The following is a 56237-nucleotide window of genomic DNA, read 5'->3' as shown; positions in this document are numbered from 1 at the left end:
CCGCAGCGAGTCGATCTGGAAGCGGGCGGCCGGTGTCTATGTGCGCATCCTCAGCAAGCCGCAGTTGTTCATCGAAGGGAACAACCGCACGGGGTCGCTTATCGTCAGCTATCTGCTGATGCGGGCAGGGCTGCCGCCATTCGTGCTGACGCTGGACAACGCCGAGGGCTACTTCAACCCGTCCTCGGTCATTCGCAACTCCGCCAAGCATGGTGTGAAAGCTTTGTACGAATTGCCCAAGATCAAGAAAAAGTATGCGGCCTTCCTGGAAGCGAAGGCGCCTGAACCCGAAACGTTCTTCCTGCGCGGCACCTGCGTGCCGGCCCGTCAGGGGAGCCGATGATGGAAAGGTATTCGATGCTGGAACAGGGCAAGGCCGGTGGACGACGTGCGTGGCAAGCCATCGGGCGCAGATTCAGGCGCCCGCAGATGCGCATTTCCTTCGATATCGATGACACCCTGGCCTGCCTGCCGCACCACGCGGATGAAGAACACAGCAAGCTGCCGGCCTTCATCCACCGCTGGCTGGGTGAGCCGCTGCGCAGTGGCACGCGTTCATTGATCCGCGACCTGCGCCGCCAGGGCTGCAGCATCTGGATCTACACCTCTTCGGGCCGCACGCCGGCGTATATCCGCCGCTGGCTGATGCTTTACGGCATTCACGTCGACGGCGTGGTCAACAGTGACCGCCATCAGCATGTGCTGCAGCAGCACGGGCTTGAGAATGCCCCTTCGAAGTACCCGCCGGCTTTTGATATCGACTTGCATGTCGATGATTCCGAAGGGGTCGGGATCGAGGGCTTTGACCACGGTTTCCGCGTGGTCGTGGTCAACCCTGAAGATGACAGCTGGGCGCAGAAGGTCATGGACGCTGCCGAGCAGGTGCAGGCCCAGTTGGCCTGGCAGCAGCCGCAGCGGTTCGAAATGCCTGGGGCGCGGCGGTCGCAGGCATTGGCGTCCTGACCGCCTGAGGCCAGCACGAAAAAGGCTCATCGCGCCTCACAATGCGCGATGAGCCTTTTTTATTGCCGCTAGCGATCAGTGGTGTGCGCTATCGACGGCGATACTTTCACCAGACACTTCCAGATAGCTGGCCCCGCGGTTGGCAATGGCATAGTGGATCAACCCACCCAGCCCGGCGCCAAAGAACCAGGAGAACTGCGACAGCGTCTCGAACGCCGGCACCAGTGCCAGCAGAATGGCGATCAGCGCAGCCGGGATGAATGCCGCTACGGCGCGCAGGTTGACCCCGCCAAGGTAGTGATAGGCACCTTCGGGGCTTTCGCTGTACAGCTCCGGCAGGTTCACCCGAGCGCGACGTACCAGGTAGTAGTCGGTGACCATGATGCCGTACAGCGGGCCGAGCAGGGCACCCAGGCCGCCGAGGAAGTACACGATCACCGACGGGCTGTTGTACAGGTGCCAAGGCAGGATCACCACCGCGATGGTGGCGCTGAGCAAGCCCGCGCGGCGGAAGTTCAGCACCTTTGGTGCGAGGTTGGTCAGCACGAAGGCCGGGGCGACGAAGTTGGCCATGATGTTCACCGCCACGGTGACGATCAGGAAGGCCAGGCAGGCCAGCACCAGGCCGGCTGTGTTCGGGATGGCGGCGACGATGTCGCTCGGGCTCTGCACCAGCTTGCCGTCGATGCTGAATTGCGCACCGGCGAGCACCACGGCAATCAGCGCGAAGCCGATCATGTTCACCGGCAGGCCCCAGAAGTTGCCCACGCTGATCGTCCGGCGATCCGGGCAGTTACGCGTGAAGTCGCAGAAGTTGAGGATCATGGTGCCGTACAGCGACACCCACAGCGCGGCGGCGCCAAACACCTTCAGCCACATCGCAGAGCCGGTCGGCGCGTTGCCGCTGGACCAGGCAATCGACAGGCCGCTGCGCCAGTACATCCAGCCCGCCAGGCTGCTGAAGGCGACCAGGATGATCGGGCCGGCGAGGGATTCGAAACGGCGCACCATCTCCATGCCATAGGCGAAGATCGCCACCTGCACGCACCAGATGCCGAGGAAGGTGACCCAGCCCAGGGTCGACAGGCCGAGTATCGCGTTCTGGTCGTAGGGCTTGAGGTCTGGCGCGATGGCGGTGAGCAGCACGCGCAGCACCACCGAGGCCAGGTAGGTCTGGATGCCGAACCAGGCAATGGCGATCACCGCGCGAATCAGTGCCGGGATCTGCGCGCCGTGGATGCCAAAGCTGATCCGGCACATGACGGGGTAGGGCAGGCCGGTCTTCTGCCCCATGTAGCCGGACAGGTTCATCAGGCCGTAGATCACCAGCGCGCCAAGGGCGAAGGCGGCGAGGATCTGCGCGCCGCTCATGCCCAGGGCGAACAGGCCGATGGCGAAGGAGTAGTTGGCGATGTTGTGCACATCGTTGGTCCACAGCGCGAACAGGCTGTAGCGCCCCCAGGTGCGATTGGCCGCACGGGTCGGTGCAAGGTCGCTACTGTACAGACGCGGGCTCAGCTGCGACTGAATGGAGCCGGCCGTTTCGGCGGGGAGATCGGCAAGCTGGCCAACATCGGAACGGGAAATCGACGCCATCGGGACTCCATGATGGTTGTGTACTTTTATTGTTTGTATTTGTATACAAACAAGATTCGTACCAACCCATGAACGGAGTGGAATTCAGGGTCTTGGCGCTTCATTGCCGGATAAATGCGTGGAAAGCCGGGCCTTCGAGTGGGAATTATGTGCACGTTTGATGTGCGCAGTTGTTACCGCGCGCACCCGAAGTGTTGAACAAGTGGCTTGCCGGGGTTGTTCCGCATAAGCTTGTGGCAGGTTGCCATGGAGGTCAGTCGATGTCGCATCTACCGCTCGCGTTGGGTCTGTTACTTGTCGCCGCCTGGGTCGACGCGGCGCCGTTGCAGGTACCCACCCCGGCCGAACTCAGGCGCCAGCTCGACAGCCTCAAGCCTGGCCAGTTTCTCTGGTACCCGCAGGTTTCGCCGGTGGGGCCGGTGACCGTGGTGGTCAGCCTCACCGAGCAGCGTGCCTACGTCTATCGCAACGGCATCGCCATTGGCGTCAGCACGGTAAGCAGCGGCAAGGCAGGCCGGGAAACCCCCACCGGGGTCTTCAGCATTCTGCAGAAGAAGGTCGAGCACCAATCCAGCCTCTATAACAGTGCACCGATGCCGTACATGGAGCGCCTGACCTGGGACGGCATTGCCCTGCACGCGGGCCATCTGCCGGGCTACCCGGCCTCCCATGGTTGCGTGCGCCTGCCGCTGGAGTTTGCCAAGAAGCTGTATGAGGTCACCGGTTTCAGCTCGACCACCGTCATCGTGTCCGATACCCACAGTGCACCGGTGGAGGTGTACCACCCTGGCGTGCTGGCCCCCACGGTCAGCGCAGGCAAGGCCCAGGGCCCGCTGGTGCTGAGTAACCAGCAGTTCTGGAACGACCCGGACCCGACGTCAGGGCCGCTGTCGATCCTGATCAGCCGTGCCGACCTGCGCGCCTACGTGTATCGCGGCGGCCAGTTGATCGGCTCGGCGCCCGCACTGTCGCTGCAAAGCAGCCAGCATCGCAGCGGCATGGCGGTGTATTCGCTGCTGCAAAAACCTTCCGCCCTGGCGCTCGATGGCGCGCTACCCTTACGTTGGTCGGTGGTGGGCCTGAGCAACCCGGAATACGGCAGTACGCCCTATGAACAATTGGGGCAGCTGACCATCAATCCGGAATTCCGCCAGCACCTGCGCGCCGCGATGGATGTCGGCACGATGCTGGTGATCACCGACTGGGCGTCGACCCGGGAGACCCGCAGCGACGGTAAATTCACGGTCATCAGCACCGAGGACCGTGAAGAACTTAAGCCATTGGTCAAGAAATGATCGGCAACGGCGCAGAATTCAAGCAAAGTGGTGGCTTTTGGCCGCAAGCCAGCTGAGTTTTTGCTGACAGGCCTTTACCGGGGTAACCGTGTCGATGTTCAAACCCATGCGGGGAGCCGTTCGGCTCTCAGTGGCCAGTATTGGCCTGTTTTTCCTCAGCGCCTGGCAAGCCGCCCACGCGCAACCCCTGCCCACCGCCGCCGAGCTGCAGCAACTGGCGCCGAACGCCAGCCTGTCGACCCTGGCCCTGGCCCTCACCGCCTATGCCTGCGCCAGCCACCGCGAGGCGGGCAAGCTGCTGACGGTGATCGATTACTCCAAGGCCTCGCGGGACAAGCGCCTGTGGGTGTTCGACCTGCGCGCACGCAAACTGCTGTTCGAGGAATGGGTCGCCCATGGCAAGAACAGCGGTGCCGATGTACCGACGACGTTCTCCAACGCCCCCAACAGTTACCAGTCCTCCCTCGGCCTGTATGAAACCGGCCAGATCTACAGCGGCAAACATGGCCGCTCGCTGCGCCTGCAGGGGCTGGAACCGGGGTTCAACGACAACAGCATGTCGCGGGCGATTGTGATGCATGCCGCCGCCTATGCCGACCCCAAGGTCGTGCCCGGCCTGGGTCGCCTGGGGCGCAGCCAAGGGTGCCCTGCCGTGCGGCCGGCCATTGCCGGCAAGCTGATCGACACGCTGCAGCACGGCAGCTATGTGTTTGCCTACTACCCGCAGCAGCACTGGCTGAAGACATCACGTTTTCTCAACCCCCAGAGCTGCCCGCTGGCGAGCCAGTCGGTCGCCAGCAATTAGTCGAAGGACGACCCTCAGATCGCCGTGCCGATGCGATCCAGCTCATGCTTGAGCTGCTCACGGTCCAGGGTGTCGAAAGGCAGCGCGAAGAACGCCTGGCAGCGCGACTCGATGCGGGCCAGCGTGGCGCGGAACGCAGCGTCGACCGTGGCCTCGTCACCCACCACATCGGACGGATCCTCCAGCCCCCAGTGCGCCTTCAGCGCCGGGCCGAAGTACACCGGGCAGGCTTCGCCGGCAGCCTTGTCGCACACGGTGATGACGATGTCGGGTGGGCAATCCTCGAACGCCTCATTGCCCTTGCTGCTTAGCCCGGCCGTGGAGATACCGGCGTGCTGCAAGGTGCTCAGGCTGCGCGGCAACACCTGGCCTTTCGGGAAGCTGCCGGCACTGACGGCTTCAAATCCGCGAGGCGCCAGGTGATTGAACATGGCCTCGGATAGGATGCTGCGGCAACTGTTGGCCGTGCACATGAACAGGACTCGCATGGAGGGCTCCTCCGCTTCGTGGCGGGTGTCAGAGGCTCAGGCGCAACGCCAGAGCCGAAAGGGTGATCAGCAGAACCGGCAGCGTCAGCAGGATGCCGACTTTGAAGTAGTAACCCCAGGTGATGCGCACGCCTTTGCGTTCCAGCACATGCAGCCAGAGCAGCGTGGCGAGGCTGCCGATGGGGGTGATCTTCGGGCCCAGGTCGCAGCCGATGACGTTGGCGTAGATCATCGCCTCGCGCACCAGCCCCTGCGCCTCGCTGGCCTGGATCGACAAGGCGCCGACCAGCACGCTGGGCATGTTGTTCATGACCGACGACAGCCCGGCAGCGACCAACCCGGTACCGATGGCGGCGCTCCACAGCCCTTGCTGCGCAAGGCGGTCGAGCAGGTGGGTGAGCATGTCGGTGAGGCCGGCGTTCTTCAGCCCATAGACCACCAGGTACATGCCGAGCGAAAAAATCACCACCTGCCAGGGCGCTTCGCGCAGCACCCGGCGGGTCGAGATGCGGTGGCCGCGGGCGGCGACGGCAAACAGGATTGCCGCACAGGCAGCGGCTACCGCACTGATCGGGATGCCCAGGGGTTCGAGGGCGAACAGGCCGATCAGCAACACCAGCAGCACCCAGCCACCGACGTTGAAGGTGGCGCGGTCATGAATCGCTTCGCTGGGCTGCTTCAGGGCCGCGACCGCGTACTGCCTGGGGATGTCACGGCGGAAAAACAGCCACAGCACCAGCAGGGTCGCGGCCACACTGGCGAGATTCACCGGCACCATCACCGAGGCATATTCGGCGAAGCCCAGCTTGAAGTAGTCGGCCGAGACGATGTTCACCAGGTTGGAGACCACCAGCGGCAGGCTCGCCGTGTCGGCAATGAAACCTGCGGCCATGACGAAGGCCAGCGTTGCGGCGGGCGAAAAGCGCAGCGCCAGCAGCATCGACATGACGATGGGGGTGAGGATCAGCGCCGCACCGTCGTTGGCGAACAGCGCCGACACGGCGGCACCGAGCAGCACGCAGAAGGCGAACAGGCGGTGGCCGCTGCCATTTGCCCAGCGCGCCACGTGCAGCGCGGCCCACTCGAAGAAACCGGCCTCGTCCAGCAGCAGGCTGATGATGATGACGGCGATGAAGGTGGCAGTGGCGTTCCAGACAATGGCCCACACGGTCGGGATGTCGTGCAGCGAAACGGCACCGGCCCCCAGGGCGATGAGGGCACCGAGCGCGGCACTCCAGCCGACGCCAAGCCCCTTCGGTTGCCAGATGACCAGGGTGAGGGTGAAAACAAAGACGGCAATGGCGACCAGCATGAACACCTCGCTCGCTGCGGATCAGCAGCAGGCAGCGTCACGGACGGGGCGGCCGTCCATGTGCTGCAGGCGCAGTGTGTTTTCGGCCAGCCATTGTGCGTTGGCCTGCAATGTCGCCTGCAACATCTCGTGCACCCAGGCGGGCAGCTGCGGGTTGAGGCGGTAATACACCCATTGCCCCTGGCGGCGATCCAGCAGCATGCCACTGCTGCGCAGCTGCGCCAGATGGCGACTGACCTTTGGCTGGCTGTCGTTCAGGGCACACATCAATTCGCAGACACAGAGCTCACCCAGGCCTGCGATCAGCAGGGTGGCGCGGGTGCGGGTTTCGTCAGACAGGCACTTGAAGACATCGGGTGGCGTGAGCATGGCAGTACCAATACATATGGAAAGCCGAATATACGGATTTCCATATGTTGAATGCAACCACCTGCGTTGAGGTTAACCATTGTCGAGATGCCGGCACTACCTGTGGGAGCGGGCTCGCCCGCGAACACTGGCGAAGCCGGTGCCATTCACCGCGGTGCCTGCTTCGCGGGCAAGCCCGCTCCCACAAGGACCTGTAACCTTGGCAAATCCAGCAGCCCTGAAACCCACCCACTCAGCAGTATCCAACTGCACCTGGCCGCTTCAGGCACTCTTGCGCGATACCATCGCAGTCAGGGCTGCCTTTGCCTCGTCGCTGTTGAGCCGCTCGATGAACAGCAGGCCTTCCTTGGCCACCGTTGCGGCCAGCGTTTCGCGCTGCCCATCCTTGAGCAGACGCCTGCTGATGCGCAGTGCATCGGCAGGCAGCTGCTGCAGGCGCCGGGCCAGCGTGATGGCGGCGGCCAGGCAGTGCGCGCCATCTTCGAGCACTTCGGTCGCAAGGCCCCACTGCACCGCCTGTTCGCCATTGAACGCCTGGTTGCACAGCAGCAGCTGCGCAGCCCGCGCATGCCCCAGCATCTGCGGCAGCAACAGGCTCGCGCCAAACTCCGGGCACACGCCCAGTGCCACGAACGGCGTGCGCAGCTTGGCGTCACGGCTGATCAGCACCTGGTCGCAGTGCAGCAGCAGCGTGGTACCGATGCCGATCGCAGGCCCGGCAACCGCGGCGATCAGCGGTTTGTCCAGCGCCAGCACCGCCCACATCATGCGGAACACCGGGCTTTGCAGGTCTGTCGGGGGGTGGTCGAGAAAGTCCGGCAGGTCGTTGCCGGCGGTGAAGCACTCGGTGCTGCCGGTGATCAGGATCACCTCGACCTGCGGGTCGCTGTTGGCCGCCTCGAACAGCTCCGCCAGCCGTGTGTACATGGCGTTGGTCAGCGCATTGAGTTTGTCCGCGCGGTTCAGGCGCAGGGTCAGCAGGCCTTCGTCGAGTTGCGAGTGGATCAGGTCGGTCATGGGCGGTGCCTCTGTTGTTGTTATCGTGCCCGAGTATAAACAGGCTATCGCGAGCGAGGCGAGTTGCTATACAGTCGTTCAACTGTGCGACCCATGAGAGCCACCGATGACCCAGGAAGCCCGCTTCAGCCGCATGCTGCCCGAACTGCGCAAGGCCAATCTGGTCGAGGCCACCCTGGCCTGCCTGAAGCGCCATGGCTTCCAGGGCGCCTCGATCCGCAAGATCTCCGCCGAAGCCGGCGTCTCGGTGGGCCTGATCAGCCACCATTATTCGGGCAAGGACGAGCTGGTCGCCGAAGCCTACATGGCCGTCACCGGGCGGGTCATGCAACTGTTGCGCGAGGCCATGGCCCAGGTTGCGCCCAATGCCCGCGAACGGCTGTCGGCGTTCTTCCGTGGCTCGTTCAGCGCCGAACTGCTCGACCCGCAGCTGCTCGATGCCTGGCTGGCGTTCTGGGGCGCGGTGAAAACCGCCGAGGCGATCAACCAGGTGCACGACCACTCTTATGGCGAATACCGCCGCGAACTGCGCACGCTGCTGGCCGAACTGGCCCGGGAGGAGGGCTGGGAGCACTTCGATGCCGACCTCGCTGCCATCAGCCTCAGCGCCTTGCTCGATGGCCTGTGGCTGGAGTCCGGGCTGAACCCGGGCACCTTCACCCCGGCCCAGGGCGTGCAGATCTGCGAGGCCTGGGTCGATGGCCTGCAGGCCGGTGGTCGGCAACGCTTCAGCACAGCCACCGAGGGCTGTTGATCGACCGTTCAGCAATCGCTAGTCTTGGCCCACTCTAATAAAAAAATCGCCTTCGGGCGCCTCAGGACTACCCGCAATGACCTCTCAGGTACTGATCGTCGATGACGATCCGCTGATTCGTGACTTGCTCCAGGCCTACCTGTCCCAGGAAGGCTATACCGTCCACTGCGCCGCCACGGCGGAACAGGCTGAAACGCTGCTGAGCGAGCAGCCGGTGGAACTGGTGATGCTGGATATCCGCCTGCCCGGCAAGGACGGCCTGACCCTGACTCGCGAACTGCGGGTGCGCTCGGAAGTGGGGATCATCCTGATCACCGGGCGCAACGACGAAATCGACCGTATCGTCGGCCTGGAATGCGGCGCCGACGATTACGTCAGCAAACCGCTCAACCCCCGCGAACTGGTGTCCCGTGCGAAGAACTTGATCCGTCGCGTGCGCCACGCCCAGGGTACACGCCCGGCCAGCACTGCCAATGTCACCCTCAAGCAGTTCGGCGACTGGTCGCTGGACTGCGACCGCCGCCGCCTGATCGATGCGCAAGGCGGCGAAACCCTGTTGACCCACGGCGAGTTCCAGTTGCTCAGCGTGTTCCTGCGCAACAGTGGCCATACCCTGAGCCGCGATCAGTTGATGGACCAGATCCGCAACCGTGAGTGGGTGCCCAACGACCGTTCCATCGACGTGCTGGTCGGCCGCCTGCGGCGCAAGCTGCACGACGACCCCGCCGAGCCTGAGCTGATCATTACCATCCACGGCGCCGGCTACCTGTTCACCGCCTGCGTGGCCGCGTGAGCAAGTACCTTTTGGGCCTGCTGGTGCTGCTGGCCAGCGGTGCGCTGCAGGCCGCCGGCAGCGTGCGCTACTGCGATTACCCGGTGTATCCGCCGGTGTCCTGGAGCGATGGCAAGCAGCCGCGCGGGCTGGCGCCGACGGTGGTGCGCGAGCTGTTCGGGCGGCTGGGCTACCAGGTCGAGATGGTCGTGCTGGGCAACTGGCAACGCTGCCTGCTCGACGCGGCCGAAGGCCGGGTGGATGTGGTGCTGGCCTACACCTCGGAGCAGCGCGCCAGGACCATGCGCTTTTCCCAGGTGCCGGTACTGCGCGAGGAAGTGGCGGTGTTCGCCAACCGCCAGCACCCGCTGCAGTTCGACACGCTCGAAGACCTCGCCCGCTACCGTGGCGGGTTGTTGTTCGGCGAAAGCTATGGCCCGGCGTTCGACCGTTTCGTGGCGCAGCACCAGAACATCGAGTGGGTGTCGGACAGCGGGCAGAACTTCGGCAAGCTGATTCGCGGGCGTATCGACTTCGTGGTCCAGGAACGGCGCACCGGCCAGCTGTTCGTCGAGCACCTGCCCGGTGCCCAGGACATCGTTGCGCTGGCACCGGCACTGAGCGTCGACTACCTGCGCGTGGCAGTGTCGCGCCATTCACCGCTGAGCGAACGTATGGCCGACATCGACGCGCAATTGCAGCAGATGACCGACGCTGGCGAGCTGGAGCGCTGGCTGCATGAAAGCGAGGTCACCTACCGCGACGTGGTCAGCCAGCCATGACCCGCCTGCAGCCAGGTGGCCTGCTGCGGCGGCTGCTGCTGTTCATCCTGCTGTTCAGCCTGTGCTTCACGGTGCTGGCCAGCAGCGTGCAACTGTACTTCGAGTACCGCCGCGAAATGCGCGAGATCGATGCGCGCATGGCGTTGATCCGCGCCGGCTACCTGGCCAGCCTGGAGCGCAGCCTGTGGGACCTGAACCAGGAGCAGCTGAACGTGCAGCTGCGCGGGTTGGTGGACTTTTCCGATGTGGCGCGGGTGCGCCTGAACAGCGCCGACTTCACCTTGCAGCAAGGTGAGCCGAACCCGCAGGGGCCGCTGCGGGTCGAGCGTTTTGCGCTGGATTACCAGCCACCTTCAGGGCCTGTGCGCCACCTGGGCGAGCTGGAAGTCAGCACTGACCTGGGTGCGGTGCACCGGCGGCTGTTCGCCACCGGCCTGACCAGCCTGCTGTGGATGAGCGTGTTCCTTTGCGGCCTGGCGCTGGCGCTGTCGGGGTTGTTCTATCGCCTGGTCACCCGCCACCTGCAGGTCATGGCCGACTTCGCCCGGCGCATCGGTGCCGGGCAATGGCACGAGCCCCTGCGCCTGAACAAGCGCCGTTCGCCCCATGCCGACGAAATCGACAGCGTGGCGCTGGCACTGGAGGACATGCGCCGGGCCATCCTCAGTGACAGCGAGCGCCGCGAAAGCGACCGCCTGGCCTTGCAGGACAAGCGCGACGAACTGCAGAAGCAGGTCGAGCGGCGCACGGCGAGCCTGATGCGTGCCAAGGACGATGCCGAGGCGGCCAACCTGGCCAAGTCGCGCTTCCTCGCCACCATGAGCCATGAGTTGCGCACGCCGCTCAACGGCATCCTCGGCATGGCCGAGCTGCTGCGTGGCGCCGGGCTCGCGGCGCCCGACCGTCTGCGCCTGGAGGCGCTGTACAAGGCCGGCGAGGGGCTGCTGAGCATCCTCAACGAGGTGCTGTATTTTGCCCGCCTCGAAGAGGGCGAAAGCCGCCCCGAGGCCGTGGATTTTTCCCTGCGTCAGTTGTGTGCCGAGGTCGTGACCCTGCTCGAACCGCGCGCGCTGGCCAACGACAGCCTGGTGCTGTGCCGCATCGACCCGCAGCTGGCCACCTACCAGCACGGCGCCGAGCAGTACCTGCGCCAGGTCCTGAGCAACCTGCTGGCCAACGCCATCAAGTTCACCGAGGGTGGCGAGATCCTGGTCGACGTGCAGGTGGTGCAGGGGCAACCTGGGCGGCAGCGCCTGCGCCTGAGCGTCACCGACGACGGCATCGGCATCTGCGAGGCGATGCAGCCGAAGATCTTCGACCGTTTCGTCCAGGCCAGCGAGGCGGTCGCACGGCGCTATGGCGGCACCGGCCTGGGGCTCGCAATCAGCAAGCACCTGGTCGAGCAGATGGGCGGGCAGATCGGCGTGCGCAGCCGCGAGGGGGAGGGCAGCTGCTTCTGGCTGGAACTGGCGCTGGAAACGGCGCAGGCGCCGCAGGCCCGGGCGCAGGCTGACCGCGCTGTGGCGCCGCTGCACATCCTGGTAGTGGAAGACGTGGACCTGAACCGTGAAGTGGTGCGCGGGCTGCTGACGCGTGACGGGCATGCAGTCTGGCTGGCCGAGGATGCCGAGCAGGGCTTGCAGCTGTGCGCGCAGCAGCGCTTCGACCTGCTCCTGCTGGATGTACACCTGCCCGGCATCAGTGGCGTGGAGCTGTGCCGACAGCTGCGTGCCGGCAGCACGCCCAACCGCGACACGCGCATCCTGGCGCTGACTGCCAGTGTTCAGCCGGGACTGGTGCGTGCCTATCTGGATGCCGGTATGCAGGGGGTGCTGGGTAAGCCGCTGAAGCTTGCGAGCCTGCGCCAGGCCCTGGCGGGGCAGTGTCAGGAGGCACCGCCGGCCACCCCCGCATGGCTTGACCACGAGCTGCTGAACACGCACCGCGCCCTGCTTGGCCAGCAGAAGCTGCAAGGCCTGCTGGCCGGCCTGCGCGACGGCCTGGCGCAACAGCGCCTGCCTTTGCTCGAGGCGGTCGATGCAGGCGATTGCACCGAGGTGACCCACCTGGCCCATCGGTTGGCCGGCAGCAGCGATTCCATGGGCCTGTGCGGCCTGGCGGCGACCCTGCGCCGGCTTGAAGCGCGTGCCCTGGCCCGGGACAAGCCGGGGGTGCGGGCCATGGCGCCATTGCTGCACGAGCAGTTGCAACGTGCGCAAAACAGCCTGGCCGAACTGCTGGCCGCCTGAGCGACAAAATCCTTACGACTTTTTACATCTTTGATCTTTACGATCAACCGGGCCTTACATCGCTTTCCAATAATCGGACTCAACCGCTGCACACGCGGTCTTCGACGCTTATTGGAGATAATAATAATGAAAGGCCGTAAAGCTGAAGGTATCCACCTCACGCGGGCATTGAAGAGCCGGCACATCTTCATGCTCTCGCTCGGTGGCGTGATCGGCACCGGGCTGTTCATGGGCTCGGGGGTGACCATCAACCAGGGCGGGCCGGTGGGCGCGATCCTGGCCTACCTGGTTGCCGGTTTCCTGATGTACCTGGTGATGGTCTGCCTGGGTGAACTGTCGGTGCAGATGCCGGTGTCCGGTTCGTTCCAGGCCCATGCGACGAAATTCATCGGCCCGGCCACCGGTTTCATGATCGGCTGGGTGTACTGGATGAGCTGGGCCACCACCGTGGGCCTGGAGTTCACCGCTGCCGGCATGCTGATGGAACGCTGGTTCCCCGGGGTGCCGATCTGGTACTGGTCGGCGCTGTTCGTCGCGGTGCTGTTCGGCATCAACGCGCTGGCCACCCGTGCCTTCGGTGAGGCGGAATACTGGTTTGCCGGCATCAAGGTGGCGGCCATCCTCGGCTTCATCATCGTCGGTGTGCTGGTGATCTTCGGCGGCATTTCGCTGAACAGCGGGGCGCCGGCGCCGATGATGAGCAACCTGATCGGCGATTCGCTGTTCCCCAATGGCCTGTCGGCGGTGTTCGCGGTGATGATGACCGTGGTCTATGCCTTCCAGGGTTGCGAGATCATGGGCGTGGCGGCGGGCGAGACCGACCAGCCGGAAAAGAGCATCCCGCGGGCCGTGCGCAATGTGGTGTTCCGCGTGCTGATCTTCTATGTGCTGGCGATCGTGGTGCTGTCGGCGATCGTGCCGTGGCAGCAGGCCGGGCTGATGGAAAGCCCGTTCGTGCAGGTGTTCGACATGGTCGGCATTCCTTACGCGGCAGACCTGATGAACTTCGTGATCCTCACCGCGATTCTGTCGGTCGGCAACTCTGGGCTGTATGCCTCCACTCGCATCCTCTGGGCGATGTCCAAGACCGGCATGGCGCCGCGCAGCCTGTCGCCGCTGAGCAGCCGTGGCGTGCCGCTGCGGGCGCTGTTCATCACCCTGTGCTTCGCGCTGGTGTCGCTGCTGACCAGCTTTGTCGCTGCCGACACGTTGTTCATGGTGCTGATGGCGGTGAGCGGCATGGCCGGCACGGTGACCTGGATCGTCATCGCCCTGGCCCAGTACCGCTTCCGCAAGCAGTTCCTGCGGGATGGCGGCCAGTTGAGCGAGCTCAAGTACCGCGCGCCGCTGTACCCGCTGGTGCCGTTGCTGTGCATCACCCTGTGCAGTTCGCTGTTCGTGTTCCTGGCGATGGATGAGACGCAGCGGCCTTCGCTGTACTGGGGCTTCGGCTTCATTGCGCTGTGCTACGCGGCGTACTTCCTGGTACAGCGCAAGCGCCAGGGCGTGGGGCTGGAGCCGGAAATGCCGGCAGCCTGAAACATCGCCTTGCACCGAACCTGTAGGAGCGGCCTTGTGTCGCGAAAGGGCCGCTCCTACACAAGTGTGCGGTAGCTACTGGAAACAGCGGTTGTGGGCAGTTGTACAAAGTTGTAACAGCGCTGGACCGCAAACTTCTGAAATTTCAGATAAGTCCAGATAAAACAAGCACATAGCCAATGTCTTGCGACGTTACAGAGCTATCACCTCGGCAATTGCCTCCTTACTGAACACTCGTTTAGCATGAGCCTCACCTCTCACAGCAATCACAATAATCCGAGGCCCGTCATGACCGCTCCGTCGTCCCTAATCACCCAGGTTGAAGCCGGCGTTGCCTGGATCACCCTGAACCGCCCCGAGCAGCGCAACGCGCTGGACATCCCCACCCTGAAAAAGCTGCACACCACCCTTGAGGCCTACAACACCGACCCCGCCGTGCGCGTGGTCGTCCTGACCGGCACTGGCCGCATCTTCTGCGCCGGCGCCGACCTCGCCGAATGGGCCGAAGCCGAAGCCCGAGGCGCGCTGGAAACCTACGGCTGGACCGAAACCGCGCACGCCCTGATGCACTGTCTGCACACCCTGGACAAGCCCACCATCGCTGCCATCAACGGCACCGCCGTGGGCGCCGGCATGGACCTGTCGCTGTGCTGTGACCTGCGCCTGGCAGCCCAGTCGGCCCGGTTCAAGGCCGGCTACACCAGCATGGCCTACTCGCCGGATGCCGGTGCCAGCTGGCACCTGCCACGGCTGATCGGCAGCGAGCAGGCCAAGCGCCTGCTGTTCCTCGACGAACTGTGGGGCGCCGAACGCGCCTTGGCGGCCGGCCTGGTCGGTGAAGTGGTCGCCGACGACCAGCTGCCAGCCGCCACCGCCGAACTGGCGGCGCGCCTGGCCCAGGGGCCGACGTTCGCCTACGCCCAGACCAAGCGCCTGATGCGCGAAGGCGCTTCGCGCAGCCTGGCCGAGCAGCTCACTGCAGAACTGGCCGCCGGCCTGCTCTGTGGGCGCAGCGACGACGGCGCCGAGGCCCTGCGCGCGGTCACGGAAAAACGCGCGCCCCGCTTCAGCGGCAACTAAGCACTCACTCATTCCCCGGTTACCCAGGAACAGGCCATGAATTTCCAACTGACCCAAGAACAAGAAATGTTGGTGGATGCCGTACGCAGCTTCGTCGCCAAGGAGCTGTTGCCCCATGAAGAAGCCGTGGACCGTGCCGACGAGGTGTCCCCGCAGCTCGCCGCGCAGATCCGTGGCAAGGCCATCGCTGCGGGTTTCTATGCCTTCAACATGCCCGAGGAAGTCGGTGGCGGTGGCCTCGACTACCTGTCCCAGGCGCTGATCGAGCGCGAGCTGTCGAAGGTTTCCTGGGCGCTGCATGTGTTCGTCGCGCGGCCTTCGAAGATCCTCATGGCCTGCACCGGCCAGCAGGTCGAGGACTACCTGCTGCCGTGCATCCGTGGCGAGAAGACCGACTGCTTCGCCCTGACCGAACCGGGCGCCGGCTCCGACGCCAACTCGATCAAGACCCGCGCCGTGCGTGAAGGCGATGACTTCGTGATCAATGGCAGCAAGCACTTCATCAGCCATGCCGGGCACGCCGACTTCGCCATCGTCTTTGCCGTCACCGACACCTACGAGCACAACGGGCGCAAGCGTAACGCGGTCACTGCCTTCCTGGTCGACCGTGGCACCCCGGGCATGACCATCCGCCGTGGCCCCAAATGCGTGAGCAACCGGGGCTACCACACCTATGAGCTGTTCTTCGACGACTGCAAGGTGCCGGCCGCCAAGGTGCTCGGTGAAGTCGGCAAGGGCTGGGACGTGGCCAACGCCTGGCTGACCGCAGGCCGGGTCATGGTCGCCGCCAACTGCGTCGGCCAGGCCCAGCGCGCATTGGACGTGTCGCTGCAATGGGCCGCCGACCGCAAGCAGTTCGGCCAGCCGATCGGCACTTACCAGGGCGTGTCGTTCAAGCTCGCCGACATGGCCACGCAGATCCGCGCCGCCGAGCTGCTGACCCTGCACACCGCCTGGAAGATGGACCAGGGCAGCATGACCGACGGCGAGGCGGGCATGGCCAAGCTGTTCGCCAGCGAAGTGCTCGGCAAGGTCGCCGACGAGGCGGTGCAGATTTACGGCGGCATGGGCCTGATGGACGAGGGTCCGGTCGAGCGGATCTGGCGCAACGCCCGCATCGAACGGATCTGGGAAGGCACCTCGGAGATCCAGCGGCACATCATTTCGCGCGAACTGCTGCGCCCACTGCTGCGCTGACCGGACCGGAGCCTCACCATGTCGCAAGCCATTCGTGACAACCTCAAACGCCTGCTGGCACCCCGGCACCTGGCCTTCGTCGGCGGGCGCAGCATGGCCCGTGCGCTCAAGCGCTGCGCCGACGGCGGCTACCCGGGTCAGATGTGGCTGGTCAACCCGCAGCAGGGCAGCATCGACGGTGTGCCCTGCGTGCGCAGCGTGGCCGAGCTGCCCTGCGCGCCGGACGCGGTGTTCATCGCCACCAACCGCGAACTGACCCTGGCCTGTGTCGCTGAACTCGCCGAAAAAGGGGCGGGCGGGGCGATCTGCTATGCCTCCGGTTTCGCCGAAAGCGGTGCCGAGGGCCAGGCGCTGCAACAGCAGCTGCTCGAAGCTGCCGGCCACATGGCGCTGCTCGGGCCCAACTGCTACGGCCTGCTCGATTACCTGCACTGTGCCGCCCTGTGGCCGGTGGCCCACGGAGGCAAGGCGGTAGAGAAGGGCGTGGCGGTGCTGACCCAGAGCGGCAACTTCGCCTACAACCTGTCGATGAGCGACCGTTCGTTGCCGGTGGCCTACATGGCCTCGGTCGGCAACCAGGCGCAACTGGGCATCGCCGAGCTGATGGACGTGCTGCTCGATGAGCCACGGGTCACCGCCATCGGCCTGCACCTGGAAGGCCTGAAGAACGTGCCGGGTTTTGCCCGCGCCGCGCACAAGGCGCTGGAGAAGGGCATCCCGATCGTCGCGCTGAAGACCGGCGTGTCGCAGATCGGCGCCGAGCTGGCGCTGAGCCACACCAGTTCGCTGTCTGGTTCCGACGCTCTGTACGACAGCCTGTTCCAGCGCCTGGGGGTGATTCGCGTCAGCGGCCCGGTAAGTTTCGTCGAAACCCTCAAGGCTGCCGCCTGCGGCAACCTGCCCAAGGGCCCCAGCCTGATCGCGCTGGCCTGCTCGGGCGGTGATGCCGGGCTGATCGCCGACTACAGCGAAAGCAACCAGCTGAGCCTGCCGGCGCTGGAGGCCAGCCAGGTCGAAGCATTGGCCCAGGTGCTGCCGGCCTACGCCAACCTGGTCAACCCGCTGGACTTCACCACGGCGATCTGGGGCGACGGCCCGGCCAAGGCGCGCATGCTCGACAGCGCCCTGCGCAGCGACGCCGATGCGGCGATGCTGGTACTCGATTACCCCGCCGAGTTCACTGGCGAGCGCACGGAATGCGACCTGCTGCTGGAGCTGTACTGCGCGGCGCTCAAGCGTCATGGCAAGGCCGGTTTCGTCACCTCGGCGTTCCCCGAGCTGTTGCCGGCCAGCGCCCGTGAGCGCCTGCACGCGGCCGGTGTGCCAGCGCTGCAAGGGGTGGAGGATGGCCTGGCGGCGTGGGGCCGGGTGGCCCGTTACGCGCAGCAGCGCCCGGCGTTGCTGGCGCTGGGCGAGTCGGCGCTGGTACCGCTGTGCCCGCAGGCGCTGGCCGGAGACAGCCGCCTGCTCAACGAGTGGGAATCCAAGCAGGCCCTGCGCGGCTTCGGCCTGCCCATCCCGAATGGCGTGCTGAGCAGCCCGCAGCGTGCGCTGGCCGATGCTGGCAAGGTGGGCTTCCCGCTGGTGCTCAAGGCCGTCAGCGCGCAGCTGCCGCACAAGACCGAGGCCGGCGCCGTGGCGCTGAACCTGGCCGATGAGGCAGCGCTCAGCACTGCCCTTGAGCAGATGCGCATGCGCATCGTCGCTTACGCGCCGGGTGTCGCCTTCGACCAGATACTGCTCGAACCGATGGCCAGCGCGCCACTGGCCGAGCTGATCGTCGGCATCAAGCGCGAGGCGGATTTCGGCCTGGCGCTGGTGATCGGTGCCGGTGGTGTTCTGGTCGAGCTGCTCAAGGACAGCCAGAGCCTGCTGCTGCCGACCACCGATGGCGCCATCCGCAAGGCCGTACTGGGCCTGCGCAGCGCGGCCTTGCTGCAGGGCTTTCGCGGCAAGCCGGCGGCCGACCTGGAGGCACTGGTCGCCGCCATCCGCGCAGTGGCCGACTACGCCTGCGAAAACGCCAGCCAGCTGCTGGAGCTGGATGTGAACCCATTGATGGTCGGTGCCAGCGGCACCACGGCGGTCGATGCCTTGATCCGCCTCGGCCAGGTGTAAGGACATGAACATGACGAACCAAACCCTCACAGGCGGCCAGGCGCTGGTGCGCCTGCTGGCCAACTACGGCGTCGATACTGTCTTCGGCATCCCTGGCGTGCACACCCTGGAGCTGTACCGTGGCCTGCCCGGCAGCGGCATTCGCCACGTGCTCACCCGCCACGAGCAGGGCGCCGGCTTCATGGCCGACGGCTATGCCCGGGTCAGCGGCAAGCCTGGCGTGTGCTTTGTCATCACCGGCCCCGGCGTGACCAACGCGGCCACCGCCATCGGCCAGGCTTACGCCGACTCGATTCCGTTGCTGGTGATCTCCAGCGTCAACCACACCGCCAGCCTGGGCAAAGGCTGGGGCTGCCTGCACGAGACCCAGGACCAGCGCGCCATGACCGCGCCGATCACCGCATTCTCGGCTGTGGCGCTGAAGGCCGAAGACCTGCCGGAGCTGATCGCCCGCGCCTATGCCGTGTTCGACAGCGAGCGCCCGCGCCCGGTGCACATCTCGGTACCGCTGGACGTGCTGGCCGCGCCTGTGGCACGGGACTGGAGCAATGACGTGGTACGCCGCCCCGGGCGTGGCCCGGCCAGCCTCGACAGCCTGCAACAGGCGGCCGCCAGGCTGGCGGCGGCAAAGCGCCCGATGATCATCGCCGGCGGTGGCGCCTTGCAGGCCGGCGCCGAGTTGCAGCAGTTGAGCACACGCCTGGCTGCGCCCCTGTTCACCAGTGTCGCCGGCAAGGGCCTGGCACCGCTGGACTCGCCGCTCAATGCCGGCTCAAGCCTGTGCGTGGAGCCGGGCTGGGCGCTGATCGCCGAGGCTGACGTGGTGCTGGCGGTCGGTACCGAGATGGCCGACACCGACTTCTGGCGTGAGCGCCTGCCACTGACCGGCGAGCTGCTGCGAGTGGATATCGACCCGCGCAAGTTCAACGACTTCTACCCCTGCACGCTGGCGTTGCAAGGTGATGCCCGGCAGACCCTGGCGGGTCTGCTCGAACAGTTGCCGGGCGGCGTGCGCGATGCAACCCAGGCCAGTGCCGCCGTGGCTCGCCTGCGCGCTGCCGTGCAGGCGAGCCTGGGGCCCTTGCAGGCGCTTCACCAGGCGATCCTGCAGCGGGTGGCGGCCGAGCTGCCGGACAACGCCTTCATCAGCACCGACATGACCCAGCTGGCCTACACCGGCAATTACCTGTTCAGCAGCAGGGCGCCGCGCAGCTGGCTGCACCCCACCGGCTACGGCACCCTCGGCTACGGTTTGCCGGCAGGCATCGGCGCCATGTTCGCCACGGCCGAGCGCCCAGGCCTGGTGCTGGTCGGCGACGGTGGCTTCCTCTATACGGCGCAGGAACTGGCGACCGCGGTCGAGGAACTGGACCGCCCGCTGGTGGTGCTGTTGTGGAACAACGACGCCCTGGGGCAGATCCGCGACGACATGCTCGACCTGAACATCGAGCCCATCGGCGTACTGCCGCGCAACCCGGACTTCGCCGGCCTGGCCCGTGCCTTCGGCTGCACGGTGGCACAGCCGCAGAGCCTGGACGAACTGCAACGCGACCTGCGCGGCGGCTTTGCCCGCAACGGCGTGACCCTGATCGAGCTCAAGCACGCCTGCGCGCGCTGAGCCCACCCCGCACAACAGGACAACCAGCCATGCGATTTTCCTCTTTGACCCAACGGATCGCCGGCGACGGCGCCGCCGCCTGGGAGATCCACTACCGCGCCCTGGCCATGCTCGAACAGGGCCGCGACGTGCTGCTGCTTTCGGTCGGCGACCCGGACTTCGACACCCCGGCGCCGATCGTCCAGGCCGCCGTTGCAAGCCTCGAGGCCGGCAATACCCATTACGCCGATGTGCGCGGCAAGCGCAGCCTGCGCGAGGCCATCGCCCGGCGCCACCGGCAGCGCAGTGGCCAGGTGGTCAGCGCCGACCAGGTGACGGTGCTGGCGGGGGCGCAGTGCGCGCTGTTCTGCGTGGCGCAATGCGTGCTGGAACCGGGTGACGAAGTGATCGTCGCCGAGCCGATGTATGTCACCTACGAGGCGGTGTTCGGTGCCTGCGGGGCCACGGTGGTACCGGTGCCGGTGCGCCCGGAGCATGGCTTTCGCGTGCAGCCCGAAGACGTCGCTACACGGATTACCCCGCGTACCCGTGCCTTGGCGCTGAACAGCCCGCACAACCCCTCCGGTGCCAGCCTGCCGCGCAGCACCTGGGAGGCCTTGGCCGAACTGTGCATCGGCCATGACCTGTGGCTGATCAGTGACGAGGTGTACAGCGAACTGCTGTTCGAAGGCGAGCACATCAGCCCGGCCAGCCTGCCGGGCATGGCCGAGCGCACGGCGACGCTGAACAGCCTGTCCAAGTCCCATGCCATGACCGGCTGGCGTGTCGGCTGGGTGGTTGGCTCGCCGGCGTTGTCCGCGCACCTGGAAAACCTGGCGCTGTGCATGCTGTATGGCTCGCCCGATTTCATCCAGGATGCGGCGGTGGCCGCGCTGGAACAGCCATTGCCGGAACTTGACGGCATGCGCGAAGCCTACCGCCAGCGCCGCGACCTGGTGTGTGCACGCCTTGCCGATTGCCCGGGCCTGCGGGCGCTCAAGCCCGATGGCGGGATGTTCGTGATGGTCGATGTCCGCGAGACCGGGCTCAGCGCACAGGCCTTCGCCGATCGCCTGCTCGACCAGCACGGTGTGTCGGTGCTGGCCGGTGAAGCGTTCGGCCCGAGCGCGGCCGGGCATATCCGCCTGGGCCTGGTGCTCGGCGCCGAGCCGCTGGCTGAAGCCTGCCGGCGCATTGCCCTGTGCGCCCGCGAACTGATGGAGGGGCAACACAATGCTTGAGTACAGCCGTCTGTTCATCGATGGCCGCTGGCAGCCACCCGTGGGGCAGGGCATGGCCGAGGTGATCGACCCGGCCAGCGAGGCGGTGGCCGGCAAGGTGCCGTTGGGTAACGAAGAGGATGTGGAACGCGCCGTCAACGCGGCGCGAAGGGCGTTCGCCGACTGGTCGCGCACGCCGTCCAGCGTGCGCGCCGGGTTCATTCACGCCCTGGCCGAACAGCTCAAGGCGCGGGCCGACGAGATGGCCGCGGTGATCACCACTGAGCTGGGCATGCCGGTGCAGTGGTGCCGGTCGGTACAGGTCGATGGTCCCATCGCCGGGCTTGAGCAGTACATCGAGCTGGCCGGCCTGATGGACGAAGTGCGCGAAGCCGGCAACTCGCTGGTGTACCGCGAGGCCGTGGGCGTATGTGCGTTCATCAACCCTTGGAACTACCCGCTGCACCAGTTGATCGGCAAGCTCGCGCCGGCCTTGGCCGCAGGCTGCACGGTAGTGGTCAAGCCGAGCCAGGAGACCCCGCTGCATGCCTTCCTGCTGGCCGAAATGATCGAGGCCATCGGCTTGCCGGCCGGGGTGTTCAACCTGGTCAGCGGGCCGGGGGCGAAGGTCGGTGAGGCGCTGGCACGGCACCCGCAGGTAGACATGGTCTCGTTCACCGGCTCCACCGGCGCGGGCGTGCGGGTTGCTCAGGCGGCGGCGCCGTCGGTGAAGCGGGTGTGCCTGGAGCTGGGCGGCAAGTCGCCGTTCCTGATTACCGCTGACGCTCCGCTGGAAGCTGCGGTGCGCCATGGCGTGCAGGACGTGATGATCAACTCGGGGCAGACCTGCACCGCGCTGACGCGCATGCTGTTGCCGGCGTCGCGTTATGCCGAGGCCCTGGAGATCGCCGTGGACCAGGCGTGCGGCCTGGTCATGGGCGACCCGCAGGACCCGCGCAGCTTCCTCGGGCCGATGTGCTCGGCCGGGCAGCGGCGCACGGTGCAGGACTACATCCGGGTCGGCCAGGAGGAGGGCGCGCGGCTGTTGTGTGGCGGGGTGAGTGCGCCGGGCTTCGAGCGTGGGTTCTATGTGCCGCCGACGCTTTTCGCCGACGTCGACAACCGCATGCGCATTGCCCAGGAAGAAATCTTCGGGCCGGTACTGTGCCTGATTCCCTATGCCGACGAGGCCGAAGCCATTGCCCTGGCCAACGACTCGCCGTTCGGGCTGTCCAGCGCGGTGTGGGCCGGTAGCCGCGACAAGGCGCTGCAACTGGGCCGCCAGCTGCGTGCGGGGCAGTGCTTCGTCAATGGCGGGGCGTTCAACTACCAGGCGCCGTTTGGCGGCTACAAACAGTCGGGCAATGGCCGCGAGTGGGGGGAAGAAGGCCTCAACGAGTTTGTCGAGGTGAAGGCCATCCAGCTCTGAATGCCAGGAGCAACTGTCTTGCTCAAATCTTGAAAACTGGCGCAGTCCCTGTGGGAGATCACCCAGCCCTTTGGGCTGCGCTGTCGCGCAGAGAACAAAGCCTCAGCATGCGCCGCTTTACCCTGTGGGAGCGGGCGTGCCCGCGAAGCATGCGACGCGGTGCATGGCACCGGCTTCGCCGGTGTTCGCGGGCGCGCCCGCTCCCACAGGGACCGCGCCAGTTTTCAGAAACGGCGTTCAGGCTGAGTGTTCCTTCGGCGTATCGAACGCCACGAACAGCTGATCCGCCGTGATCGCCCCCAGGTCCAGGCGCATGTTCTGCTCCAGCATCGCGAACAGCCGGGTGAACACCTCGTACACCTTGCAGTGATCCTCGAGCCCGGCAAACGGGTTGTCGATCTTCTCGGCGATCAGCGAGCTTTCCTGCACGGCGTCATACACCTCGCGCAGGGTGATTTCCTGCGGCGCGCGGGCAAGGGTCACACCGCCCTGGGCGCCGCGGTACGAGGTCAGGATATTGGCCTTGACCATCTGCGACACCATCGAGCGCACGCGGGTCGGGTGCACCTTGACCCATTTGGCGATGGTTTCGGTGCGCAGCTTCTGCGGGGCATTGGCCGCCACGAACGAAAGGATGTACGAGGCGGTGATGAGTCGGGTCGACTGGCTCATGGGGCAAAGGCTCCCTGCGAAAACGTCAATGTTACACCACTGAAAAAGCCCGGTATCGGGCGCTGGAAATCAGCTTGTCCTGCCGCTAATGTATTTGTTACGGTAACAATTACAAATTGTAAACAGCTTCTACGCAATCCGCTTTGACCGAACAACAACTACTTGCGGTTCAACAGGGGCAAATGCCATGAGCGATAACAACAAGAACAAACCTCACGCCATTCTGGGCGGCGGCCTGCCGCGCCGAGATTTCCTCAAGTACAGCGCGGCCGCTGCGGCCATGGCCGGGGTGTTTTCCCTCGGCCTGCCGCTGCGCGGCCTTGCCGACGAGGCCACGCCAAAGCCGGGCGGCACCTTGCGCCTGGGCCTGGCCGGGGGCAGTACCACCGACTCCAAAGACCCCGGTTCGTGGGTCGACACCTTCACCTTCATCGGCTTCTCGGCGGTGTACAACACGCTCACCGAAATTGCCGTGGACGGCACCGCCATCCCCGAGCTGGCCGAGCACTGGGTGTCGAGCCCCGACGCCAAGGTCTGGACGTTCACCCTGCGCCAGGGCGTGACCTTCCACAACGGCAAGACCCTGAGCGCCGATGATGTGGTGGCCTCGATCCAGCATCACCTGGGCGAAAAATCCACCTCTGCGGCCAAGACCGTACTGGGCGATGTGGCCAAGGTGCACGCCAGCGCCCCCGACACCGTGGTGTTCGAGCTGCACTCGGGCAACGCCGACTTCGCCTACGTTGTCGCCGACTACCACCTGGTGATCATGCCCGCCAAGGACGGCCTGGCCGACTGGCAGGCTGGCGTGGGCACCGGCGGTTACCGCATCAAGGGCTTCGAGCCCGGCGTGCGCATGGACCTGGAGCGCAGCCCCGACTACTGGAAACCGGGCAGGGCGCACTTCGCCAGCGCCGAGCTGATCGCCATCGCCGACGGCGCCGCGCGGGTCAACGCGCTGGTCACCGGCAAGGTCGATGTGATCAACAAGGTCGACCTCAAGACCGTGTCCTTGCTCAAGCGCAACCCGAAACTGGTGATCGAGGAAACCAAGGGCGCCCAGCACTACACCTTCCCGATGCTCACCGACAGCCAGCAGTTCCGTGACAACAACGTGCGCATGGCCCTCAAGCACGCGATCAACCGCGAGACCCTGCTGGCCTCGGTGCTGTACGGCTACGGCCAGGTCGGCAACGACCACCCGTTGCAGCCGGCCAACCGCTTCATCAACCCGGCGCTGGAGCAGCGCGTCTATGACCCGGACAAGGCGCGCTTCTACCTGCGCCAGGCCGGCATGGACAGCCTCAAGGTGCGCCTGCAGGCGTCCGATGCCGCCTACAGCGGCGCAGTGGATGCCTCGGTGCTGTTCAAGGAGCAGGCGCGCGTGGCCGGGATCGACATCGACGTGGTGCGCGAACCTGCCGACGGATTCTTCACCAATGTGTGGATGAAGCAGCCGTTCACCACCTCGTTCTGGTACTCCAGCCTCACCGCCGACCGCATGTTCAGCATCGGCTACGCCAAGGGCGCGGCGTGGAACGAGACCCACTGGGACAACCCGCGCTTCAACCAGCTGCTCAACGCCGCCCGTGGCGAGATGAACGAGCCGCTGCGCCGCGAGATGTACAACGAAATGCAGGCGCTGTGCCGCGATGACGGCGGGGCGATCGTGCCGCTGTTCGCCAGCTCCGTCGCCGCCCGTTCCAGCCGCGTGGCCCATGGCCCGCTGACGGCGCCCTATGGCGAGCTGGACGGCCTGCGGGTGATCGAGCGCTGGTGGCAGGCCTGAGCTGTTGACCCTGCATCGAGTCGAGGCATCCAGTGAAGGAGTGATACGGTGAACAATCTTGGCAAACTGCTGGTGCAGCGGCTGGCCCTGGGCCTGTTGTCGCTGTTTGCGGTCTCGGTGGTGATCTTCCTGGCAGTGAGCATGCTGCCAGGCGACATCGCCCAGGCCATGCTCGGCCAGTCGGCCACCCCGGAAACCGTGGCGGCGTTGCGCGCCCAGCTGGGGCTGGACCTGTCGCCCGTGCAGCGTTTCGTGCAGTGGGCGTGGCGCCTGGTGCACGGTGACCTGGGGCTGTCGCTGGCCAACCAGCGGCCGATCGTCGAGTTGGTGGGCGCGCGGCTGGGCAACACCTTCAGCCTGGCCCTGCTGGCGGCGCTGTTCTCGGTGCCGACGGCGTTGCTGCTGGGCATGCTCGCGGCGTTGTACCGCAACAGCTGGTTCGACCGCCTGCTCAATAGCGCTGCGCTGAGCGCGGTGTCGTTCCCCGAGTTCTTCGTCGCCTACCTGCTGATCCTGCTGTTCGCGGTGAAGCTCGAATGGCTGCCGGGCATCTCCAGCCTGCCTGCGGATGCCTCGCTGGGCGAGGTGCTGGAAGTCTCGGTGCTGCCGGTGGCGACCCTGAGCCTGGTGGTGATCGCGCAGATGATGCGCATGACCCGTGCCTCGCTGATCAACCTGCTGGCCAGCCCCTACATCGAAATGGCCCGGCTCAAGGGCGTGTCGCCGGCGCGGGTGATCTTCAGGCACGCCTTGCCCAATGCCCTGGCGCCGATCGTCAACGTGGTGGCGCTGAACCTGGCGTACCTGGTGGTGGGCGTGGTGGTGGTGGAGGTGGTGTTCGTCTACCCGGGGCTTGGCCAGTTGCTGGTGGACTCGGTGGCCAAGCGCGACATCCCGGTGGTGCAAGCCTGCAGCCTGATCTTCGCCGGCACCTACATCCTGCTCAATACCGGCGCCGACGTGCTGTCGATCGCCAGCAACCCACGCCTGATGCATCCGAAGGGGTAGACCATGAGCCTGATCACACCTGTGCTGCGCGCACCCCTGAGCGCCAAGTTCGGCCTGCTGGTGATTGTTGCCTACACCGTGGTGGCGCTGTTCGCGCCGCTGCTGGCGCCGTACGGCGAAACCCAGGTGGTGGGCGAGGGCTTCGCGCCGTGGAGCCCGCAGTTCCTGCTGGGCACCGACAACCTTGGCCGCGACACCTTCAGCCGCCTGCTGTTCGGCGCCCGCAACACCTTGGGCATCGCCTTCCTGACCACCAGCCTGGCCTTCCTGCTGGGTGGCCTGTGCGGGCTGATCGCGGCCATCAAGGGCGGCTGGATCGACCAGGGCCTGTCGCGCCTGGTGGACATCCTGATGGCCATCCCGCAACTGATCTTCGCCTTGCTGATCCTCAGCGTGGTCGGCACCACCGCCACCTCGCTGGTGCTGGTGATCGCCCTGCTCGACGCCACGCGGGTGTTCCGCCTGTCGCGGGCGGTGGCGATGAACGTGGTGGTGCAGGACTTCGTCGAGGCCGCGCGGCTGCGTGGCGAAGGGCTGTGGTGGCTGGTCACCCGCGAAGTGCTGCCCAATGCCGCGGCGCCACTGATCGCCGAATTCGGCCTGCGCTTCTGCTTCGTCTTCCTGTTCATCAGCGCCTTGTCGTTCCTTGGCCTGGGCATCCAGCCGCCGACCGCCGACTGGGGCAGCATGGTGCGCGACAACGCGGTGCTGATCACCTTCGGTGACATCAGCCCGCTGCTTCCGGCCCTGGCGGTGGCGTTGATCACGGTGAGCGTGAACTTCGTCGTCGACTGGGTGCTGCACCTGTCCAGTGGCCTGAAGGAGTGCTGAACATGAACCCTGATACATTGCTGGAAATCCGTGACCTGCGCATAGAGGGCCACCACGACGGCGCCTGGCACCCGCTGATCAAGGGCATCGACCTGACCCTCAAGCGCGGCGAGGTGCTGGGCCTGATCGGCGAGTCGGGTGCCGGCAAGTCGACCCTGGGCCTGGCCGCGATGGGCTACGTGCGCGACGGTTGCCGGATCAGCGGCGGCAGCGTGTGCTTCGATGGCATCCCGTTGCTCGATTGCAGCGCCGAAACCCTGCGCAAGCTGCGCGGGCTGCGCATCGCCTACGTGGCGCAGAGTGCTGCCGCCTCGTTCAACCCGGCGCACCGGCTGATCGACCAGCACGTGGAAACGGCCATTACCAACGGCGGCATAGACCGCGCCAAGGCCGAGGCCGAGGCGGTGGAGCTGTACCGCATCCTGCGCCTGCCCGACCCCGAACACATTGGCCAGCGCTACCCGCATCAGCTGTCTGGCGGCCAGTTGCAGCGGGTGATGACGGCCATGGCCATGGCCTGCCACCCGGACCTGATCATTTTCGACGAACCGACCACGGCGCTCGACGTCACCACCCAGATCGAGGTGCTCGCGGCGATCCGCGATGCGGTGAAGACCTTCGGCAGCGCCGCGCTGTACATCAGCCATGACCTGGCGGTGGTGGCGCAGATGGCCGACCGCATCATGGTGCTGCGCCACGGCAGCCTGGTGGAAGAAGCGCAGACCCGCAACATGCTCAGTGCCCCGCAGCAGGCCTATACCCAGTCGCTGTGGGCGGTGCGCAATTTCCACACGTCGCCCAAGGCTTGCCCGCGCCATGAACAGCCTTTGCTGGAAGTGCGCAATGCCGATGCCCGCTATGGCCAGCAGCCGGTGCTGCACGATGTGTCGCTGAAGCTCTTTCGCGGCCAGACCCTGGCGGTGATCGGCGAGTCGGGCAGCGGCAAGAGCACCACGGCGCGGCTGATCAGTGGCCTGCTGCCGCCAACCTCGGGCCAGGTGCTGTACGACGGCGAGGCCTTGCCGGCCGACTACCGCCAGCGCAGCAAGGAGCAGCTGCGGCGCATCCAGATGATCTACCAGATCCCTGACACCGCGCTCAACCCAAGGCAGCGCATCGTCGACATCATCGGCCGGCCGCTGAGCTTCTACCTGGGGCTCAAGGGCAAGGCGCTGCGCGAGCGGGTCGCCGACCTGCTGCGGATGATCGACCTGGAGCCGGCCAAGTACCTGGATCGCCTGCCACGCGAGCTGTCGGGCGGGCAGAAGCAGCGGGTCTGCATCGCCCGAGCCCTGGCCGCCGAACCGCAACTGATCATCTGCGACGAAGTGACCTCGGCGCTCGACCAACTGGTGGCCGAGGGCGTGCTCAAGCTGCTCGACCGTATCCAGCGCGAGCTGGGCGTGGCCTACCTGTTCATCACCCACGACGTGGCCACCGTGCGCGCCATCGCCGACGAGGTGCTGGTGATGCAGCGCGGGCGGGTGGTCGACCATGGCCGCCGCGAGGCAATCTTCCAGCCGCCGCACCGTGACTACACCGGGCTGCTGTTCGCCTGCGAACCGGAGATGGACCCCGACTGGCTCGACCGCCTGCTGGCGACACGCAACTCCAATTCCCCTTTGGCAACTGTTTGAGGATTGCCCATGAAAGTCCTGATCGTCCACGCTCACCCCGAGCCTCAATCCTTCACCGCTGCCCTGCGTGACCAGGCGGCACAGACCTTCCGCGCCCAGGGCCATGAGGTGCAGGTCAGCGACCTGTACGCCATGGGCTGGAACCCGGTGGCCAGCGCCGACGACTTCAGCCACCGGGAAAACCCCGACTACCTGGTGTATGCGCTGGAGCAGCGCCTGGGCGTGAAGAGTGGTTCCATCGCCCCGGATATCCAGCAAGAGCTGGACAAGCTGCTGTGGGCCGACCTGCTGGTGCTGAACTTCCCGATCTTCTGGTTCTCGGCGCCGGCGATGCTCAAGGGCTGGATCGACCGGGTGCTGGTGTCCGGGGTGTGCTACGGCGGCAAGCGCTTCTACGACCAGGGCGGCCTGGCCGGCAAGCGCGCGCTGGTGACCGTGACCCTGGGCGGGCGTGAGCACATGTTCGGCGAGGGGGCGATCCACGGGCCGCTGGAGGACATGCTGCGGCCGATTTTGCGTGGGACCCTGGCCTATGTCGGCTTCGAGGTGCTGGAGCCGTTCGTGGCCTGGCATGTGCCGTACATCAGCGATGAGGCGCGCCAGGCGTTCCTGAACAACTACGAACAGCGCCTGCAGCATCTGTCGGATGACCTGCCGCTGAGCTTCCCACGGCTGGACCAATTCGATGAGGCACTGTATCCGCTGCAGCGCTGATCACTTGCGCAGTCTGAGCGACTGCGCAGCACCTGTGGGAGCGGGCGTGCCCGCGAAACAGGCGGCGCGATGGATGGCACCGGCGTTGCCGGTGTTCGCGGCGGTTCGACGCCTCGACTCGCCCGCTCCCACAGAGATTGCGCAAGCTTTCAGAATTTGAATAAGACAGTTGCTCCCACGAAGGTCAGGCAGACGCCAGGTTCACCCCTTGTCTGCCTTGCCGGCTGCGGCGGCGAATTTGGCCAACTGAACATCCAGCCGGCGAGGGCGCCGGCCAAGGTCCTCAGCGCGCTCCTTGCGGCGAACGGCATTGCGTACCATCAACGACCCCAGGTAACGAATGGGTTCCGGTGGGAAATGCCCGAGCGGGCCATTGAGCAATGGCGAGCGTGTCCAGGGGTTATCCAGCCCCAGCACCAGCGACGACAAGATCTGACCGCCCATGTGGCAGGGGCCCACACCACTGCCGGAATAACCGAAGCCATAGAAGATGTTGCCCCTGGCGCCCATGCGGCCGAAAAACGGCAAGCCGGTGACCGAGCGATCCGAAGGGCCGTTCCAGGTCGCCGCGATATCGACGCCGGTGAATGCCGGGAAGAACTTTTCCAACGAATCGCGCAGCAGGTTCGCATAGGGTGATGGCTGGTCGAACACCGGCAGCATGCGCCCGCCGAAAGCGAAGGTGTTGCCGCCTTTGCCCAGCATGATTCGCCCATCCGGCGTGTTGTGGTAGTAGTGCACGAAGATGCGTGAGTCGAGCACGGTCACGCCGCTGGTCAGGCCGATGCGCTGCAGCAGGTCGGGCCGCGGTTCGGTGATGATCATGTCGCTCGAGACAATGGCCACCGAACGCGAAAACTGTGGGAAGGCCCGGGCCATCCAGGCATTGATCGCCAGTACCACATTGGCGCAGGTGACTTTGCCGTGGGGTGTGATGACCGTGGCTGGCAGGCCTTCCTCCAGGCCGACCATCGGCGTGCCTTCATGTATACGCACGCCCAGCTGCAGCGCGACCCGGCGCAGGCCACGTACCAGCTTGGCCGGTTGGACGCTGGCCGCTGCGGGCGAGTACCAGCCTTCCAGGTGCTGGGCCGAGCCCGCCATCCGTTGCACATCGGCCAGTGGGCGTTTGCTGAAGGTGTTGATGCCATGGCGCTCCAGCGCGGCGACCACCGCGTCCGTGGCGCCGACCTGGGCCTGGCTGGTCGAGGTATACAGCGTGCCGTCGAGACGGTAGTCGGCATCCACGCCGTACTTTTTGCAGAAGTCGCCGATGGCGTAGATGCTCTGCTCCGACGCCTTGACCAGGCGCACGGCCTCTTCGAGCCCGAACAGACGCTCCAGGGTAAAGAACTTCGCCGACCACGACAGTGCACAACCGCCGTTGCGCCCACTGGCCCCCGCGCCGCAAATGTCCGTCTCGACGATGACCACATCGAGTTCGGGGTTCTGCTCCTTGAGCATGATGGCGGTCCACAGCCCGGTATAGCCGCCGCCAACGATGCAGACATCGGCGCGGGTGTCCTGGCGCAGGGGCGGGCAGGGTTCGTCGGGCTGATTTTTCAGGGCTTGTTCCAGCCAGAAAGGGCGCATCGTGCTTCTCCAAAAAGGGACCGAAAAGGGCACCAAGCAATGCGGGCCCTGTGCCACGCATCCTTGCAGTGTCCTGTGCATAAATAAAATCGATTTAACGTATGTATATATAAGGTCAGCCTATGGATGCACGACCCCACCCATTCGGGTTATGGCCCCGTCCCCCAATCCCCCGGATAGTGGCTCCATCCGCTCACCCGAGCCGATCCTGATCACACGATGGAGTTGCTATGCGCAAGGCATTGAAGGTGATTTCCAGTCTGCTGATGTGTTGTACCGCCACGGCCGCCCTGGCCAGCGAGGCCGATACCAGCAATACGCTCAGGTTGTACAACTGGACCGACTACATCGGCGAAAACACCCTCGCCGATTTTGAAAAACAAACCGGCATCAAGGTGATCTACGACACCTTCGACGGCTACGAGACGGTCCAGACCAAACTGCTCACCGGCCGCTCTGGCTACGACCTGGTGATGCTCAATGGCTCGCTGGTGCCACCGCTGATCAAGGCCGGGGTGTTCCAGCCGCTGGATAAAAGCAAGCTGCCCAGCTGGGCCAACCTCGACCCGCAGGTGGTGCAGAGCCTGCAAGCCTTCGACCCTGGCATGGTCTACTCGGCGCCCTACACCTGGGGCAGCTCCGGCATCACCTACAACGTCGACAAGATCAGGCAGCGCATGCCCGACGCGCCCATCGGCTCGCTGGCCATGCTGTTCGACCCGAAGATCGTCTCGCGCTTCGCCGACTGTGGCGTGACCGTGATGGACGCGCCCAGCGAAGTCATCCCGCTGGCCCTCAAGTACCTCGGCAAAGACCCGCAGAGCGCCAAGCCAGCCGACCTCAAGGCCGCCCAGGACGTGCTGATGGGCATCCGCCCCTACATCAAGAAGTTCGACTCGGTGAACTACCTCACCAGCCTGCCCAACGGTGACGTGTGCATGGCCCTGACCTGGTCCGGCGATTACGCCACCGCCCAGGCCCGCGCGGTGGAGGCGAAGAAGGCCATCAACCTGGCGTTCTTCATTCCCAAGGAGGGCTCACTGATCTGGTTCGACAGCCTCTACCTGCCCAACGACGCCCCCCACGTGGCCAACGCCCACCGTTTCATCGAATACCTGCTGCAACCCAAGACCATGGCCGACGTGACCAACTACATCCACTACGCCAACAGCAACGCGGCCGCCACGCCCCTGGTGCAGGCCGACATCCGCAACGACCCGGCGATCTACCCCGACCCGCAGACCCGCGAGCGCCTGTTCACCCAGAAGTCCCAGGACCCGCAGGCCATGCGCGCCATCACCCGGGTCTGGAGCACGGTCAAGACCGGCATCTGACACCTTTCACCGTACCGATCCGACAAGGAATTGCTTATGGCTACCCCGACTCGCCCATTGGCCGCCACCGCGAACAACGACCAGCTGGTGACAGCCGACAAGGCCCACTACATGCACGGCTACCACATGTTCGACGAGCACGCCGAGCAGGGCGCGCTGAACATCCAGGCCGGTGACGGCGCCTACATTCACGATACCCAAGGCAACCGCTTCCTCGACGCCGTCGGCGGCATGTGGTGCACCAACATCGGCCTGGGCCGCGAGGAAATGGCCCTGGCCATCGCCGACCAGGTGCGCCAGCTGGCCTATTCCAACCCGTTCTCGGACATGGCCAACCCGAAAGCCATCGAGCTGTGCCAGAAGCTCGCCAGCCTTGCGCCGGGCGACCTCGATCACGTGTTCCTCACCACCGGCGGCTCCACGGCGGTGGACACCGCCTACCGGCTGATCCAGTACTACCAGAACTGCCGCGGCAAGCCGCACAAGAAGCACGTGATCGCCCGCTACAACGCCTACCACGGCTCCACCTGCCTGACCATGTCGATCGGCAACAAGGCCGCCGACCGGGTGCCGGAGTTCGACTACGCCCACGAGCTGATCCACCACGTCTCCAACCCCAACTTCTACCGGGCGGCAGACGACATGGACGAGGCCGAGTTCCTCGACTTCCTGGTGGCCGAGTTCGAGGACAAGATCCTCTCCCTGGGTGCGGACAACGTCGCGGCCTTCTTCGCCGAGCCGATCATGGGTTCGGGCGGGGTGATCATTCCGCCCAAGGGCTATTTCCAGCGCATGTGGCAGGTGTGCCAGACCTACGACATCCTCTTCGTCGCCGACGAAGTGGTCACCTCGTTCGGCCGCCTGGGCACCTTCTTCGCCTCCGAAGCACTGTTCGGCGTCACCCCCGACATCATCACCACCGCCAAGGGCCTGACCTCGGCCTACCTGCCACTGGGCGCGTGCATCTTCTCCGGGCGCATCTGGAAGGTGATCGCCGAGCCGGGCAAGGGCCGCTGCTTCACCCACGGCTTCACCTACAGCGGGCACCCGGTGTGCTGCGTGGCAGCGCTGAAGAACATCGAGATCATCGAGCGGGAAAACCTGCTGGCCCACGTCAACGATGTCGGCAGCTACCTGGAGCAGCGCCTGCAGACCCTCGCCGAGCTGCCGCTGGTGGGCCAGGTGCGTTGCATGAAGCTGATGGCCTGTGTCGAGTTCGTCGCCAACAAGCAGACCAAGACCCTGTTCCCGGATGCGGTGAACATCGGCGAGCGCATCCACGTGCGGGCCCAGGCCAAGGGGCTGCTGGTACGCCCGATCATGCACCTGAACGTGATGTCGCCACCGCTGATCATCACCCATGCCCAAGTGGACGAGATCGTCGCCACCCTGCGCAGCTGCATTCTCGAAGCAGCGCAGGAACTGACCGAACAGGGCCTGTATCACGGCCAATGATCGACCTGCAGCCAAAGATGCACGCGCGTGCCCCGGCCGGTAGACTGCGGGGCATGAGCCGAGCACACGAAAACACCACAATAAACCTGCCGTTTCATGCCCTGCAGCAATGGCACAGCGCCCTGCAACAGGCCTTCGCCCACAGCGAGGGCCCGGATGCGCTGGCTTGGCTGGCGGCAGCCATCAGCCAGCTGGTGGCCGCCGAGTCGATGCTGATCAGCCTCGAGCGCAAGGGCCAGCCACCGCAGCTGCTGTACCAGCAGGGCATCCCGGCCCGTTACCACGAGGCGGTGCTGGAGCGCTATTTCGCCGCGGGCTACCTGCTCGACCCGTTCTGCCTGGCGGTGGAAAAAGGCCTGGCCCAGGGCTTCTACCACCTGGAAGACATCGCCCCGGACAACTTCTTCGACAGCGACTACTACAAGACCTACTACCTGGGCACCGGCTGCAGTGAGGACAGCTATTTCATCGTCGACCTGGGCAACGACAGCAAGATCTCCCTGAGCCTGTTCCAGGGCTGCAGCGGTGCGCGCCTGGGCGAGGCGCAACTGCACCTGTTGCAGGCGGTGGAACCGATGGTCCGCGAGCTGCTGATGCGCTTTGCCCGGCATGGGCTGGAGCCGCAGCCGCAGGCCAAGGAGAGCGTGCAGGCCGCGTTCGACAGTTTTGGCTGCGGGGTGCTGACCGAGCGCGAGCGGGAAGTGGCGCAAATGGTGCTGCAGGGGCATTCGGTGAAGTCCACCGCCCATGAGTTGGGCATCTCGCCAGAGACGGTGCGGATGCACCGCAAGAACCTCTACCTGAAGCTGGACATCAACTCGCAATCGGAGCTGTTCGCCCAGTTCATCGGCTGGTTGCGGCGGATCTGAGCACTACCAGCGCAACAGGCGCGGGCCCAGCCACGCGCCGAGTGCGGTTGGCAGCAGCATGCCGAGCACGTACCACACCCCCCAGAACGGTACGCCCATCTCCGGGCAGTGCAGGCAGTAGGCCAAGGTGGCTGTCGAGCCTGCCAGCAGGCCGCCTGCGGCACCGGCCTGGCGCAAACGAGTCGGTGCCAGGCCGCGCAGGGCCCAGCACACGCTGACCAGCCCCGGCAGCGAGAGCAAGGTGATGTTCAGCGCGCAGGTGCGCCAGGTACGGCCGAACAGCAGGTCGGCGCGCGCCTCGAGGGGGGCTCCGGCAAGGCTGAGCGCCGCGCCCAGCCACAGCAGCAGCAAAGGCAGGCCCAACAGCCCCCAGGCCATGCCGCCGCGCACGCCCGGCCTGGCCAGCCGGCAGGTCAGCCACAGCCCAAGCAGCGCCAGGCTGCCGGGCAAGGCCACCTTGGCCCAGAACAGCGGAGTGCGCGCCACCTCGGCCAGGTCGCTGCGCACACCGTAGAGGGCCGCGGTCATCAGCACTGCCGCCAGCAGGCCAAGCAGCACGGCCAGCCCCAGGCGTCTGAATGTGGCGTTGTGCTGCACCGGGCCTTCGCCTTCGGCCAGCAGGCTGATCAGGTCATCAGTCTTCATGCTTACCTCCAATCAGCCTGGCCAGTGCCTTCAGGCCGCGATGTATGCCCACCTTGACCGCAGAGCTGGAAAGCCCGGTCAGTTGCGCGGTTTCTTCCACCGACAGCCCCTGCAGCTTGACGTGGACGATCGGCAGCCGCTGGCGCGCTGGCAACTGTTCCAGCAGCCTGGCCAGGTCCCGGCTGGCTTCGGCCGGCTCGGCATCGCTGCTGGCGAACAGTTCGCTGTCGTCATCCAGCGGCGCGTTGTGCGCATCGACGCGTGCCCGGCTGCGCAGGTAGTCGACCAGCTTGTAGCGGGCGATCGCCTGCACCCAGGCAGTCAGCGGCTGTTGCGCCTGATAAGTATGCCGCGCGTTGTGCACCGCCAGCAGCACCTCCTGCAGCAGATCCTCGATCTCGGCCGGGCGCTGGGCCAGGCGCCGGCGCAGAAACGCCCGCACATGCAGCGCCAGGGCCGCGAGAAATGCCCGGTAGGCCTGCGCATCGCCCGCCAGCCCGGCCAGCAGCAAGGCTTGCAGCTGGGCTTCGCGTGCATCGAGCAGTGCCTGTGAATTAGTTCGTTGCATGGGCCGCCTGGGTTACACCGCGGGTGCATTTTCTGTGAGTCAGCCATTGGCGACCCCCTGGATTGAAACCTTAGGTCGCCGCAGCCGGTTGAGCGAAAAATTTTTCCAGGGCTGTAACCGGATCCGCGCACGCCACGAACTACTCCATGAGCCGCCGGTAAAAGTGCCACGGCCACCCACTCTGGAGACATCAGCATGAAAACCTTAGCCCTCGCCACCGCTGCCCTGGCCCTCGCTTCGCTGGCAAGCGCCGCCCTGGCAGCCACCCCCACCCAGCCGGCCGGCAGCGGCGCCGCCATGGAAAAATGCTACGGCGTGGCCATGGCCGGCAAGAACGACTGCAAGGCCGGCGCCGGTACCACCTGCGCCGGTTCTGCGAAAAAGGATTACGACGGCATGCACTGGAAGAACGTCCCGGCTGGCACCTGCACCTCGATCAAGACCCCAAACGGCATGGGTTCGCTGACGCCGATCCAGTCCTGAGCAGGAGAGGCCGACCATGAATGGCAAGGCAGCACTGGGCGCCGGGATCGGGCTCAAGGCCGAGCACTATGACCAGGCGCTCGGTTGCAGCGCCGAAGGGCTCTGGTTCGAGGTTCACCCGGAGAACTACATGGTCGGCGGCCCGCGCCTTGCCTGGCTGTTGCGCATCGCCGAGCGCCACCCGTTGTCGCTGCACGGCGTGGCGCTGTCGCTGGCGGCCGATGCCGACCCGGACCCGCAGCACCTGCAGCGTTTGCGCACGCTGGTCGACCAGGCCCGGCCGGAGCTGGTGTCCGAACACCTGGCCTGGTCGACCTGGCGCGGTGCCTATCACCCCGACCTGCTGCCGTTCCCACGCAGCAGCGAGGCCCTGGCCCGCATCAGCCGCAATATCCAGCGCAGCCAGGAAGCGCTGGGGCGGCGGATCTCGATCGAGAACCCCAGCCATTACCTGCAGCTGGACGGGCATGACTGGGACGAGATCGATTTCCTCGCCGAACTGGCCCGGCGTACCGGTTGCGGGCTGCTGCTGGACGTCAACAACGTCTACGTCAGTGCGCACAACCTGGGTTTCAGTGCCAGCGACTACCTGGACCGTTTTCCGGCAGAGGCGATCAGCGAAGTCCACCTGGCCGGATACAGCCACGACGCGCAAGGCAGCTTGTTGATCGACTCGCACGATGCGCGTGTCGCCGAGCCGGTCTGGGCGCTATACCGGCGCCTGATCGCCCGGATCGGCCCGCGCCCGACGCTGGTCGAGCGCGATGGCAATGTCCCGCCGTTCAATGAACTGCTGGACGAACGGGCCATGGCCCAGGCGACCCTTGATAGCCCAGGAGTGCAGCCATGAACCTCACCTTGAGCCAGTTCCAGGACGCGTTCGTCGCCGCCCTGCAGGGGCACCCGGCGCCAGGGCTGGCGGCGCTCACCGGGCAGCCGGCGTTCGCGGTGTACCGCAACACGGTCATGGCCGGCTGCGTGGCGGCGTTATGTGACAACTTTCCCAGTGTGCTGACCCTGGTCGGGCGCGAGTGGATGGAAGCTGCCGCGGCGGCCTATGCGCGACATGCGCCGCCCGATGATCCCCGGTTGATCCATTACGGCGCAGCCTTCGCCGACTTCATCGAGCAGGCGCAGGCCCGACACGGTGTGCCGTACCTGGCCGAGGTTGCGCGGCTGGATGTCTGCTGGAACGAGGCCTTCAGTGCACACGATGCGCCTTGCCTGGACCTGGCCGAGCTGGCCGGCATGACGGCCGGTGACCTGGCGCGCAGCGTTCTGTACCCCCGTGACAACGCCCGCTGGCACTGGTGCGCGGCGCACCCGGCCTATCGCCTGTGGCGCTGCGGCCGCGAGCAGCTGGAGTGGGCAGACGATCAGCCCTGGGCCGGCGAAGGCGTGCTGTTCGTCGGCGGTCCCGAGGGCGTCATTCACCAGCCGCTGGAGCAGGGTGGCTGCGCGCTTCTGCAGGCCTGCGCAGCCGGGCAGTCCCTGGAGCAGGCCTCACAGTTTGCCCAACACACCCAACCGGACCTGGACTTCGGCGACCTGCTCGGCCGCCTGATCGCTGCACAGGTCTTCCGCCCGCTGAGCTTTCCTTGAGGAAACCGCCATGGACCACGTCCACCCTACACCCTCGGCCAGCAACCTGCGGCGCGCCTGGAACCGGCTGGCCGATGCCCTACAACAGCTTCTGGGCGACAGCGTCTTGTGCCTGGTTGCGCGCTTCGGCATTGCCTCGGTGTTCTTCCTTTCCGGGCGAACCAAGGTCGAAGGCTTGCTGACCATCACGCCGGGCACCTATGAGCTGTTTCGCACCGAGTACGCCTTGCCGCTGATTTCCCCCTGGCTGGCGGCACATCTGGCCACTTATTCCGAGCACCTGTTCTCGCTGCTGCTGGTGCTGGGCCTGATGACTCGCCTGTCGGCCCTCGCATTGCTGGGCATGACCACGGTGATCGAAGTGTTTGTATACCCCGATGCGTGGCCCACCCACCTGACCTGGGCAGGGTTGCTCCTGCTGTTGATCGCGCGAGGGGCGGGCAAGCTGTCCCTGGATCACCTGCTGAAGGTGCGCTGATCGCTCATGCCGGCCTGCACATGCATCGAGGTGCGCAGCAACAGCAGCACCGCCCCGAGTACCGGCAGGCTCACCAGCAACAGCGCGTAGCGCAGCGACTGCACGCCGAACAGCGGTTGCAGCAGGTCGCTGAGCAGGCCCGTCAGCAGTGGGCCGGCCCCCACGCCCAGCAGGGTGCTGACGATGGTCTGCAGGGCCATGGCGGTACCGCGCTGTTGTGGCGCCACCAGTTGCGTGACCAGGTTGTAGGACGGCGCCACCCACCACACGGCAAAGAAGCTGTACAACGCGCACCACAGCATGGCCACCGGTACCGGCAGGGCGCCCAGGTACATCAGCCGCTCGCCGGGCCACAGCAGGTAGCTGCCCAGGGCCGACAACGCCGCCAGGTGGCCGAGCACCGGCAGTGACAGTTGCCAATGCGCGCCTCGGTGGGCCAGGCGGTCGCTCAGCCAGCCGCTGAACAGCCCGCCAATGCCGGCAGCGCTGCCACAGACCACGCCGGCGAGCATGCCGGCTTCGCGCAGCGACAGGCCGTGGGAGCGCACCAGGAAGCTGGTGTTCCACATGGCCACCGCATAGGAACCCAGCGTGGTCAGCCCGCCCGCGACGATCAGCCAGCGGTATGGCGCCTGCGCCCACAGTGCGCGGGCTTCGGCGCCAAGGCCGAGGCGCGGCGCGGCGGCCGGTGCCGGAAGGACACTCAGGTCCCAGCGCCCACGCACCGGCTCGCGCACCAGCAGCCCAAGGATGGCGGCAAAGGCCAGCGCCGGCAGCCCCAAAGCGATGAACGCCGTGCGCCAGCCATACTGCTCGACCACCCAGGCGCCGATGCTCAGGCCGATGATCGACGAGAAGGTCGGTGCAGCGGTGAAACAGCTGATGGCGAACGAGCGCCGCTGCGGCGGATAAAGGTCGGCGATCAGCGACAGCGATGCCGAGGTGGTCGGCGCCTCGCTTACCGCCACCAGCATGCGCGCCAGGGCCAGCACCACGAAACTGCCCGCCAGCCCGCAGCTCATGGTGGCCAGCGCCCACAGCAGGCAGGCTAGCGCCAGCAGGCGCAGCCGCGGCAGGCGGTCGACCAGGCGCCCGGCCGGCAAGCCGAGCAGGGCATAGACGGCGGCGAAGGCCAGGCCCGAGATCAGGCCCAGCGCGCTGTCACCGACCTGGAACTCGGCCTTGATCGGCTCGAACATCACCGCCAGGATCTGCCGGCCGACGAAGTTGTCGGCGAACACGGCCGCCAGCAACAGCAGCAGGCCATGGCTGCGCCAGCCGACCGTGGTCGACGGCAGGGTAGGCGTGGCGCTGCTCATCGCGGTGCCCACAGGTCCGGCAGGCCAGGGTCGCTGACCACGATCAGGCGCTTGAGCAACACTTTCAGCGCCTGGGCATCGGCCTCGCCAAGCTTGCCGATGAGGTCTTCCTCCACCACCTTGGCCAGCGCCACTTGCTGCAACGACAGCTCGCGGCCGTTGGCGGTCAGCACGAAGCGCAACTGTGCGGCATCACCCTCGATGGCCACCAGGCCCTGGCGTTCGAGGAAGCGCATGCCGGCCAGGGTGACCACGTGGCCGGTGTAGCTGACGAAGGTGTTGAGCTCGCCCAGGGTCAGGTTGTCGCGGATCGACAGCACCGCCAGCACGAAGAACGCCTGTTCATCCAGCTGCTGGTTGCTGAGTAGTTGGCGCAACTGGTTGAGCACCTGGTAGTGGCCGCGGCCCAGCAGGTAGCCGAGCAGGTCTTCGGTGTAGCTGCATTCCGGGGGCGGCGGCGTGGTGGCCAGGCGCAGCTCGCTGCGCGGCTTGCGCGTGGCCAGGGCGTACTGGCCGCTCTGGAAGGCCAGCGGTGCGCGGTCGCTGTGGTCGAACGCCAGCACCTCGCCGACGAAGATCACATGGTCGCCGCCTTCGTACTGGAAGGCGGTACGGCACTGGAAGCGCGCGGTGCAGTCCTGCAGCAGTGGGGCATCGCTGATGCCGTTGTCGAGCTCGACTTCGGCGAACTTGTCCTCGCCCTGGGTGGCGAAGCGGCCGGACAGTTGCTCTTGTCCGATCGACAGCACATGCACGTTCCAGTGCTTGCCGCTGCTGAACACCGGCAGGCTGCGCGCCTGCTTGGACAGGCTCCACAGCACCAGTGGCGGGTTCAGCGACACCGAGTTGAAGCTGTTGGCGGTAATGCCCACGGGCGAACCGTCTTCGCCCTGGGAGGTGATGATGGTGACACCGGTGGTGAAGGTGCCAAGTGCGGCGCGGAAGGCCTGGGGGTCGAAACCGATCTGTTGGGTTGCCATGGCTGGCCTCATGCGGGGTGGCTTTTCGTGGGGCCAGTATTGGCCTGCAGGCCTTGCCGGGCATCGTCTCAACGGACTAACGCAGTTGCTCGATTCTGGTCCGATCGGACGAGGCGCCGGCCCTCGCGACATGGTTAGTGTGGCGCCATGCGCATCGGGCGCAGTCAACAGCCAGAGGAGACACCCATGCCACCCGTTCCGTCATCGGTCCAGGCCCTCAGCGGCCTGCTGTCGCGCCAGCGAAGCGCCTTCGTCGGCGAGGGCGCCGTCACCGCCGAACGCCGTCGCCAGCGCCTGCAACAGGTGATCGACCTGCTGGTGCGCCACCACCAGAGCCTGACCCAGGCCATCGACGAGGATTTCGGCGGCCGGCCCGCCGGTTTCAGCCTGATGAACGATGTGCTCGGTGCCCTGGCCAGCCTCAAGCACGCCAGGGATCACCTGCAGCAGTGGATGGCCGATGAGCCCAGGGCGCCCTTCGCGCCCTACGACCAGCTCGGCGCCAAGGCCTGGGTGCGTTACCAGCCCAAGGGCTCGGTGGGCATCATCGGCACCTGGAATGCCCCGCTGTACACGCTGTTCAGCCCGCTGGCATCGGCCCTGGCCGCCGGCAACCGGGCCATCCTCAAACCCTCCGAGGTGCTGCCGCGCACGGCGGCACTGGTCGCCGAACTGTGCGCCGCGCACCTCGACCCGCTGGAAGTGGCGGTAGTGACCGGCGGCCCTGACCTGGCCGATGCCTTTACCGCCCAGCCGTTCGACCACCTGGTGTTCACCGGCAGCACGGCGGTGGGGCGCAGGGTGATGGCCAATGCTGCGCAGAACCTGGTGCCGGTGACCCTGGAGCTGGGCGGCAAGTCGCCGGTGATCGTGTCGGCCAGCGCTGACCTGGCCAAGGCCGCGCACAGCATTGCCGTGGCCAAGGCCACCAATGGCGGGCAGATCTGCATCAACCCGGACCTGGTCTACGTGCCTCGGGCGGCGCTGGAGCGCTTCATTGCCGAGCTGCGCAGCGCCTACAGCGCGCTCAACCCGACCGTGGCCGGCAACCCGGATGTGGTGGCCGTGGTCAATGCCCGGCACCTGGCGCGGGTCGAGGCGTTGGTGCAGGATGCGCAGCAGCTTGGCGTGCACGTCGAGACGATGCCCGAGGTGGCCCCGGGCGCTGCGGGGGAACGTCGTCGGCCCCTGAGCGTCGTGGTCAACCCACCCGAGCAGGCGCAGATCATGCACGAAGAAATCTTCGGCCCGGCCCTGGTGGTGCTGGCCTATGATGCGCTGGACGAGGTCATTGCCCAGATCAACAGCCGGCCGCGGCCGCTGGCGCTGTACTACTTCGGTGAAGACCCGCAGGAGCAACAGCGGGTGCTCGACCACACACTGTCTGGCGGGGTGACGCTCAACGACGTGATGATGCATGCCGCCCTGCACGATGCACCGTTCGGCGGTGTTGGCGCCTCGGGCATGGGGCATTATCACGGCCGCGAGGGGTTCCTGCAGTTCAGCCACCTGCGCAGCGTGTTCCAGGCCCCGGCACATGACCCGCGCCGCGAGTGGGGGCTTTTGCCACCGTATGGCGAGCACTACCTCGCCGCCATGCTGGCCCAGGTCACTGCCAACTGATGCGTACTTACAACAATGAAGAACAGGACGCCATGAGTAATCAGACCCAAGATCCGCATTCCACCACGGCCAGCCACTGGTCTCGCCGCAGCGTGCTCAAGGCCGGCGCCGTCGGCCTGGGCGCCGGCCTGCTGGGGCGCTTTGCCGATGCGGCGAGCAGTGGCCTGTCGGCCACCGACTACCAGAATCTGGACGCCTGGGCCATGGCCGAGGCGGTACGCGCCGGCAGCCTCAGCGGCGAAGAGCTGCTGGCCGCCGCGCTGGCCCGGCATGCTGCCGTCAACCCCAGGGTTGGCGCCGTGAACATGCTCCACGAAGCTTACGCCCAGGCCCTGCTGGCCCGTCGCCGCGCCGCCGGCGACAGCGCCAAGGGCGCGCTGGCCGGGGTGCCACTGCTGCTCAAGGACCTCAACACCTACCTGCAAGGCACGCCGACCACCCATGGCTGTCGGCTGTTCCGCGACGCGCCGCCGGCCACGGTCACCAGCACCCTGATCGCCCGCTACGAGCAGGCCGGCGCGGTGCCGTTCGGCAAGACCACCTGCCCGGAATTCGGCCTGACCACCACCACCGAATCGTTGCTCTGGGGCCAGACCCACAACCCGTGGAACCTGGCCATGAGCGCCGGCGGCTCATCCGGTGGCGCCGCCGCTGCAGTGGCTGCCGGGATCGTCCCGGTCGCCCATGCCACCGACGGCGGTGGCTCGATCCGCATCCCGGCGTCGTACTGCGGCCTGGTCGGGCTCAAGCCCAGCCGTTACCGCACGCCCAGTGGCCCGCTGCATTTCGAGGGCTGGTTCGGTGCCAGCGTCGGCAATGTGGTGTCGCGCACGCTGCGTGACACCGCACTGTTCCTCGATGCCGGGCAGGGCCACGAAGCTGGCAGCGCCTACTGGAGCGCACCGCTGGAGCGCCCCTATGTGGAGGAGTTGCAGCGTGCTCCGGGCAAGTTGCGCGTGGCCGTGGTGCGCCAGTCGTTGACCGGCGCTCCCCTCGACGCCGCAGTGGCCGCCACCCTGGAGCAGACCATCAAGCAGTTGCAGGGCCTGGGCCATGAGCTTGAAGAATTGAAGCTGGCCGTAGACCCTCGCGAGCTGTTCGGCGCCCATGGCACGGTGATCGGCACCGCGCTGTCGAGCCTGGTACACGAGCGCGAGCAGGCCCTGGGCCGTGCAGCTGGCCCGGGCGACCTGGAGCAGATCACCCAGGTGGTGCTGGAGCGCGCCCGCGCCACCAACGGTGAGGCGATGTACCGCGCGCGGCAGAGCTTCGAGCGCATTGGCGCGGCAATGGAGCAGCCGTTCAGCCGCTTCGATGTGATCCTCTCGCCGGTCACCGCCAACCTCACCCCGGCCCTCGGCCAGCTCAGCCTCGACCAGTCCTGGGACAGCTACGCCCAGCGGGCGATGGGCAGCGCCGGCTTCACCGTGCTGGCCAACGTCAGCGGCCAGCCATCGCTGTCGCTGCCGTTGGGGCAGAGCGAAAGCGGCTTGCCAGTGGGCATGCTGTTCACCGCCCGGCTCGGCGCCGAGGATCTGCTGCTGCGCCTGGCCAGCCAGCTGGAGCAGGACCGCCCGTGGGCCGGGCGCGGGGCGCAGCTGTAGCGCCTAGTCCGCTTTGACGATGAGTGCCCGTCGGCCAGCGCCGATCATGGGGTGCACGCCGCCAGCCGCACCGCGAGGGTGCTGGCGGCTCCTCCCTGACCTTAGCGAATGGCACAACAACAATGACGGCTCAAGATCAGTCTCAAACCCAGTACGACGTGATAGTGGTCGGCTCGGGGGCCGGCGCGATGACCTCGGCGGTGTTCCTTGCCGACCAGGGCTTCAGCGTGCTGGTTCTGGAAAAGAGCGACAAGTTCGGCGGCACCTCGGCCATTTCCGGGGGCGGCATCTGGATCCCCAACAACCACTATTTCGCCCGCCAGGGCGGCAACGACAGCGTCGAGCAGGCGCACCGCTACCTCGATGCCGCCGCCGGTGGCCAGGTCGACCCGGCCCGCCTGCAGGCCTACCTGGACAACGCGCCGAAGATGATCGAGGCGCTCACCCGCTGCAGCCGCGTGCGCTATGCGGTGGCGGCGAAGTACCCGGATTACTACCCGCACCTGCCCGGCGCCTTGCCCGGCGGGCGCACCCTCGACCCGGAACTGTTCGACAGCAGCCTGCTCGGCGCCGAGCTCGACAACCTGCGCAAGCCGTCACCCTCGACCCTGCTGATGGGCCGTATCGCCTGGACCGCGCGCGATGCGCACAAGGCCATGGCCCGTGGTTTCGGCTGGCGCCTGCTGATCCTGCGGCTGATGCTGCGCTACAAGCTCGACTTCAAGTGGCGCCGCATAAGCCGCTTTGACCGCCGCGCCGCGCTGGGCAGCTCGCTGGTGTGTTCGCTGCGCCGCTCGCTGATGGACCGCAACGTGCCGCTGTGGCTGAACAGCGACTTCCGCGAGCTGATCGTGGAGCAGGGCCGGGTCAGCGGCGTGCGCATCTACCGCGAAGGCCGCGAACTCGCGTTGCAAGCCCGTCACGGGGTGATCCTGGCGTCTGGCGGCTTCGAGCAGAACCAGGCCTTGCGTGAACAGTACCTGCCCAAGCCGACGCGCATGGCCTGGAGTGCCACGCCACCGGGCAACAACACCGGCGCCGCGCTGCAGGCCGGGCTGGCCCAGGGCGCGGCCACCGCGCTGATGGACTGGGCCTGGTGGGCGCCGACCATCGCCGTGCCCGGCGAAGACAAGCCCCGGGGCATCTTCGCCGAACGCGCCTTCCCCGGCGCCATCGTGGTCAATGGCGAGGGCCGGCGCTTCGTCAACGAGGCCGCACCGTACCTGGAATTCGTCGACGCCATGCACCGCGACAACGCCAGCACTGGCGGTGGCTCGGTACCGGCCTGGGTGATCTTCGACGGGCACTTCCGCTTCAACTACGCCATGGGCCCGCTGATGCCGGCCCAGGTCATGCCCGACAGCCGCCTGCGCCCGGAGTGGCGCGACACCCTGTACTGGAAGGCCGACAGCCTCGAGGCTCTGGCCGGCAAGATCGGCGTCGACGCCCAGGGGCTGGTCAGCACCGTGGCCAAGGTCAACGACTATGCCCGCACCGGTGTCGACCTGGACTTCGGCCGCGGCGGCAATGTCTTCGACCGTTACTACGGCGACTGCAATATCAAGCCCAACCCGTGCCTGGCACCGCTGCGCAAGGGGCCGTACTACGCCATGCGCCTGGATGCCGGCGACATCGGCACCAAGGGCGGCCTGCTGACCAATGCCCAGGCCCAGGTGCTGCGTGAAGACGGCTCGGTGATCGCCGGCCTGTATGCCATCGGCAACTGTTCGGCCTCGGTGATGGGCACCAGCTACCCCGGTGCCGGCGGCACTCTGGGCCCGGCCATGACCTTTGCCTACGTGGCCGCCAATCACCTGGCGGCCAAGCGCCGGGAGGTGGCATGAGCAGCGCCGTCACCTCAATTCTCGAACCGTTGCAGGTGGCCGACGCGGCGGCGCTGCAGTGGCAGGCGCAGTGCGATGTGCTGGTGATCGGCTGGGGCGCCGCCGGGGCCTGCGCGGCGCTGCAGGCGCGCGCCGAGGGCGCCGATGTGCTGGTCGCCGACCGCTTCACCGGCGGCGGCGCCAGCGCCCGCAGTGGTGGCGTGGTGTACGCCGGCGGTGGTACCCGGCAGCAGCAGGCGGCGGGTTTCGACGACAGCCCCGAGGCGATGTTCGACTACCTGCGGCATGAAACCCAGGGCGTGGTCGGCGACGACACGTTGTGGCGCTTCTGCCGCGACAGCGTCGCCAACCTGCAATGGCTGGAAAGTCACGGCGCGCCGTTCGCCCATCAGATGCCACCTGGCGGCAAGACCTCGTACCCGCCCGACGGCGCCTTTCTCTACTACTCGGGCAATGAACTGGTGCCGGCCTATGCCGGCCAGCAGCCGGCGGCGCCGCGTGGCCACCGTACAGTCGGCAAGGGCCAGTGCGGCGCGGTGTTGTACAGCCACTTGCAGGCGGCCTGTTTGCGCGCTGGCGTGCGGCCAATGCCGCAGTCGGCCGCCCGGCGCCTGGTGCTCGACGGGCAGGGGCGGGTGATCGGTGCCGAGCTGTGGCGCCTGGCACCGGGCAGCAAGGCGGCGCGTGAGCATGCGCGGCTGGCGGCCCGCGCCGAACGCCTGCAGAACTTCATGCCGGGCTACTGCGACCGCTTGCGCCGCCGCTTGAGCGCGCTCGAACACAAGCACGCCCGGCCCTGGCTGGTGCGGGCAATGAATGGGGTGGTCCTGAGCACCGGTGGCTTCATCTTCAACCGCGAGCTGATCAAGGCCCACGCACCGGCGTTCCGCCGCAATTTCAAGGTCGGCGCCACCGGCTGCGACGGCAGCGGCCTGCGTCTGGGCCTCAGCGTCGGCGCGGCCAGCGACCGGCTGCAGCGGGTTTCGGCGTGGCGCTTCATCAACCCGCCGTACAGCTGGCACAAGGGCATCGTGGTCAACCGCGCCGGCGAGCGTTTCTGCAACGAAGAGGTGTACGGAGCCACCCTCGGCCAGCCGTTGATGGAGGAGCAGGGCGGGCAGGCCTGGCTGGTGCTCGATGCGCCGCTGCGCAAGCAAGCCCTGCGCGAGGCGTTGTTTGGTGGTTACTGGTGGTTCCAGGCGCTGCCGGCGTTGGTGCTGATGCTGTTGGGCGCGCGCAAGGGCAAGGGCCTGCAGCAGTTGGCGCAGGCCACCGGTATGCGCGCGGAAAACCTGCGCCAGGCGTTGCTGGCCAACAATGCCGCGGCCCGTGGCCAGGCGCCGGACCCGTTCGGCAAGTCGGCGGGCGGGCGCCGGGTGCTGGAGCAGGGGCCGTTCTATGCCTGCGATATCTCGGTGGGTAACCCGATCTTCCCACTGGGGGCATTGACCCTCGGTGGCCTGCGCGTGGACGAGGGCAGCGGTGCTGTACTGGACGGCGACGGCCAGGCGATCGCCGGTTTGTTCGCGGCCGGGCGCACGGCGTTGGGTATTCCTTCTCATCTTTACATCAGTGGCCTGTCCCTGGCCGACTGCGTGTTCTCCGGGCGTCGTGCCGGGGTTGCGGTGGTTCACGGGGCACGCCTGAACGCGGACTGCGAGGTGGCTTCATGAGTGAGCGAAACGGGCGGGTGCAAGGTAAGGTTGCCCTGGTCACGGGAGGTGCCAAAGGCATCGGTGCGGCGAGTGCACGGCTGCTGGTGGAGCAGGGCGCCCAGGTGCTGATCAGCGATATCGATGAACTGGCCGGGCTGGCCCTGGCCGAGGCACTGGGCCCGGCGGCCAGCTTCATCGTCCATGATGCGAGCGATGAGGCGCAGTGGCAGCGGGTGATGGCGGTCATTGCCGAGCGCCATGGCCGGCTGGATATCCTGCTCAACAATGCCGGCATGCTGCAGCCCGGCAACATCGAGGACACCGAACTGCGTGACTGGGAGCGGCTGATGCGGGTCAATGCCGCCAGTGTGTTCCTGGGTTGCCGTGCGGGCATCGCGCTGATGAAGCAACAGGGTGGTTCGATCATCAACCTGTCATCGGTGGCGGCCCTTGCCGGGCGTGACGATTACCTGGCCTACAGCGCTTCGAAAGGCGCGGTGGCGGCGCTGACCCGCTCGATGGCGGCGTTCTGTCGGCGGCGGCGTTATCGTATTCGCTGCAATTCGCTGCATCCGGATGGGGTGCTGACCGACATGACCCGTGGCGGTTTTCCTGAAGGGGTCGACCCGGCGCGGTTGACCATCGACAGTGACCCGATGAATCGGATGTGCTTGCCTGAGGATGTGGCGGCCAGTGTGTTGTACCTGGCCAGCGACGAGGCGCGGGCGGTGAATGGGGTGGAATTGCGGATTGACAGTGGGCAGTTGGTGATGTCGATTTGAATGAGTAATTTGGGGCCGCTGTGTGGCCCTTCGCGGGCTTGCCCGCTCCCACAGGGACAGCGTGTTTTTGAGTTCAGCGCTAAACCTGTGGGAGCGGGCAAGCCCGCGAAGGGCTGCGAAGCAGCCCCATCAGATTCTGCTGATCAGCGCCCCTCGAACTGTGCCGGGCGCTTCTCGATAAACGCCTGCATCCCTTCCTTCTGGTCCCGCGATGCAAACAACAGCGCATTGGCCTTGCGCTCCAGCGCCAAGGCCGCGTCCAGCGGCGCATCCATTCCCGCCAGGATCACCTCTTTGATCTGCTCGGCCGCCAGCGCCGGCATCCCCGCGATCACCCCCGCCAGCTCCAGCGCACGCGCCTGCACCTGGTCATCGTCGACCAGGTCGCTGACCAACCCCGCCACCCAGGCCTCTTCGGCACTGATCGGCTGGCCGGTCAGGGCCATGCGCATGGCCTTGGCCTTGCCCACCGCGCGCACCAGGCGCTGGGTGCCGCCGATGCCGGGCATGATGCCGATGCGGATCTCCGGCTGGCAGAAGCGCGCACTGCGCCCGGCGACGATCAGGTCGGCGAGCATCGCCAGCTCGCAGCCGCCGCCATAGGCATAACCACAGACCGCGGCGATCACTGGCTTCGGGCAGTGCTGGATCGGCGCCCAGACCCGCTCGGTGTGGCGCTGGTAGATATCGATCGGGCCGACCCCGGCCATGCTGCCGATATCACCGCCGGCGGCGAACACCTTGTCGCCACCGGTCAGCAGGATGCAGCGCACATCCGGGTCCGCAGCCAACTCACTGAAGTGGCGCGACAGCAGCGCTTGTAGCTCGAGGCTCAGGGCATTGGTGGCGTGCGGGCGGTTCAGCCGCAGCAGTGCAACGCCCGGTAGCGAGCGTTCGAGCAGGACCGGTGGTGCGGCTGAATCAGGCATGGTGTTCCTCATGTGCAGGGGCGCGATGGCCGCCAGTGTTGCCCCGCGCCTCGGCCCATTCATCGTCCGTTCAGACGAAGTACGGCTGCCATCGAGCCTCTAGAGTCGGTTGCCATGGCAGAACGAGGAACAGGCAATGGGCTTTGATTACAGCGGCAAGGTGGTGCTCGTCACCGGCGGTAGCAAAGGGATCGGCGCGGGTATCGCCGAAGGGTTTCTGGCGGCCGGGGCGCAGGTGATCGTCTGCGCCCGCAGCCAGCCCGAACAGCTGCCCCGCGCCGAGGGGCGCAGCGCGGTGTTCATCGCTGCCGACGTGCGTGACGGCGAGTCGCTGCAAGCGCTGTTCGACACCATTGAGCGTGACTTCGGCCGCCTCGACGTACTGGTCAACAACGCCGGCGGCAGCCCGTCGGCGGTGGCCGCCACCGCCTCGCCACGCTTTCACGAGGGCGTGCTGCGGCTGAACCTGATCGCACCGCTCAACGCCGCCCAGCATGCCAACCGGCTGATGCAGGCACAGGCGCAGGGCGGCTGCATCGTCTTCATCGGCAGCATCAGCGCCCTGCGTGCCTCGCCCGGCACCGCCGCCTACGGCGCGGCCAAGGCCGGGGTGCTGGCGCTGGTGCAATCGCTGGCCGTGGAGTGGGCGCCGAAAGTGCGCGTGGTCGCGGTCAGCCCCGGCCTGGTGCTGACCGACCAGGCCCACCTGCATTACGGCAGCGAGCACGGCATCGCCGCCGTCAGCGCCGGCATTCCGGCCGGGCGCATGGCCGCTGCCGAGGACATCGCCAACGCCTGCCTGTACATCGCCTCACCCCTGGCCAGCTATGCCAGCGGTTGCAACCTGCTGCTGCACGGCGGTGGCGAACGCCCAGCGTTTCTCAGTGCGGCCCAGGCCCTACCGACTTGATCGACCACCTGGCGGTGGCCGTATCGGCGCGCCGCCCTCACGTAGCAGGAGACGACTTTGGCTGACCCACAATTGCTATCCAGCGTGCGCGCCCTCGTGGGCCGCGAATATGGCCGGGTGTATGCCTGGGATGCGGTGAATGCGCCGATGATCCGCCAGTGGTGCGAGATCATGGGCATCGACAACCCGCTCTACAGCGACCCCGACTTTGCCCAGAGCAGCCCGCACCAGGCGATCGTCGCCCCGCCGGCCATGCTCCAGGTGTGGACCATGGAAGGGCTGCACGCCAACAACTACCCGCCGGGCTCCACCGAGCAGAACCCGTACGAAGTGCTCAAGCTGATCGAGGAATATGGCTACGCCTCGGTGGTGGCGGTGAACTCCGAGCTGAGCTTCACCCGCCCGGTGCAGCTGGGTGAGCGGCTGTACTACACCACCCGCCTTGACGCGGTGGGCGACGAGAAGACCACCGCCCTGGGCACCGGCTTCTTCGTCACCCTGGTGATGAGCCATTTCGTCGAAAAGCCCGAAGGCGACGAGCCGGTGGGCGAATTGCTGTTCCGCGTGTTCAAGTTCCGCCCGGCCAACCCGCAGCCGGCCGCCAAGCCCGAGGCCGCACCGGCCAAGGCCAAGCGCCCGCTGCCGGGGGTAAGCGACGACACCCGGTTCTTCTGGGAAGGCTGCGCCGAAGGCCGCTTGCTGATTCAGCGCTGCAGCGCCTGCGCCACCTTGCGCCACCCACCGGCGCCGGTGTGCATGGCCTGCCACAGCTTCGAGTGGGACAGCGTCCAGGCCAGCGGGCGCGGCAGCCTGTATTCCTTCGTGGTCATGCATTACCCCGAAGTGGCGCCGTTCGACTACCCCAACCCGATCGGCCTGATCGAGCTGGAGGAGGGCGTGCGCCTGGTCGCCGGGTTGATCGGCGTGCAACGCGAGCAACTGCAGATCGGCCAGCGCCTGCAGGTCGAATTCCATACCTTCGACGAGCAGCAGACCCTGCCGTTGTTCCGGCCTGTGGCCGAGTAAGGGGCGCCCATGGACTTTCAATTGAGCGAAGACCAGCGGGCCATCGAGCAGATGGCCGAGAGCCTGTTCAGCGACCACTGCCACGATGATTATCTGCGCCACTGGGATGCCAGCGGCGAGCCGCTGATGGCTCCGCTCTGGGCGCTGTGCCAGGAAACCGGCCTGCACGCCCTGGCCATCCCCGAGCAGCTGGGCGGCAGCGGCCTTGGCATGACCGAGCTGATGTTGGTGTTGCAGGCCCAGGGGCGCAGCCTCGGCCAGGTACCGCTGTGGCGGCACCAGTTGGCGGCGGCGACCCTGGCCGCCTTCGGCCTGGGCGACCTGGCGCAGCTGGCGGCCAGTGCGGCGACTGGCGAGCGCTTGCTGAGCCTGTCGCTGGAGGGCCTGCACGCCGCAAGCGGCATCGCTTTGCAGGCCGCGGCCTGTGCAGAGGGCTGGCAGGTGAGCGGGCAGGTGGCGGCCCTGGCACTCGGTGGGCAGGCCCACGCGGCGCTACTGCCGGTACTTGCCAACGGCCAGCCACGGCTGCTGCTGCTCGACCTCGACAACCCGGCCATACGTCGCGTGCCGGGGGTGCAGACTCACGGCGAAGCGATCACCGACCTGCACATCGAGGGCCTGCGGGTCAGTGCCGACCGCGTGCTACCCGCCGCCGCGCTGGCCTGGCTCGAACCACGCGCCATCGCCGCCCTGGCAGCCCTGCAGTTGGGGGTCAGTGCCGAGCACATCCAGCGCACCGTGGCCTATGTGAGCGAGCGCCAACAGTTCGACCGGCGCATCGGCAGCTTCCAGGCGGTGCAAATGAGCATGGCCGATGCGCACATTGCCCTGGAGGCCTTGCGCAGCGCCCTGTGGCAACTGTGCTACCGGCTCGATGCCGGCCTGCCGGCACCGTCCGAGGCCCAGGCCACCGCCTACCTGGCCTGCGAAGCCGGCCACCGCATCGGCCATGTCGCCCAGCACGTGCACGGCGGCATTGGCGTCGACCTGACCTACCCGATTCACCGCTACCTCTACTGGAGCCGCGCCCTGGGCATCGCCCTGGGCGGTGCGGCGGCATGCCTGGAACGGCTCGGCGACTGGCTGAGCGACAACGACAAGCTGGGATGGAAATATGACCTCGAAGAACACCAAGCGCTTTGACGATGTGCGCCCCGGCGAAACCCTGCCCGCGCTGCAGGTGCCAATCACCGTGGCGCTGATCGCCGGCGGCGCGATCGCCACGCGCGACTACTTCCCTGGCCACCACGACCTGGATGCCGCCCGTGAACTGGGCTCGCCCCATGTGTTCATGAACATCCTCACCACCAACGGCCTGGTGCAGCGCTTCGTCGAAGGCTGGGCCGGCCCGCTGGCGCGCTTCACCGCGTTGAAGATCAAGCTGGGCGTGCCCAACTACCCCGGCGACTGCATGACCTTCAGCGGCAGCGTGACCCGTTGTGACCCCGAAACCCGCACGGTGGAAGTGACCCTGAGCGGCAAGAACTCAATGGGCAACCACGTGACCGGCACGGTCGCGCTGGTGCTGCCATGACCTCTGGAGGCAGCAGCATGAACACGATGTCGATTTCCGGGCGCGCCGCAATCGTCGGCTTGGGCGCGACCGAATTTTCCAAGAACTCCGGGCGCACCGAGCTGCGCCTGGCCCTCGAAGCCACCCTCGAAGCCCTGCGCGACGCCGGCATCGACCCCTCGGAAGTGGAGGGCTTCAGCTCCTATTCGGTGGACAAGGTCCCGGAGTACGAAATCGCCCGCCTGCTGGGCTGCAAGGACGTCAAGTTCTTCTCCCAGGTGCCCCACGGTGGCGGCGCCGCCTGTGCGCCGGTGATGCACGCGGCCATGGCGGTGGCGACCGGCGTGGCCAAGGTGGTGGTGGTGTACCGGGCGATGAATGAACGCTCCTGGTACCGCTTCGGCAGCGGCAGCTACGGCTTTGCTGCCACGCCGATCTTCGACAACGTCAACTACGGCTGGTACATGCCCCACGGCTTCCATACCCCGGCCGCCTGGGTCGGCATGTTCGCCCAGCGCTACATGCACACCTATGGCGCCACCTCGGAAGACTTCGGCCGGGTCGCCGTGGCGGCGCGGGACTTTGCCGCGACCAACCCCAAGGCGTTCTTCCATGGCAAGCCGATCACCCTCGAAGAACACCAGGCCTCGCGCTGGATCTGCGAGCCGCTGCACCTGCTCGACTGCTGCCAGGAGTCCGACGGGGCGGTGGCCATGGTCATCACCTCGGCCGAACGTGCCCGCGACCTGCGGCAGAAACCGGTGACCATCAAGGCCGGCTCCCAGGGCATCACCCAGGGCCAGCAGAGCATGACCTCGTTCTACCGCGACGACATCACCGGCCTGCCGGAAATGGGCGTGGTCGCCAAGGAGCTGTACCGCCAGTCCGGGCTCGGCCCCGAGGCGTTGCAGACGGCGGTGATCTACGACCACTTCACCCCGTTCGTGCTGCCGCAGCTGGAAGAATTCGGCTTTGCCCGGCGTGGCGAAGCCAAGGAGTTCATCCGCGCCGGGCACCACGCCCGTGGCGGCAAGCTGCCGATCAACACCCACGGCGGGCAACTGGGCGAGGCCTACATCCATGGCATGAACGGCATCGCCGAGGCGGTGCGCCAGGTGCGCGGCACGGCGGTCAACCAGGTGGCTGACGTGGAAAACGTGCTGGTCACCGCCGGCACCGGCGTGCCCACCAGCGGCCTGATTCTGGGCGCGGCCTGAGGAGCACTGCATGTTCGTCGATCTTACCCCCGAGCAACATGCGCTGCGCCGCCAGGTGCGCGACTACTTCCAGGCGCTGATGACCCCCGAGCTGCGCGAGCGCCTGCGCGGCCAGGAGGGCGGCGAGCTGTATCGCCAGACCGTACGCCAGATGGGCCGTGACGGCTGGCTGGCGGTGGGCTGGCCGAAGGCCCATGGCGGCCAGGGCTACGCCGCCACCGAGCAGCTGATCTTTTTCGAAGAGGCCAATATCGCCGGCGCGCCGCTGCCGTTCGTGACCATCAGCACGGTGGGCCCGGCGCTGATGGAACACGGCAGCGCGGCGCAGAAGGAACGCTTTCTGCCGGGCATCGCCGCCGGCGAAATCATGTTCGCCATCGGTTACTCCGAGCCCGATGCCGGCAGCGACCTGGCGGTGCTGCGCACCAGCGCCCGGCTGGACGGCGAGCACTTCGTGGTCAACGGCAACAAGCTGTGGACCTCGGGCGCCGAGTCGGCCGATTTCATCTGGCTGGCGGCGCGCACCGACCCGAACCAGGCGCGGCACAAGGGCGTGTCGATCCTGATCCTCGACACCCGCCTGCCAGGGTTTTCCAGCACGGTGATCCCGACCACCAGCAACCCGACTGCCGCCACCTACTACGACAACGTCCAAGTACCACGGGACATGCTGGTCGGCGAGCTGCACGGTGGCTGGAAGCTGATCACGTCGCAGCTCAACCACGAGCGCCTGGGCCTGGGTTCCTGGTCGGACAAGGTCGTCGGGCTGTTCCGCCGCGTCTACCTGTGGGCCAAGGCCCGTGACGAGCAGGGCCGGCGGGCAATGGACAAGGCCTGGGTGCGCAGTTCGCTGGCCGAGTGTTATGCGCGCCTGGAGGCGATGCGCCTGATCAACCTGCGCATTGCCGCCAACCTTGAGCGCGAGCACATGGACGTGGCGTTGAGCTCGACCACCAAGGTGTACGGCTCGGAATCGGCGATCGAGATCCTGCGCCGGCTGTCGGCCATCGTCGGTGCCAATGGCGTGGTCCGTGGTGGCTCGGCGGCGGCGGCGCTGCACGGCGACCTGGAGTACGAGCTGCGCGCCTCGGTCACCGTGACCTTTGGCGGCGGCACCAATGAAATCCAGCGCGAGCTGATCGCCCAGTTCGGCCTGGGCATGCCGCGCGCCCAGCGCTGAGCCACCACAACCACAACGAAAGGCCCCGCCCCGGCAGTGCCCGGGGCCTGGGCCGAGGGTTGCATCCGATGAGCACGATAGAGCAATTCAGGCACGAGACCCGTGCCTGGCTGGAAGCCAACTGCCCGCAGTCGATGCGCACCGCCATGGGCGAAGGCGATGTGGTCTGGGGCGCCAGCCAGCCGCAGTTCGCCAACGACGATGCGCGCCTGTGGTTCGAGCGCATGCGCGACAAGCGCTGGTTCTGCCCCGAATGGCCCGAGGCCTACGGCGGCGCCGGGCTGGATGCCGAGCAGCTGGCGGTGCTGGAAAGCGAAATGCGCCGCCTCAAGTGCCGGCCGCCGCAGATCAACCTGGGCATCTGGATGCTTGGCCCGGTGTTGCTGGCTTACGGCAGCGAAGAACAGAAACTCAGCCTGCTGCCGCCCATGGCGCGTGGGGAGGTGCGCTGGTGCCAGGGCTTTTCCGAACCCAACGCCGGCTCCGACCTGGCCAGCCTGAAGATGGCCGCGCGTGACGCTGGCGATCACTTCGTGGTCGATGGCAGCAAGATCTGGACCTCGTACGGCGACAAGTCCGACTGGATGTACGCGCTGGTGCGCACCGACAGCCAGGCGCCCAAGCATGAAGGCATCAGCCTGATCGTGCTGGACATGCGCAGCCCCGGGGTCAAGCCGGTGCCGATCGACCTGATCAGCGGCAAGTCGGCGTTCTGCCAGGTGTTCTTCGATGGTGTGACGGTGCCCAAGAGCCAGTTGATCGGTCCGCTCAATGGCGGCTGGAACCTCGGCAAGTACCTGCTGCAACACGAACGCAAGGCCATGTCGAAGTTCGGCGAATTCAGCCTGCCCTCGCACTTCGACCTGCTGGCCCTGTTGCGTGAATACCTGCCGCAGCCGCGCAGCCAGGGCGAGCTGGCGTTGCACGCACGGGCGGTGGCGTGCGCCATGGACGAGCATGCCTATGGCCTGACGGTGCAGCGCATGGCCGAGGAGGGGCGGGCCGGCGATGACATTAGCGGCTTGATGGCGATCATGAAGCTGCTGCACACCGAACAGGAGCGCGACAAGTTCGAGGTGCTGCTCGACGCCATGGGCGGCCACGCACTCGGCTGGCAGGCACCGGGCTTCAGCGAGCGCGAGCTGGCGGTGACCCGCGCCTGGCTCAACAGCTACGCGCTGACCATTTCCGGGGGCGCATCGGAAGTGCAGCTCAATGTGATTGCCAAGCGCGTGCTTGGTTTGCCTGATGGCAAGAAAGGAGTGTCGGCATGAACCTGCGTTACAACGACGAACAACGGCTGCTGGCTGACAGTGCCCGCGACTTTCTCGCTGCGCGCAGCCCCGTGGCGGCGCAACGGCGCCTGCGCGACCAAGGCGTGACGCAAGGCTTCGA

General features: G+C 66.6%; 52 protein-coding genes (2 of these 52 only partly in view). 40 read left to right on the top strand and 12 right to left on the bottom strand.

Annotated features, from left to right (window positions below; translation table 11 throughout):
- Together CAF78_RS23855 and CAF78_RS23850 are read left to right on the top strand one after the other, a co-directional pair.
- Positions 1 to 343 carry the 3' end of a hypothetical protein gene (locus CAF78_RS23855; RefSeq protein ID WP_085677343.1) on the top strand. It extends 356 nt beyond the left edge of the window, so 343 of the gene's 699 nt are visible here — the last part of the coding sequence; its start codon lies off the left edge, out of view; it ends in the stop codon at positions 341 to 343.
- Positions 343 to 963, top strand: coding sequence for a hypothetical protein (locus CAF78_RS23850; protein WP_085677342.1), 621 nt, complete (start codon positions 343 to 345; stop codon positions 961 to 963). Before CAF78_RS23855 ends, CAF78_RS23850 begins: the two co-directional genes overlap by 1 nt.
- Before the next feature lie 75 nt (positions 964 to 1038).
- Here the strand turns inward: CAF78_RS23850 and CAF78_RS23845 are convergent, their stop codons facing one another.
- Positions 1039 to 2559 (bottom strand): NCS1 family nucleobase:cation symporter-1, encoded by a 1521-nt coding sequence (locus CAF78_RS23845; RefSeq protein ID WP_085677341.1) that lies wholly within the window; start codon positions 2557 to 2559, stop codon positions 1039 to 1041.
- 260 nt (positions 2560 to 2819) lie between these two features.
- On the opposite strand from CAF78_RS23845, the gene CAF78_RS23840 reads away from it, so the two are divergent.
- Both CAF78_RS23840 and CAF78_RS23835 read left to right on the top strand, forming a co-directional pair.
- Complete coding sequence (locus CAF78_RS23840) at positions 2820 to 3854, top strand: L,D-transpeptidase (RefSeq protein WP_085677340.1); 1035 nt, start codon at positions 2820 to 2822, stop codon at positions 3852 to 3854.
- Positions 3855 to 3942: 88 nt separating this feature from the next.
- The gene (locus tag CAF78_RS23835; RefSeq protein ID WP_085677339.1) at positions 3943 to 4659 is read left to right on the top strand and encodes a murein L,D-transpeptidase catalytic domain family protein; all 717 of its coding nucleotides are present in this window, start codon (positions 3943 to 3945) and stop codon (positions 4657 to 4659) included.
- Positions 4660 to 4673: 14 nt separating this feature from the next.
- Here the strand turns inward: CAF78_RS23835 and CAF78_RS23830 are convergent, their stop codons facing one another.
- From CAF78_RS23830 to CAF78_RS23815, 4 genes are all read right to left on the bottom strand, one after another.
- On the bottom strand, positions 4674 to 5147 hold the full coding sequence (locus CAF78_RS23830) for an arsenate reductase ArsC (protein ID WP_085677338.1): 474 nt from the start codon (positions 5145 to 5147) through the stop codon (positions 4674 to 4676).
- Positions 5148 to 5175: 28 nt separating this feature from the next.
- Positions 5176 to 6459 carry an arsenic transporter gene (locus CAF78_RS23825; RefSeq protein WP_085677337.1) on the bottom strand — a complete coding sequence of 428 codons (1284 nt, stop codon included), beginning with the start codon at positions 6457 to 6459 and terminating at the stop codon, positions 5176 to 5178.
- A 21-nt stretch (positions 6460 to 6480) separates the two neighbouring features.
- Positions 6481 to 6828 (bottom strand): metalloregulator ArsR/SmtB family transcription factor, encoded by a 348-nt coding sequence (locus CAF78_RS23820; RefSeq protein WP_085677336.1) that lies wholly within the window; start codon positions 6826 to 6828, stop codon positions 6481 to 6483.
- Between the two features lie 261 nt (positions 6829 to 7089).
- A complete protein-coding gene (locus tag CAF78_RS23815) occupies positions 7090 to 7845 on the bottom strand; it encodes an enoyl-CoA hydratase-related protein (protein ID WP_085677335.1) in 756 nt (251 codons plus the stop codon).
- A gap of 106 nt (positions 7846 to 7951) precedes the next feature.
- Between CAF78_RS23815 and CAF78_RS23810 the strand changes: the two genes are divergently transcribed.
- The 11 genes from CAF78_RS23810 to CAF78_RS23760 all read left to right on the top strand — a co-directional run bounded on the left by CAF78_RS23810 (position 7952) and on the right by CAF78_RS23760 (position 22582).
- A complete protein-coding gene (locus CAF78_RS23810; RefSeq protein ID WP_085677334.1) occupies positions 7952 to 8599 on the top strand; it encodes a TetR family transcriptional regulator C-terminal domain-containing protein in 648 nt (215 codons plus the stop codon).
- A 76-nt stretch (positions 8600 to 8675) separates the two neighbouring features.
- Complete coding sequence (locus tag CAF78_RS23805) at positions 8676 to 9392, top strand: response regulator (RefSeq protein ID WP_085677333.1); 717 nt, start codon at positions 8676 to 8678, stop codon at positions 9390 to 9392.
- On the top strand, positions 9389 to 10153 hold the full coding sequence (locus CAF78_RS23800; RefSeq protein ID WP_085677332.1) for an ABC transporter substrate-binding protein: 765 nt from the start codon (positions 9389 to 9391) through the stop codon (positions 10151 to 10153). The genes CAF78_RS23805 and CAF78_RS23800 overlap by 4 nt, the downstream gene beginning before the upstream one ends.
- On the top strand, positions 10150 to 12402 hold the full coding sequence (locus tag CAF78_RS23795; RefSeq protein WP_085677331.1) for an ATP-binding protein: 2253 nt from the start codon (positions 10150 to 10152) through the stop codon (positions 12400 to 12402). Before CAF78_RS23800 ends, CAF78_RS23795 begins: the two co-directional genes overlap by 4 nt.
- A gap of 126 nt (positions 12403 to 12528) precedes the next feature.
- Complete coding sequence (locus CAF78_RS23790) at positions 12529 to 13941, top strand: amino acid permease (RefSeq protein WP_085677330.1); 1413 nt, start codon at positions 12529 to 12531, stop codon at positions 13939 to 13941.
- Positions 13942 to 14229: 288 nt separating this feature from the next.
- Complete coding sequence (locus CAF78_RS23785; protein WP_085677329.1) at positions 14230 to 15021, top strand: enoyl-CoA hydratase/isomerase family protein; 792 nt, start codon at positions 14230 to 14232, stop codon at positions 15019 to 15021.
- 36 nt (positions 15022 to 15057) lie between these two features.
- Entirely contained in the window at positions 15058 to 16218 is a 1161-nt protein-coding gene (locus CAF78_RS23780) for an acyl-CoA dehydrogenase family protein (protein ID WP_085677328.1), read from the top strand.
- An 18-nt stretch (positions 16219 to 16236) separates the two neighbouring features.
- The gene (locus tag CAF78_RS23775; protein WP_085677327.1) at positions 16237 to 18336 is read left to right on the top strand and encodes an acetate--CoA ligase family protein; all 2100 of its coding nucleotides are present in this window, start codon (positions 16237 to 16239) and stop codon (positions 18334 to 18336) included.
- Positions 18337 to 18346: 10 nt separating this feature from the next.
- A complete protein-coding gene (locus tag CAF78_RS23770) occupies positions 18347 to 19954 on the top strand; it encodes a 5-guanidino-2-oxopentanoate decarboxylase (RefSeq protein WP_085677422.1) in 1608 nt (535 codons plus the stop codon).
- A 29-nt stretch (positions 19955 to 19983) separates the two neighbouring features.
- Positions 19984 to 21174: a pyridoxal phosphate-dependent aminotransferase gene (locus tag CAF78_RS23765; RefSeq protein WP_085677326.1), complete on the top strand. Its 1191-nt coding sequence runs from the start codon at positions 19984 to 19986 to the stop codon at positions 21172 to 21174.
- Entirely contained in the window at positions 21167 to 22582 is a 1416-nt protein-coding gene (locus tag CAF78_RS23760; RefSeq protein WP_085677325.1) for an aldehyde dehydrogenase family protein, read from the top strand. Before CAF78_RS23765 ends, CAF78_RS23760 begins: the two co-directional genes overlap by 8 nt.
- A 237-nt stretch (positions 22583 to 22819) precedes the next feature.
- Here the strand turns inward: CAF78_RS23760 and CAF78_RS23755 are convergent, their stop codons facing one another.
- Complete coding sequence (locus CAF78_RS23755; RefSeq protein WP_085677324.1) at positions 22820 to 23254, bottom strand: Rrf2 family transcriptional regulator; 435 nt, start codon at positions 23252 to 23254, stop codon at positions 22820 to 22822.
- A 187-nt stretch (positions 23255 to 23441) separates the two neighbouring features.
- Between CAF78_RS23755 and CAF78_RS23750 the strand changes: the two genes are divergently transcribed.
- Genes CAF78_RS23750 through CAF78_RS23730 form a run of 5 tightly spaced genes read left to right on the top strand, consistent with a single transcriptional unit; the run spans position 23442 to position 29233 of the window.
- Positions 23442 to 25043, top strand: a complete 1602-nt coding sequence (locus tag CAF78_RS23750; RefSeq protein ID WP_085677323.1) for an ABC transporter substrate-binding protein — start codon at positions 23442 to 23444, stop codon at positions 25041 to 25043.
- A gap of 48 nt (positions 25044 to 25091) precedes the next feature.
- Positions 25092 to 26051 carry an ABC transporter permease gene (locus tag CAF78_RS23745; RefSeq protein WP_085677322.1) on the top strand — a complete coding sequence of 320 codons (960 nt, stop codon included), beginning with the start codon at positions 25092 to 25094 and terminating at the stop codon, positions 26049 to 26051.
- A gap of 3 nt (positions 26052 to 26054) precedes the next feature.
- Positions 26055 to 26882: an ABC transporter permease gene (locus CAF78_RS23740; protein WP_085677321.1), complete on the top strand. Its 828-nt coding sequence runs from the start codon at positions 26055 to 26057 to the stop codon at positions 26880 to 26882.
- A gap of 2 nt (positions 26883 to 26884) precedes the next feature.
- A complete protein-coding gene (locus CAF78_RS23735; RefSeq protein WP_143515104.1) occupies positions 26885 to 28519 on the top strand; it encodes an ABC transporter ATP-binding protein in 1635 nt (544 codons plus the stop codon).
- Between the two features lie 9 nt (positions 28520 to 28528).
- Positions 28529 to 29233 (top strand): NAD(P)H-dependent oxidoreductase, encoded by a 705-nt coding sequence (locus tag CAF78_RS23730; protein ID WP_085677320.1) that lies wholly within the window; start codon positions 28529 to 28531, stop codon positions 29231 to 29233.
- A gap of 201 nt (positions 29234 to 29434) precedes the next feature.
- Here the strand turns inward: CAF78_RS23730 and CAF78_RS23725 are convergent, their stop codons facing one another.
- Positions 29435 to 30826 (bottom strand): FAD-dependent oxidoreductase, encoded by a 1392-nt coding sequence (locus CAF78_RS23725; RefSeq protein ID WP_085677319.1) that lies wholly within the window; start codon positions 30824 to 30826, stop codon positions 29435 to 29437.
- A gap of 230 nt (positions 30827 to 31056) precedes the next feature.
- Between CAF78_RS23725 and CAF78_RS23720 the strand changes: the two genes are divergently transcribed.
- The 3 genes from CAF78_RS23720 to CAF78_RS23710 are packed head-to-tail and all read left to right on the top strand — an operon-like array spanning position 31057 to position 34484.
- Positions 31057 to 32160: a polyamine ABC transporter substrate-binding protein gene (locus CAF78_RS23720; protein ID WP_085677318.1), complete on the top strand. Its 1104-nt coding sequence runs from the start codon at positions 31057 to 31059 to the stop codon at positions 32158 to 32160.
- Between the two features lie 36 nt (positions 32161 to 32196).
- Complete coding sequence (locus CAF78_RS23715) at positions 32197 to 33615, top strand: aminotransferase (RefSeq protein ID WP_085677317.1); 1419 nt, start codon at positions 32197 to 32199, stop codon at positions 33613 to 33615.
- Positions 33616 to 33668: 53 nt separating this feature from the next.
- Positions 33669 to 34484 carry a helix-turn-helix transcriptional regulator gene (locus tag CAF78_RS23710; RefSeq protein WP_143515103.1) on the top strand — a complete coding sequence of 272 codons (816 nt, stop codon included), beginning with the start codon at positions 33669 to 33671 and terminating at the stop codon, positions 34482 to 34484.
- Between the two features lie 3 nt (positions 34485 to 34487).
- Here CAF78_RS23710 and CAF78_RS23705 read toward each other — a convergent pair whose 3' ends face one another.
- Entirely contained in the window at positions 34488 to 35129 is a 642-nt protein-coding gene (locus CAF78_RS23705) for a DUF1109 domain-containing protein (RefSeq protein WP_085677315.1), read from the bottom strand.
- Complete coding sequence (locus CAF78_RS23700; protein WP_085677314.1) at positions 35119 to 35697, bottom strand: sigma-70 family RNA polymerase sigma factor; 579 nt, start codon at positions 35695 to 35697, stop codon at positions 35119 to 35121. The genes CAF78_RS23705 and CAF78_RS23700 overlap by 11 nt, the downstream gene beginning before the upstream one ends.
- Before the next feature lie 195 nt (positions 35698 to 35892).
- Here CAF78_RS23700 and CAF78_RS23695 point away from each other — a divergent pair, with 195 nt between their 5' ends.
- Genes CAF78_RS23695 through CAF78_RS23680 form a run of 4 tightly spaced genes read left to right on the top strand, consistent with a single transcriptional unit; the run spans position 35893 to position 38260 of the window.
- Entirely contained in the window at positions 35893 to 36180 is a 288-nt protein-coding gene (locus CAF78_RS23695) for a DUF2282 domain-containing protein (RefSeq protein ID WP_085677313.1), read from the top strand.
- Positions 36181 to 36196: 16 nt separating this feature from the next.
- The gene (locus CAF78_RS23690) at positions 36197 to 37030 is read left to right on the top strand and encodes a DUF692 domain-containing protein (protein ID WP_085677312.1); all 834 of its coding nucleotides are present in this window, start codon (positions 36197 to 36199) and stop codon (positions 37028 to 37030) included.
- Positions 37027 to 37782 (top strand): DNA-binding domain-containing protein, encoded by a 756-nt coding sequence (locus CAF78_RS23685; RefSeq protein ID WP_085677311.1) that lies wholly within the window; start codon positions 37027 to 37029, stop codon positions 37780 to 37782. The genes CAF78_RS23690 and CAF78_RS23685 overlap by 4 nt, the downstream gene beginning before the upstream one ends.
- Before the next feature lie 10 nt (positions 37783 to 37792).
- Positions 37793 to 38260, top strand: a complete 468-nt coding sequence (locus CAF78_RS23680) for a DoxX family protein (RefSeq protein ID WP_085677310.1) — start codon at positions 37793 to 37795, stop codon at positions 38258 to 38260.
- On the opposite strand, the gene CAF78_RS23675 is transcribed toward CAF78_RS23680, so the two are convergent.
- Positions 38239 to 39579 (bottom strand): MFS transporter, encoded by a 1341-nt coding sequence (locus tag CAF78_RS23675; RefSeq protein WP_177408569.1) that lies wholly within the window; start codon positions 39577 to 39579, stop codon positions 38239 to 38241. The genes CAF78_RS23680 and CAF78_RS23675 overlap by 22 nt on opposite strands.
- Positions 39576 to 40559 (bottom strand): flavin reductase, encoded by a 984-nt coding sequence (locus CAF78_RS23670; protein WP_085677309.1) that lies wholly within the window; start codon positions 40557 to 40559, stop codon positions 39576 to 39578. The genes CAF78_RS23675 and CAF78_RS23670 overlap by 4 nt, the downstream gene beginning before the upstream one ends.
- Positions 40560 to 40745: 186 nt before the next feature.
- On the opposite strand from CAF78_RS23670, the gene CAF78_RS23665 reads away from it, so the two are divergent.
- The 5 genes from CAF78_RS23665 (at position 40746) to CAF78_RS23645 (ending at position 48067) form a co-directional block, all read left to right on the top strand.
- Positions 40746 to 42182, top strand: coding sequence for a coniferyl aldehyde dehydrogenase (locus CAF78_RS23665; protein WP_085677308.1), 1437 nt, complete (start codon positions 40746 to 40748; stop codon positions 42180 to 42182).
- Between the two features lie 32 nt (positions 42183 to 42214).
- Positions 42215 to 43786, top strand: coding sequence for an amidase (locus tag CAF78_RS23660; protein ID WP_085677419.1), 1572 nt, complete (start codon positions 42215 to 42217; stop codon positions 43784 to 43786).
- 122 nt (positions 43787 to 43908) lie between these two features.
- Positions 43909 to 45630 carry an FAD-binding protein gene (locus CAF78_RS23655; RefSeq protein WP_085677307.1) on the top strand — a complete coding sequence of 574 codons (1722 nt, stop codon included), beginning with the start codon at positions 43909 to 43911 and terminating at the stop codon, positions 45628 to 45630.
- Positions 45627 to 47303, top strand: a complete 1677-nt coding sequence (locus CAF78_RS23650; RefSeq protein ID WP_085677306.1) for an FAD-binding protein — start codon at positions 45627 to 45629, stop codon at positions 47301 to 47303. The genes CAF78_RS23655 and CAF78_RS23650 overlap by 4 nt, the downstream gene beginning before the upstream one ends.
- Positions 47300 to 48067, top strand: coding sequence for an SDR family oxidoreductase (locus CAF78_RS23645; RefSeq protein ID WP_085677305.1), 768 nt, complete (start codon positions 47300 to 47302; stop codon positions 48065 to 48067). The genes CAF78_RS23650 and CAF78_RS23645 overlap by 4 nt, the downstream gene beginning before the upstream one ends.
- 143 nt (positions 48068 to 48210) lie before the next feature.
- Here CAF78_RS23645 and CAF78_RS23640 read toward each other — a convergent pair whose 3' ends face one another.
- Complete coding sequence (locus tag CAF78_RS23640; protein WP_085677304.1) at positions 48211 to 48996, bottom strand: enoyl-CoA hydratase; 786 nt, start codon at positions 48994 to 48996, stop codon at positions 48211 to 48213.
- Positions 48997 to 49132: 136 nt separating this feature from the next.
- Between CAF78_RS23640 and CAF78_RS23635 the strand changes: the two genes are divergently transcribed.
- From CAF78_RS23635 to CAF78_RS23600, 8 genes are all read left to right on the top strand, one after another.
- On the top strand, positions 49133 to 49906 hold the full coding sequence (locus CAF78_RS23635; protein WP_085677303.1) for an SDR family oxidoreductase: 774 nt from the start codon (positions 49133 to 49135) through the stop codon (positions 49904 to 49906).
- Between the two features lie 57 nt (positions 49907 to 49963).
- Complete coding sequence (locus CAF78_RS23630) at positions 49964 to 50932, top strand: bifunctional MaoC family dehydratase N-terminal/OB-fold nucleic acid binding domain-containing protein (RefSeq protein WP_085677302.1); 969 nt, start codon at positions 49964 to 49966, stop codon at positions 50930 to 50932.
- Positions 50933 to 50941: 9 nt separating this feature from the next.
- Positions 50942 to 52075, top strand: a complete 1134-nt coding sequence (locus CAF78_RS23625; protein ID WP_085677301.1) for an acyl-CoA dehydrogenase family protein — start codon at positions 50942 to 50944, stop codon at positions 52073 to 52075.
- Positions 52047 to 52466 (top strand): MaoC family dehydratase, encoded by a 420-nt coding sequence (locus CAF78_RS23620; RefSeq protein WP_085677300.1) that lies wholly within the window; start codon positions 52047 to 52049, stop codon positions 52464 to 52466. The genes CAF78_RS23625 and CAF78_RS23620 overlap by 29 nt, the downstream gene beginning before the upstream one ends.
- A 17-nt stretch (positions 52467 to 52483) precedes the next feature.
- A complete protein-coding gene (locus CAF78_RS23615; RefSeq protein WP_085677299.1) occupies positions 52484 to 53662 on the top strand; it encodes a lipid-transfer protein in 1179 nt (392 codons plus the stop codon).
- A gap of 10 nt (positions 53663 to 53672) precedes the next feature.
- Positions 53673 to 54842, top strand: a complete 1170-nt coding sequence (locus CAF78_RS23610; protein WP_085677298.1) for an acyl-CoA dehydrogenase family protein — start codon at positions 53673 to 53675, stop codon at positions 54840 to 54842.
- Between the two features lie 68 nt (positions 54843 to 54910).
- Positions 54911 to 56116, top strand: a complete 1206-nt coding sequence (locus tag CAF78_RS23605) for an acyl-CoA dehydrogenase family protein (protein WP_085677297.1) — start codon at positions 54911 to 54913, stop codon at positions 56114 to 56116.
- Positions 56113 to 56237, top strand: partial view of an acyl-CoA dehydrogenase family protein gene (locus CAF78_RS23600; protein ID WP_085677296.1) — the 5' portion only. Its footprint extends 1030 nt past the window's final position; only the first 125 of its 1155 coding nucleotides appear in the window; its start codon is at positions 56113 to 56115; the stop codon falls past the right edge of the window. The genes CAF78_RS23605 and CAF78_RS23600 overlap by 4 nt, the downstream gene beginning before the upstream one ends.

Origin of the sequence: Pseudomonas sp. R28(2017) (genome assembly GCF_002112505.1) — a bacterium.
GTDB lineage: Bacteria > Pseudomonadota > Gammaproteobacteria > Pseudomonadales > Pseudomonadaceae > Aquipseudomonas.
This window is presented reverse-complemented; position numbering and strand designations above follow the sequence as displayed.

Bases quoted from the DNA above. Each gene is read 5' to 3' on its own strand.
- CAF78_RS23850 (WP_085677342.1), top strand. From the start codon at position 343: ATGGAAAGGTATTCGATGCTGGAACAGGGCAAGGCCGGTGGACGACGT.
- CAF78_RS23845 (WP_085677341.1), bottom strand. From the start codon at position 2,559: ATGGCGTCGATTTCCCGTTCCGATGTTGGCCAGCTTGCCGATCTCCCC.
- CAF78_RS23840 (WP_085677340.1), top strand. From the start codon at position 2,820: ATGTCGCATCTACCGCTCGCGTTGGGTCTGTTACTTGTCGCCGCCTGG.
- CAF78_RS23830 (WP_085677338.1), bottom strand. From the start codon at position 5,147: ATGCGAGTCCTGTTCATGTGCACGGCCAACAGTTGCCGCAGCATCCTA.
- CAF78_RS23825 (WP_085677337.1), bottom strand. From the start codon at position 6,459: ATGCTGGTCGCCATTGCCGTCTTTGTTTTCACCCTCACCCTGGTCATC.
- CAF78_RS23820 (WP_085677336.1), bottom strand. From the start codon at position 6,828: ATGCTCACGCCACCCGATGTCTTCAAGTGCCTGTCTGACGAAACCCGC.
- CAF78_RS23815 (WP_085677335.1), bottom strand. From the start codon at position 7,845: ATGACCGACCTGATCCACTCGCAACTCGACGAAGGCCTGCTGACCCTG.
- CAF78_RS23810 (WP_085677334.1), top strand. From the start codon at position 7,952: ATGACCCAGGAAGCCCGCTTCAGCCGCATGCTGCCCGAACTGCGCAAG.
- CAF78_RS23805 (WP_085677333.1), top strand. From the start codon at position 8,676: ATGACCTCTCAGGTACTGATCGTCGATGACGATCCGCTGATTCGTGAC.
- CAF78_RS23795 (WP_085677331.1), top strand. From the start codon at position 10,150: ATGACCCGCCTGCAGCCAGGTGGCCTGCTGCGGCGGCTGCTGCTGTTC.
- CAF78_RS23790 (WP_085677330.1), top strand. From the start codon at position 12,529: ATGAAAGGCCGTAAAGCTGAAGGTATCCACCTCACGCGGGCATTGAAG.
- CAF78_RS23785 (WP_085677329.1), top strand. From the start codon at position 14,230: ATGACCGCTCCGTCGTCCCTAATCACCCAGGTTGAAGCCGGCGTTGCC.
- CAF78_RS23780 (WP_085677328.1), top strand. From the start codon at position 15,058: ATGAATTTCCAACTGACCCAAGAACAAGAAATGTTGGTGGATGCCGTA.
- CAF78_RS23775 (WP_085677327.1), top strand. From the start codon at position 16,237: ATGTCGCAAGCCATTCGTGACAACCTCAAACGCCTGCTGGCACCCCGG.
- CAF78_RS23770 (WP_085677422.1), top strand. From the start codon at position 18,347: ATGACGAACCAAACCCTCACAGGCGGCCAGGCGCTGGTGCGCCTGCTG.
- CAF78_RS23765 (WP_085677326.1), top strand. From the start codon at position 19,984: ATGCGATTTTCCTCTTTGACCCAACGGATCGCCGGCGACGGCGCCGCC.
- CAF78_RS23760 (WP_085677325.1), top strand. From the start codon at position 21,167: ATGCTTGAGTACAGCCGTCTGTTCATCGATGGCCGCTGGCAGCCACCC.
- CAF78_RS23755 (WP_085677324.1), bottom strand. From the start codon at position 23,254: ATGAGCCAGTCGACCCGACTCATCACCGCCTCGTACATCCTTTCGTTC.
- CAF78_RS23750 (WP_085677323.1), top strand. From the start codon at position 23,442: ATGAGCGATAACAACAAGAACAAACCTCACGCCATTCTGGGCGGCGGC.
- CAF78_RS23740 (WP_085677321.1), top strand. From the start codon at position 26,055: ATGAGCCTGATCACACCTGTGCTGCGCGCACCCCTGAGCGCCAAGTTC.
- CAF78_RS23735 (WP_143515104.1), top strand. From the start codon at position 26,885: ATGAACCCTGATACATTGCTGGAAATCCGTGACCTGCGCATAGAGGGC.
- CAF78_RS23730 (WP_085677320.1), top strand. From the start codon at position 28,529: ATGAAAGTCCTGATCGTCCACGCTCACCCCGAGCCTCAATCCTTCACC.
- CAF78_RS23725 (WP_085677319.1), bottom strand. From the start codon at position 30,826: ATGCGCCCTTTCTGGCTGGAACAAGCCCTGAAAAATCAGCCCGACGAA.
- CAF78_RS23720 (WP_085677318.1), top strand. From the start codon at position 31,057: ATGCGCAAGGCATTGAAGGTGATTTCCAGTCTGCTGATGTGTTGTACC.
- CAF78_RS23715 (WP_085677317.1), top strand. From the start codon at position 32,197: ATGGCTACCCCGACTCGCCCATTGGCCGCCACCGCGAACAACGACCAG.
- CAF78_RS23710 (WP_143515103.1), top strand. From the start codon at position 33,669: ATGAGCCGAGCACACGAAAACACCACAATAAACCTGCCGTTTCATGCC.
- CAF78_RS23705 (WP_085677315.1), bottom strand. From the start codon at position 35,129: ATGAAGACTGATGACCTGATCAGCCTGCTGGCCGAAGGCGAAGGCCCG.
- CAF78_RS23700 (WP_085677314.1), bottom strand. From the start codon at position 35,697: ATGCAACGAACTAATTCACAGGCACTGCTCGATGCACGCGAAGCCCAG.
- CAF78_RS23695 (WP_085677313.1), top strand. From the start codon at position 35,893: ATGAAAACCTTAGCCCTCGCCACCGCTGCCCTGGCCCTCGCTTCGCTG.
- CAF78_RS23690 (WP_085677312.1), top strand. From the start codon at position 36,197: ATGAATGGCAAGGCAGCACTGGGCGCCGGGATCGGGCTCAAGGCCGAG.
- CAF78_RS23685 (WP_085677311.1), top strand. From the start codon at position 37,027: ATGAACCTCACCTTGAGCCAGTTCCAGGACGCGTTCGTCGCCGCCCTG.
- CAF78_RS23680 (WP_085677310.1), top strand. From the start codon at position 37,793: ATGGACCACGTCCACCCTACACCCTCGGCCAGCAACCTGCGGCGCGCC.
- CAF78_RS23675 (WP_177408569.1), bottom strand. From the start codon at position 39,579: ATGAGCAGCGCCACGCCTACCCTGCCGTCGACCACGGTCGGCTGGCGC.
- CAF78_RS23670 (WP_085677309.1), bottom strand. From the start codon at position 40,559: ATGGCAACCCAACAGATCGGTTTCGACCCCCAGGCCTTCCGCGCCGCA.
- CAF78_RS23665 (WP_085677308.1), top strand. From the start codon at position 40,746: ATGCCACCCGTTCCGTCATCGGTCCAGGCCCTCAGCGGCCTGCTGTCG.
- CAF78_RS23660 (WP_085677419.1), top strand. From the start codon at position 42,215: ATGAGTAATCAGACCCAAGATCCGCATTCCACCACGGCCAGCCACTGG.
- CAF78_RS23655 (WP_085677307.1), top strand. From the start codon at position 43,909: ATGACGGCTCAAGATCAGTCTCAAACCCAGTACGACGTGATAGTGGTC.
- CAF78_RS23650 (WP_085677306.1), top strand. From the start codon at position 45,627: ATGAGCAGCGCCGTCACCTCAATTCTCGAACCGTTGCAGGTGGCCGAC.
- CAF78_RS23645 (WP_085677305.1), top strand. From the start codon at position 47,300: ATGAGTGAGCGAAACGGGCGGGTGCAAGGTAAGGTTGCCCTGGTCACG.
- CAF78_RS23640 (WP_085677304.1), bottom strand. From the start codon at position 48,996: ATGCCTGATTCAGCCGCACCACCGGTCCTGCTCGAACGCTCGCTACCG.
- CAF78_RS23635 (WP_085677303.1), top strand. From the start codon at position 49,133: ATGGGCTTTGATTACAGCGGCAAGGTGGTGCTCGTCACCGGCGGTAGC.
- CAF78_RS23625 (WP_085677301.1), top strand. From the start codon at position 50,942: ATGGACTTTCAATTGAGCGAAGACCAGCGGGCCATCGAGCAGATGGCC.
- CAF78_RS23620 (WP_085677300.1), top strand. From the start codon at position 52,047: ATGACCTCGAAGAACACCAAGCGCTTTGACGATGTGCGCCCCGGCGAA.
- CAF78_RS23615 (WP_085677299.1), top strand. From the start codon at position 52,484: ATGAACACGATGTCGATTTCCGGGCGCGCCGCAATCGTCGGCTTGGGC.
- CAF78_RS23610 (WP_085677298.1), top strand. From the start codon at position 53,673: ATGTTCGTCGATCTTACCCCCGAGCAACATGCGCTGCGCCGCCAGGTG.
- CAF78_RS23605 (WP_085677297.1), top strand. From the start codon at position 54,911: ATGAGCACGATAGAGCAATTCAGGCACGAGACCCGTGCCTGGCTGGAA.